This window comes from Sedimentitalea sp., from assembly GCF_039973035.1.
Classification (GTDB): Bacteria; Pseudomonadota; Alphaproteobacteria; order Rhodobacterales; family Rhodobacteraceae; genus Sedimentitalea.
Genome location: NZ_JBDWLR010000086.1, coordinates 1 through 57,671, shown reverse-complemented (window position 1 = coordinate 57,671; position 57,671 = coordinate 1). Strand labels below are relative to the sequence as shown.

Annotated in this window: 46 protein-coding genes and 2 pseudogenes (1 of these 48 running past the window's edge); 16 read left to right on the top strand and 32 right to left on the bottom strand. The window is 57.5% G+C overall.

What is annotated here, in order from left to right:
* Positions 1-533, top strand: partial view of a redoxin domain-containing protein gene (locus ABJO75_RS21600; RefSeq protein WP_348126453.1) — the 3' portion only. 4 nt of this gene lie to the left of the window's left edge; the window shows 533 of its 537 coding nt (coding positions 5-537); its start codon lies off the left edge, out of view; it ends in the stop codon at positions 531-533.
* Between the two features lie 40 nt (positions 534-573).
* Here ABJO75_RS21600 and ABJO75_RS21595 read toward each other — a convergent pair whose 3' ends face one another.
* The 7 genes from ABJO75_RS21595 to ABJO75_RS21565 form a co-directional block, all read right to left on the bottom strand.
* Positions 574-1,407 (bottom strand): alpha/beta fold hydrolase, encoded by an 834-nt coding sequence (locus tag ABJO75_RS21595; RefSeq protein ID WP_348126452.1) that lies wholly within the window; start codon positions 1,405-1,407, stop codon positions 574-576.
* A 48-nt stretch (positions 1,408-1,455) separates the two neighbouring features.
* Complete coding sequence (locus tag ABJO75_RS21590) at positions 1,456-3,333, bottom strand: alpha/beta fold hydrolase (RefSeq protein WP_348126450.1); 1,878 nt, start codon at positions 3,331-3,333, stop codon at positions 1,456-1,458.
* Between the two features lie 54 nt (positions 3,334-3,387).
* Positions 3,388-4,782 (bottom strand): dihydrolipoyl dehydrogenase, encoded by a 1,395-nt coding sequence (lpdA, locus tag ABJO75_RS21585; RefSeq protein ID WP_348126448.1) that lies wholly within the window; start codon positions 4,780-4,782, stop codon positions 3,388-3,390.
* Between the two features lie 2 nt (positions 4,783-4,784).
* A complete protein-coding gene (locus ABJO75_RS21580) occupies positions 4,785-6,404 on the bottom strand; it encodes a 2-oxo acid dehydrogenase subunit E2 (RefSeq protein ID WP_348126446.1) in 1,620 nt (539 codons plus the stop codon).
* A 2-nt stretch (positions 6,405-6,406) separates the two neighbouring features.
* On the bottom strand, positions 6,407-7,420 hold the full coding sequence (locus ABJO75_RS21575; protein WP_348126444.1) for an alpha-ketoacid dehydrogenase subunit beta: 1,014 nt from the start codon (positions 7,418-7,420) through the stop codon (positions 6,407-6,409).
* Between the two features lies 1 nt (position 7,421).
* Positions 7,422-8,654 (bottom strand): 3-methyl-2-oxobutanoate dehydrogenase (2-methylpropanoyl-transferring) subunit alpha, encoded by a 1,233-nt coding sequence (locus ABJO75_RS21570; protein WP_348126442.1) that lies wholly within the window; start codon positions 8,652-8,654, stop codon positions 7,422-7,424.
* 178 nt (positions 8,655-8,832) lie between these two features.
* Positions 8,833-9,678, bottom strand: coding sequence for a M15 family metallopeptidase (locus ABJO75_RS21565; RefSeq protein WP_348126440.1), 846 nt, complete (start codon positions 9,676-9,678; stop codon positions 8,833-8,835).
* Positions 9,679-9,860: 182 nt separating this feature from the next.
* On the opposite strand from ABJO75_RS21565, the gene ABJO75_RS21560 reads away from it, so the two are divergent.
* Positions 9,861-10,433 carry an OmpA family protein gene (locus tag ABJO75_RS21560; RefSeq protein WP_348126438.1) on the top strand — a complete coding sequence of 191 codons (573 nt, stop codon included), beginning with the start codon at positions 9,861-9,863 and terminating at the stop codon, positions 10,431-10,433.
* A gap of 47 nt (positions 10,434-10,480) precedes the next feature.
* Positions 10,481-12,655: a protein kinase gene (locus tag ABJO75_RS21555; protein ID WP_348126436.1), complete on the top strand. Its 2,175-nt coding sequence runs from the start codon at positions 10,481-10,483 to the stop codon at positions 12,653-12,655.
* A 4-nt stretch (positions 12,656-12,659) separates the two neighbouring features.
* Here ABJO75_RS21555 and ABJO75_RS21550 read toward each other — a convergent pair whose 3' ends face one another.
* The 21 genes and pseudogenes from ABJO75_RS21550 to tssA form a co-directional block, all read right to left on the bottom strand.
* Positions 12,660-13,373 carry a protein phosphatase 2C domain-containing protein gene (locus tag ABJO75_RS21550; protein ID WP_348126434.1) on the bottom strand — a complete coding sequence of 238 codons (714 nt, stop codon included), beginning with the start codon at positions 13,371-13,373 and terminating at the stop codon, positions 12,660-12,662.
* A complete protein-coding gene (gene tagF, locus ABJO75_RS21545; RefSeq protein ID WP_348126432.1) occupies positions 13,370-14,041 on the bottom strand; it encodes a type VI secretion system-associated protein TagF in 672 nt (223 codons plus the stop codon). Before tagF ends, ABJO75_RS21550 begins: the two co-directional genes overlap by 4 nt.
* Entirely contained in the window at positions 14,041-17,610 is a 3,570-nt protein-coding gene (gene tssM / locus ABJO75_RS21540; RefSeq protein WP_348126430.1) for a type VI secretion system membrane subunit TssM, read from the bottom strand. The genes tagF and tssM overlap by 1 nt, the downstream gene beginning before the upstream one ends.
* Positions 17,607-19,001: a type IVB secretion system protein IcmH/DotU gene (gene icmH / locus ABJO75_RS21535; protein WP_348126428.1), complete on the bottom strand. Its 1,395-nt coding sequence runs from the start codon at positions 18,999-19,001 to the stop codon at positions 17,607-17,609. Before icmH ends, tssM begins: the two co-directional genes overlap by 4 nt.
* Positions 19,002-19,017: 16 nt before the next feature.
* Positions 19,018-20,358 (bottom strand): type VI secretion system baseplate subunit TssK, encoded by a 1,341-nt coding sequence (tssK, locus tag ABJO75_RS21530; RefSeq protein ID WP_348126426.1) that lies wholly within the window; start codon positions 20,356-20,358, stop codon positions 19,018-19,020.
* Between the two features lie 23 nt (positions 20,359-20,381).
* Positions 20,382-21,809: a type VI secretion system-associated FHA domain protein TagH gene (gene tagH / locus ABJO75_RS21525; RefSeq protein ID WP_348126425.1), complete on the bottom strand. Its 1,428-nt coding sequence runs from the start codon at positions 21,807-21,809 to the stop codon at positions 20,382-20,384.
* Positions 21,810-21,817: 8 nt separating this feature from the next.
* Positions 21,818-22,120, bottom strand: a complete 303-nt coding sequence (locus tag ABJO75_RS21520) for a PAAR domain-containing protein (RefSeq protein ID WP_348126424.1) — start codon at positions 22,118-22,120, stop codon at positions 21,818-21,820.
* Positions 22,117-22,728 carry a hypothetical protein gene (locus ABJO75_RS21515; protein WP_348126423.1) on the bottom strand — a complete coding sequence of 204 codons (612 nt, stop codon included), beginning with the start codon at positions 22,726-22,728 and terminating at the stop codon, positions 22,117-22,119. The genes ABJO75_RS21520 and ABJO75_RS21515 overlap by 4 nt, the downstream gene beginning before the upstream one ends.
* Before the next feature lie 8 nt (positions 22,729-22,736).
* Positions 22,737-24,998: a type VI secretion system tip protein TssI/VgrG gene (gene tssI, locus ABJO75_RS21510; protein WP_348126422.1), complete on the bottom strand. Its 2,262-nt coding sequence runs from the start codon at positions 24,996-24,998 to the stop codon at positions 22,737-22,739.
* 63 nt (positions 24,999-25,061) lie between these two features.
* A complete protein-coding gene (locus ABJO75_RS21505) occupies positions 25,062-28,370 on the bottom strand; it encodes a type VI secretion system contractile sheath large subunit (protein ID WP_348126580.1) in 3,309 nt (1,102 codons plus the stop codon).
* A 321-nt stretch (positions 28,371-28,691) separates the two neighbouring features.
* A pseudogene (tssB, locus tag ABJO75_RS21500) lies at positions 28,692-29,165 on the bottom strand (type VI secretion system contractile sheath small subunit); the annotation flags it as partial.
* Positions 29,162-30,022 carry an ion transporter gene (locus ABJO75_RS21495; protein ID WP_348126421.1) on the bottom strand — a complete coding sequence of 287 codons (861 nt, stop codon included), beginning with the start codon at positions 30,020-30,022 and terminating at the stop codon, positions 29,162-29,164. The pseudogene tssB (ABJO75_RS21500) and the gene ABJO75_RS21495, both read right to left, overlap by 4 nt.
* A gap of 30 nt (positions 30,023-30,052) precedes the next feature.
* Positions 30,053-32,755, bottom strand: coding sequence for a type VI secretion system ATPase TssH (gene tssH / locus ABJO75_RS21490; RefSeq protein ID WP_348126419.1), 2,703 nt, complete (start codon positions 32,753-32,755; stop codon positions 30,053-30,055).
* A 28-nt stretch (positions 32,756-32,783) separates the two neighbouring features.
* Entirely contained in the window at positions 32,784-33,827 is a 1,044-nt protein-coding gene (gene tssG / locus ABJO75_RS21485) for a type VI secretion system baseplate subunit TssG (RefSeq protein WP_348126417.1), read from the bottom strand.
* Positions 33,791-35,668: a type VI secretion system baseplate subunit TssF gene (tssF, locus tag ABJO75_RS21480; RefSeq protein WP_348126416.1), complete on the bottom strand. Its 1,878-nt coding sequence runs from the start codon at positions 35,666-35,668 to the stop codon at positions 33,791-33,793. Before tssF ends, tssG begins: the two co-directional genes overlap by 37 nt.
* A gap of 5 nt (positions 35,669-35,673) precedes the next feature.
* A complete protein-coding gene (gene tssE / locus ABJO75_RS21475) occupies positions 35,674-36,171 on the bottom strand; it encodes a type VI secretion system baseplate subunit TssE (protein ID WP_348126414.1) in 498 nt (165 codons plus the stop codon).
* Positions 36,164-36,985 carry a type VI secretion system accessory protein TagJ gene (locus ABJO75_RS21470; RefSeq protein WP_348126412.1) on the bottom strand — a complete coding sequence of 274 codons (822 nt, stop codon included), beginning with the start codon at positions 36,983-36,985 and terminating at the stop codon, positions 36,164-36,166. Before ABJO75_RS21470 ends, tssE begins: the two co-directional genes overlap by 8 nt.
* Positions 36,986-37,058: 73 nt before the next feature.
* Positions 37,059-37,559, bottom strand: a complete 501-nt coding sequence (locus ABJO75_RS21465) for a type VI secretion system tube protein Hcp (RefSeq protein ID WP_348126410.1) — start codon at positions 37,557-37,559, stop codon at positions 37,059-37,061.
* Between the two features lie 66 nt (positions 37,560-37,625).
* Complete coding sequence (gene tssC, locus ABJO75_RS21460; RefSeq protein WP_348126408.1) at positions 37,626-39,122, bottom strand: type VI secretion system contractile sheath large subunit; 1,497 nt, start codon at positions 39,120-39,122, stop codon at positions 37,626-37,628.
* Between the two features lie 9 nt (positions 39,123-39,131).
* On the bottom strand, positions 39,132-39,644 hold the full coding sequence (gene tssB / locus ABJO75_RS21455; RefSeq protein WP_316780118.1) for a type VI secretion system contractile sheath small subunit: 513 nt from the start codon (positions 39,642-39,644) through the stop codon (positions 39,132-39,134).
* 67 nt (positions 39,645-39,711) lie between these two features.
* Positions 39,712-40,758: a type VI secretion system protein TssA gene (tssA, locus tag ABJO75_RS21450; protein WP_348126405.1), complete on the bottom strand. Its 1,047-nt coding sequence runs from the start codon at positions 40,756-40,758 to the stop codon at positions 39,712-39,714.
* Positions 40,759-40,936: 178 nt separating this feature from the next.
* Here tssA and ABJO75_RS21445 point away from each other — a divergent pair, with 178 nt between their 5' ends.
* The 6 genes from ABJO75_RS21445 to ABJO75_RS21420 are packed head-to-tail and all read left to right on the top strand — an operon-like array spanning position 40,937 to position 45,932.
* A complete protein-coding gene (locus ABJO75_RS21445; protein WP_348126403.1) occupies positions 40,937-42,517 on the top strand; it encodes a hypothetical protein in 1,581 nt (526 codons plus the stop codon).
* 39 nt (positions 42,518-42,556) lie between these two features.
* Positions 42,557-42,982, top strand: coding sequence for a hypothetical protein (locus ABJO75_RS21440; protein ID WP_348126402.1), 426 nt, complete (start codon positions 42,557-42,559; stop codon positions 42,980-42,982).
* Positions 42,983-42,985: 3 nt separating this feature from the next.
* The gene (locus tag ABJO75_RS21435; RefSeq protein WP_348126400.1) at positions 42,986-43,609 is read left to right on the top strand and encodes a MotA/TolQ/ExbB proton channel family protein; all 624 of its coding nucleotides are present in this window, start codon (positions 42,986-42,988) and stop codon (positions 43,607-43,609) included.
* Between the two features lie 21 nt (positions 43,610-43,630).
* The gene (locus tag ABJO75_RS21430) at positions 43,631-44,053 is read left to right on the top strand and encodes a biopolymer transporter ExbD (protein ID WP_348126398.1); all 423 of its coding nucleotides are present in this window, start codon (positions 43,631-43,633) and stop codon (positions 44,051-44,053) included.
* A complete protein-coding gene (locus ABJO75_RS21425) occupies positions 44,050-44,466 on the top strand; it encodes a biopolymer transporter ExbD (protein ID WP_348126396.1) in 417 nt (138 codons plus the stop codon). Before ABJO75_RS21430 ends, ABJO75_RS21425 begins: the two co-directional genes overlap by 4 nt.
* Positions 44,463-45,932, top strand: a complete 1,470-nt coding sequence (locus tag ABJO75_RS21420) for a DUF4384 domain-containing protein (protein WP_348126395.1) — start codon at positions 44,463-44,465, stop codon at positions 45,930-45,932. Before ABJO75_RS21425 ends, ABJO75_RS21420 begins: the two co-directional genes overlap by 4 nt.
* A 9-nt stretch (positions 45,933-45,941) precedes the next feature.
* Here ABJO75_RS21420 and ABJO75_RS21415 read toward each other — a convergent pair whose 3' ends face one another.
* Positions 45,942-47,420 (bottom strand): caspase family protein, encoded by a 1,479-nt coding sequence (locus ABJO75_RS21415; protein WP_348126393.1) that lies wholly within the window; start codon positions 47,418-47,420, stop codon positions 45,942-45,944.
* Positions 47,421-47,626: 206 nt separating this feature from the next.
* On the opposite strand from ABJO75_RS21415, the gene ABJO75_RS21410 reads away from it, so the two are divergent.
* From ABJO75_RS21410 to ABJO75_RS21395, 4 genes are all read left to right on the top strand, one after another.
* Positions 47,627-48,703 carry an OmpA family protein gene (locus ABJO75_RS21410; RefSeq protein ID WP_348126391.1) on the top strand — a complete coding sequence of 359 codons (1,077 nt, stop codon included), beginning with the start codon at positions 47,627-47,629 and terminating at the stop codon, positions 48,701-48,703.
* Positions 48,704-48,849: 146 nt separating this feature from the next.
* The gene (locus tag ABJO75_RS21405) at positions 48,850-49,881 is read left to right on the top strand and encodes an NAD-dependent epimerase/dehydratase family protein (protein WP_348126389.1); all 1,032 of its coding nucleotides are present in this window, start codon (positions 48,850-48,852) and stop codon (positions 49,879-49,881) included.
* A gap of 241 nt (positions 49,882-50,122) precedes the next feature.
* A complete protein-coding gene (locus tag ABJO75_RS21400) occupies positions 50,123-51,001 on the top strand; it encodes a hypothetical protein (RefSeq protein WP_348126387.1) in 879 nt (292 codons plus the stop codon).
* Between the two features lie 291 nt (positions 51,002-51,292).
* A complete protein-coding gene (locus ABJO75_RS21395; protein WP_348126385.1) occupies positions 51,293-53,041 on the top strand; it encodes an alpha-amylase family glycosyl hydrolase in 1,749 nt (582 codons plus the stop codon).
* Here ABJO75_RS21395 and ABJO75_RS21390 read toward each other — a convergent pair.
* From ABJO75_RS21390 to ABJO75_RS21380, 3 genes and pseudogenes are all read right to left on the bottom strand, one after another.
* Positions 53,038-54,258: a glycosyl transferase gene (locus tag ABJO75_RS21390; protein WP_348126383.1), complete on the bottom strand. Its 1,221-nt coding sequence runs from the start codon at positions 54,256-54,258 to the stop codon at positions 53,038-53,040. The genes ABJO75_RS21395 and ABJO75_RS21390 overlap by 4 nt on opposite strands.
* Positions 54,251-55,054 carry an HAD-IIB family hydrolase gene (locus ABJO75_RS21385; RefSeq protein ID WP_348126381.1) on the bottom strand — a complete coding sequence of 268 codons (804 nt, stop codon included), beginning with the start codon at positions 55,052-55,054 and terminating at the stop codon, positions 54,251-54,253. The genes ABJO75_RS21390 and ABJO75_RS21385 overlap by 8 nt, the downstream gene beginning before the upstream one ends.
* 370 nt (positions 55,055-55,424) lie before the next feature.
* Positions 55,425-55,655: pseudogene (locus tag ABJO75_RS21380) on the bottom strand (transposase); the annotation flags it as partial.
* A 4-nt stretch (positions 55,656-55,659) separates the two neighbouring features.
* On the opposite strand from ABJO75_RS21380, the gene ABJO75_RS21375 reads away from it, so the two are divergent.
* The 3 genes from ABJO75_RS21375 to ABJO75_RS21365 all read left to right on the top strand — a co-directional run bounded on the left by ABJO75_RS21375 (position 55,660) and on the right by ABJO75_RS21365 (position 57,448).
* Entirely contained in the window at positions 55,660-56,115 is a 456-nt protein-coding gene (locus ABJO75_RS21375; RefSeq protein WP_348126379.1) for a hypothetical protein, read from the top strand.
* Positions 56,096-56,566: a hypothetical protein gene (locus ABJO75_RS21370; protein WP_348126377.1), complete on the top strand. Its 471-nt coding sequence runs from the start codon at positions 56,096-56,098 to the stop codon at positions 56,564-56,566. The genes ABJO75_RS21375 and ABJO75_RS21370 overlap by 20 nt, the downstream gene beginning before the upstream one ends.
* A gap of 264 nt (positions 56,567-56,830) precedes the next feature.
* Positions 56,831-57,448, top strand: a complete 618-nt coding sequence (locus tag ABJO75_RS21365; protein WP_348126375.1) for a hypothetical protein — start codon at positions 56,831-56,833, stop codon at positions 57,446-57,448.
* Positions 57,449-57,671: the final 223 nt, after the last annotated feature.

Here is a 57,671-nt window from a genome sequence, read left to right as displayed (position 1 = left end):
CACAGCCCACCCCTTCGCAGGCAACCAAGCTTCAGGCGGGGGCCGATGTTCCGGCGTTCAGCGTGCCAAAGTTCGGTGGCGGCAATATTCAGATCGGCGGCGAACGTGATCGCTGGATGCTGTTGGTCGTCTATCGCGGCAAGCACTGCGGTCGCTGCAAGAACTATCTGAACATATTCGAAAAAACCTATGCAAAGTGGATAGATGCCGGGTTTGACGTCGCGTGTATTTCCGCAGATCCGCTCGAGAAGGTCGCCGACGACATAGACCAATTTGGTTGGACGTTTGACATCGGATACGACCTGCAAGAGCCGGATATGCGCAACTTGGGCCTCTACGTCAGTGACCCGCTGTCCACCCAGGAAACAGATCGAAGATTTGCCGAACCCGGTGTGTTCTGCATCAGGCCAGATGGCACAGCGCAGATTATCGCGATCTCCAATGGCCCGGCTGCACGTCCTGATCTTGATGAATTGCTGGATGGCATAATCTTTACCATCGAAAATGACCGCCCGGTGCGCGGAGACGCCTGATCTCGGCGATCAATGACAAAACAAATCAGCGGATTGGCTTTTAGCTGGCTGATCCGTCCAGAAAATCGGTAACGAGAGCCCCGACTTCCGATTTGCGTGAATACATAAGCAGATGTCCTGCGTTGTAGATCCTGATCCTGGCATTTGGCATCAGCGAGGCCAGCAACATCTGATTTGCAACCGGGATCAGCGTGTCCAACGCACCGCCGATGACTTGCGTTGGTTGGTTCAATTGGCTCAACCAAGGAACGCTGGTCCAGGTGCAGAGCGCCTTGACCTGTGCGGAATAGCCTTCGTAACTGGGCCGGATCGCATTCTTGGAGTATTCCTTGAACAACGCAGGCTGCAACAATGCTTCGCCGCCGTACATGAACGGTCCGATAAAATCGCCATAGGCCTTGTTGATATAGCGGAACGGAAACATGATCTCCGACAACGCGAGCGGCGTTCCCCACCAGCTTCCAATCCCGCCCGCCGAAGTTATGGCCAGCACCAGTTTATGCACCAATTGCGGATACTCATACGCCAGTTGCTGGGCCAATGCCCCGCCCCATGAAATGCCCATAACGTCACATCTGTCGACATTCAGGTCATCCAGCACCTGACGCAGCATCGCGGCATGTTGTGGAATAGTCGCAGCTGTTTCAGGCACTTCAGAACGTCCGACTCCGGCGGCATCAAAGGCGATGATCGGCCGGTCCGGAAACTCGTGCATCAACGGGTACAAGATTTCTACGGCCTGCCCGAGTCCGTTGCATATCACCAGCGGGAGCCCAGTTCGACCTTCGTTCAAGGTGTAAACCCGCAGGTTCACGCCATTTGCGAAAATGGTCTGAAACTTGCCCCCGTCCGGTGCAATCTGGTTGTCTGGCACGCCTCAGAACTCCCGCTGTATTCTGGTATTGTTCGTCAATTCGCGAGACTAACCGTCCTGCGGCACCTGTTCCAGCACATAGGTTCCGGGTGCGGGTGCCAAGACCGGATGCTTGCGGTTGCCCAAAGTTTTGGGCGCTGCTCGCTGTGCATCGCCGCTGGTCTTGTCCAGCCATTGCAGCCAATGCGGCCACCAGCTGCCTTCGGATTTCTCCGCCGACGCCAGCCAATCCTCGGACGACCCGTCCCGATTTCCGTCCGACAGAAAATAGCGACGGTTCCGGACCGGATGATTGATCACGGTGCCTGACACATGCCCACCCGACGTCAGGACAAACTCCGCTTCTTGCGGCAGCAAGTTGGTCGACGAGTATGATGTTCTCCACGGCACAATGTGATCGCCCGTTGCCGCAAGAAAATAGCAGGGAACATCGATGTTTCCGCAGTCAACCGGCGTGTCCAGCAGAGTCAGCGCGCCCGGTTCCTTCAGCTTGTTGGCGTGGTACATTTCCTCGACAAAATAAGAAAACCACTTGGCGGGCATGTTTGACGTATCCGCATTCCAGTACAGCACATCAAAAGGTGGCGGTGTCTGACCCTTGAGATAGTTGCTGACGACGAACCCCCAAATGGATTCGTTCACATGCAGCATCGCCATCGCACGCGCGATATCGCGCCCCGGTGCCACCTTTGCCGTTCCCAGCCGTTGTTGGTAGGCCGCAATCTGTGCCTCATCGATGAACACCTCGACTTCGCCCGGGTCGCTGAAATCCAGCATCGACGACAGGAACGTCGCCGACCCGACGAGCGATTTCTGCACTTGTGGCATCACCGCCAGCGCCGCCAATAACAAGGTGCCCCCGTTGCACCATGACAGCAGGTCGATCTGCTTTGCCTTGGCGACATCTGCGGTGGCATCCATGGCAGCTAGAACACCTTTGGTGATGTATTCATCCCAACCGTAATCCTGCGTCTCTGGGCCGGCATTGCGCCACGACACCATAAAGACAGAGTTTCCCTCTTCGAGCAGATAGCGCACCATCGACTTCTGTTCGTTAATGTCGAAGATATAGAACTTGTTGACGCACGGCGGCACGATCAAAATCGGGTTCGAGCGAACTTTCGGCGTGACCGGCGTGTATTGAATGACCTCGATCAGCGCGTTGCGATAGATCACTGCGCCCGGTGTCGTCGCAAGGTTTTCACGCACTTTGAACGCCGTCTCGTCGGTCGTGGTGATGTACCCCTTTTCGAGATCCGTCAGCAGGTTCTGAAAACCATCAATCAGGCTCTTGCCGCCGGTTTCCTGCGCCAGCCTGAGCACTTCCGGATTCATCAGCGCAAAGTTCGACGGTGAAAGACTGTCGGCGGCGACGCGGGCATAAAAGCTGAGTTTGCGTTGCTCATGCTCGGGCAACCCCGCCCGATCAGCCATGTCCGCCATTGCGCTTGCGGTCATCTCGTAGGATTGTCGCAGCAGAGGAAAGATGCCTTCGTTCCAGGCCTCGTCACCAAAACGCCGGTCCTTGGTGGGTTTTGCCGCATCGCCTTGCCCCGCCATACCCGACATCCAGAGCTGTGCCATTTCGGACTGATAGGCCGACCACGTCTTGATCCAGTCGCCCCAGGCCTGTGGCGCGATCAGGGATTGTGCGGCCTCGTTCCATGACTCGATGAATTCTTGATGTTTGTTCGGATCCATACCCTGAAAGACGGGATGGCTCTTCGCCGCTGTCTGCATCATGTCTGACAGTGTCTTGGTGAAATCTTGATCCATCGGTTCCTCCATAAGTGTCGTATCTGCGGCCAGAACCCGCATTCTGTCTTTGAGCGCTGGCGTCGTGGCCAAACGGTCCGCCCCTGCCCCCATCGCATTCCTCAAACCGCTGGTAAAGCCAGAACACCCTTTGCCCGAGGACACAGGCACGTCCAACGCCCCTGCCTCGGCATATGCCCCAACGATTGGTCTATCTGGTTGATGCTAAATATGTATGGCATGGCCCAACGCCTTGAGCGCCGCCTCTTGCAGGCCTTCGCTCTGGGTCGGATGGGCATGAATGGTCCCTGCTATGTCTTCAAGGCGCGCGCCCATTTCGATGGCGAGCGCAAACACAGCAGCAAGTTCCGAGATGCCAGCACCCGTCGCCTGAATGCCAAGGATGACGTGGTTATCCGCGCGTGCCACGACCCGAATAAACCCCGCCTCGTTTTCCATCGTCATCGCCCGGCCATTGGCGGTGAACGGGAACTTGCCAATTACCGTCTCGAGCGCCAACTCCCCGGCCTCTTCAGGAGACAGACCCGCAGTCACGATCTCGGGGTCAGTAAAGCAAACCGCTGGAATGCACTGTTTGTCCCAGACCTGCGGGCCTCCGGCGATGATCTCTGCCGCCATCTCGCCTTGGGCAATTGCGCGATGTGCCAGCATCGGTTCGCCGGTCACATCGCCGATCGCATAGACATCGCGCATGGAGGTCTGGCACCGATCATCAATCTGAATGAACGCGCCGTTCATCCTGAGCGACAATTCCTCAAGGCCAACATCCTGCGTGCACGGCTTTCGTCCGACAGCGACCAGAACCTTGTCAAACGGCAGTTCGGCACTCTCACCGCCATCAAGCGTGACTTTTAGGCCATCCTTGTTCACGTTCAGGCCTTCGGCCATTGCATTCAGCATAACTGTGACACCGAGTGCTTCCAGCCGGTCCGCCACGGGTTTGGTCAGTTCCTTGTCATATTGCGGCAGGATCTTTGATGCGAATTCGACAACCGTCACCTCTGCGCCAAGTTTTGCCATCGCCGTCCCGATTTCGAGGCCGATGTAACCGCCACCCACCACGATCAGCTTGCCTGGCACGCTGGTCAGCGCCAAGGCACCGGTCGAAGAAATCACGTCGCCACCAAAAGGCAGAGACGGAATTTCAAATGGAACAGACCCCGTCGCAATCACGATCTTTTCCGCATGGATCAACTGTTCGCCCATATCGGTTTTCACGATCACCGATTTCCCGTCACGAAAGCGCGCGTGGCCGATGATCGCCCGAACCCCGGCACGTTTTAGCAACGCGCCAACCCCTCCGTTCAGCCGGGCAACGATTCCGTCCTTCCACGCGATGGTCTGTTTCATGTCGATCGCCGGTTTCTGAACCGATATCCCTAGGCTGTTCGGCGCGGTAAACTGGCTGGCCTTCGCGAATTCTTCTGCCGCGTGGATCAACGCCTTGGACGGGATGCATCCGACGTTCAGGCAGGTGCCGCCATGGGCCTTGGCCTCGACAACAATGGTATCCACACCCAGTTGCCCGGCCCGAATGCCACAGACATATCCGCCGGGGCCAGAACCGATCACCAGCAGCTTGCAGTTGATTTCTTCCATGATCAGTCCTCCAGCAACAAGAGTGCGGGTGTTTCAAGTAACATCTTCAGTTTCTGCACAAACACCGCCGCATCCCAGCCGTCGATGACCCTGTGATCAAAACTGCACGAGATGTTCATCTTCTTGCGGGGCACAAAGGCTGCGCCATCCCAATGCGGTCGAACCTCCATCTTGTTTATGCCCACAATCGCCACCTCGGGATAGTTGATGATCGGCGTCGTCGCCAGCGCGCCCAGCGGCCCGAGCGACGTGATAGTGATGGTCGAACCACTTAGTTCCTCGCGCTTGGCACTGCCTTCACGCGCCGCAACCGCGAGCCTGCCGAGTTCGGACGCGCTTTCCCAAAGGTTCATCGCCTCGGCATGGCGCACGACCGGTACGATCAGGCCACCCGGTGTTTGCGTGGCAATGCCGATATGGACTGCGTCAAACTTGCGAAAAATACTGTCGTCATCTTCAAAATGGGCGTTCATGTTGGGTTGATCCGCAACCGCATCGGCAATCGCGCGGATGACAAACGGCAGCACCGTAAGCTTGCCTTTCGTTTCTGCCTTCGCCTTGTTCAACTGCGCACGCAGATCCTCCAGATCGTTGACATCCACCTCTTCTACAATCGTGATATGCGGAATCCGCGCCTTGGACAGGGCCATCCGCTCTGCGATCTTGCGGCGCAGGCCGATAACTTTCTCTTCGGTCTCGCCCGTTCGCATGGGGCGCTTGGCCACTCCGCCAGCAAACTGACCTCCGGTCTCATGGAAATGGGTCAAATCCTCATGCGTGATCCGCCCGGCAGGACCGCTGCCCAGTACACGGCGCAGATCAACGCCAAGTTCGCGCGCGCGTTTGCGTACCGACGGAGTCGTCAGGGGCCGTTCGCCCTCTGCACGACGCTGGCCGGAAACCGGCGCAGGGGGTTTGGTCGTCGCAGGCTTGGCCACCGGTGCGGGTTCTTTTTCAGCAACCGGCGCGGCGGCAGGAGCAGATTTAGCCAGTTTCTTGGCCAATTCTTCCTTGGTGATATTGCCAGCGCCTTCAACCTCGACCACGATCAATGTGCCGCCGATGGCAAGCGTATCCCCGACGCCGCCCCCTAGATAAAGGACCTTGCCGGACACATTGGTCGAGATTTCGACGGACGCCTTTTCAGTCATCACCTCGGCGATAACGTCGTCTTCCTGCAACTGGGCGCCAAGGCTGATCATCCATCCCGTCAACTCGGCCTCGGCAATCCCTTCGCCAACATCCGGAACCTTGATTTCATAGAGTCCCTTGCCCTCGCTGACGTGCAGATCAATCGCTGGCGCAGGGGGAGGATCGGCCACAGGCTGTTCGGTCTTGGGAGCAGGCGCGGCGGCCTCGGCAGCGCTGGTATTGCCTGCGCCTTCTATTTCAATGCGTATCATGTCCGCGCCGATGGCGACCTTTTCGCCCGCCTCGCAACCCAGCCAGACGACCTTGCCCGATACCGCTGAGGGGATTTCGACCGAAGCCTTGTCAGTCATGACTTCTGCCAGCAGATCATCTTCTTTGACGATATCTCCGATCGCCACGTGCCAGGCGCTCAATTCAGCCTCGGCGATACCCTCACCGACGTCGGGCAATTTCATGGTAAAAAGTCCCATTCCTACGCCTCCATCAATTTCTTCATGTTGCGCACAACCCGCTCGGGCCCCGGGAAATAGGCCCATTCCTGCGCGTGGGGATAAGGCGTATCCCATCCGGCGATACGCTGAACCGGTGCTTCAAGATGGTAAAAGCAATCCGCCTGAATCTGGGCAGCAAGTTCCGCACCAAATCCTGAGGTCAATGTCGCTTCGTGCAAAACAATACAGCGCCCGGTCTTTTGCACCGATGTCATCACTGTTTCGGTGTCGAGCGGCATCAGTGTTCGCAAGTCGATAACCTCGGCATCGATCCCAGCCTCTTCGGCGGAGGCGATGGCGACATGCACCATCGTGCCATAGGTCACGACAGTCAGGTCTTCGCCCGCGCGCGCGATCGCGGCCTTGCCCAACGGAGTTTCGTAATAATCTGGATCCACATCGCCGAGAGGATGTGTTTTCCACGGTTGCACCGGCCGATCATGATGGCCATCAAACGGACCGTTATAGAGCCGCTTTGGTTCCAGAAAAATCACCGGATCAGGGTCGGCAATAGCGGCCAGCAGCAGCCCTTTTGCATCCTGAGGATTTGACGGAATGACCGTTTTCAGCCCGGACACATGGGTAAACAACGCCTCAGGGCTCTGGCTGTGGGTCTGCCCGCCCCAGATTCCGCCGCCCGAAGGCATTCGCACCACCATCGGGCAAGTAAATTCGCCCGCCGAGCGGTATCTCAGCCGCGCGGCTTCGGACACAATCTGATCATAGGCCGGGTACATATAGTCAGCGAACTGCACCTCAACGATGGGCTTAAGCCCATAGGCCGCCATGCCAACGCCGGCTCCGACGATGCCCAGTTCGCTGATCGGCGCATCAAAACAGCGTTCTGCCCCGTACTTTTCCTGAAGCCCTGCCGTACAGCGAAACACGCCACCGAAATACCCGGCATCTTCGCCAAAGACGACAACATCGTCGTCTCTGCCCATCGCAAGATCATGGGCGTTCTGGATCGCCGCAATCATTGTCATCTGTGTCATGTCAGTAACCCACTTCGTGACGCTGTTTTATCAGGTGCTCAGGCATCTCTGCATAGACATCCTCGAACATGTCGCGTGGCGAGGGCGCTTGGCCAGAGTTCAACGTGCCGATGGCTTCGGCCCGTTTCTGACATTCGATGACACTATCAGCGATCTCGGCCTCGGCTTGTTTATGGCGTTCTTCGGACCAGACGCCGCGTTTGATCAGATGGGTTTTCAAACGCGTGATCGGGTCACCCAGCGGCCATGCCTCGTTTTCGGTCTTGGGCCGGTAGGCGCTTGGATCATCCGACGTCGAATGCCCGCCCGCTCGATAGGTCACATGTTCGATAAGGGTCGGGCCAAGATTTCTGCGCGCCCGCTCTGCCGCCCATTTGCCGGCCGCATGGACCGCGAGGTAATCATTGCCGTCGACCCGCAGAGCTGGAATCCCGAACCCGTGGCCTCGCGACGCAAAGGTATGTGCACCGCCCCGCGCGATGCCCTGAAACGTCGAAATGGCCCATTGGTTGTTTACGATATTCAGAACCACCGGAGCCTTGTAGGTCGACGCGAACACGAGCGCCGCGTGGAAATCGCTCTCGGATGTGGAACCATCCCCGATCCACGACGCCGCAATCTTGGTATCGCCCTTGATCGCCGACGCCATGCTCCAGCCAACCGCCTGAATATACTGGGTCGCGAGATTGCCGGAAATCGAGAAAAATCCATGTTCCTTAGAGGAATACATCACCGGCAGCTGACGCCCATGCAGCGGATCGGCCTCGTTTGAGAAGATCTGGCACATCATGGTTTCCATGGGATAGCCGGACGCAATCAACAATCCCGCCTGGCGATACGTGGGAAAGTTCATGTCGCCTTTCTGCAAGGCCTTCTGGAACGCGCAGCTGATTGCCTCCTCGCCCAGATGTTGCATGTAAAACGATGTCTTGCCCTGACGCTGCGCCAGCATCATGCGACCGTCATAGATGCGCAGGGTCATCATGTCCCGCAAGCCGCGCGCAAGGTCTTCGTCGCTCAGCGTTCCAGCCCATTCGCCCACCGCTTCGTCATTGTCATCAAGCACCCGGATGATCGTGAACGCCAGATCACGCATATCCTCGGCACGGGCATCCACGTCGGGACGGCGCACTGTGCCTGCGGTCGGGATATCGACTCCGGAAAAATCGGGAGTATCTCCGGGCCTGCACTCTGGCTTGGGGACATTCAGTGAGAGCGGCGGGAACTCAGTCATGGCAACCTCAATTCGGATGGATTGGTTGAACCCCGGCAGGGGACTGCCGACGTATTCTTGTCATCGGCGACGGCCCGAAATCAGCCAAGGCCGTTTTCCGCGTGGCAAAATCATTATTGCAGCAACACGGCACATTAGGAAGAGAGCAGGATCGGCCACGGGCCCACTGCGGTGACAATCAGAGCATTCCCTGTGACAGCCATTCGTCTAACTGACGGCGGCTGATTTCGAAATGCATGCTGTCCTCGCGCCGGAAACCCGCGCCCCAGACCCAACCTTCTTCGTGAAAGAAGTCGGCGAGGATCGTCAAGCCCAGCTGCGTCTTGCCATCAGTGAAATTGTCCAGATGCCCGTCGATGTTCAGATCCAGCGCCAGACCATAGCTGTGGGTCGAGAGGCTGCTCTGCGTGCCGCGAATGCGGCGCACGCAGAGCGATCCGGACGTGTTGATACGGGCATAAAGGTCCGGATCGGCGCGGCGTACATTCTCAAACACACGGCGCAGAGAGTCTGCCGCAGGCTTTAGCATCTGCACCCGGATCGGACCGACGTTTTCCAGAACCAGTTTGCTCCTGAGAGTCTCATTGGTCATCGGCTGGCAATCATCGCTGAGCGTATCACGCGGGCGTCCCAGCTTTTCCTGAAGATAGCGCGACCCGGCGACCTGCAACCCCCGGTTCACGTTCAGGCGATCAGCAATCAGAACCACCTGTGCATAGGCATCGATAATCTCGTTCGGCCCGGTCCCGCGCAGGATTGCGTCTTCGTCATCAGCATTTGGTACCAACGTGCTTTGCCGACCAATGCCCGCCGCCAGACCGGCAATTTCGCCTTCCTGGGCCTTCATCCGGTTCTGCAGATCCTCAACCTGCTGGCGCAGCATCTCGATCTCGATCCGGGCACCTGAGTCGACGGCAGAACCCTGAAAATCCTCCTCGGACAACAGAAAACTCAGCCCTACAAAGATGGCTGGCGCCACGACCAGCGCCACAGCAATGATGATCGCAGGAAGATATCGCATCATGTCCTCATCGTTTCCCGTCAATTCAGCCCGCTTGCCAGCGGCGAGTAAAGAGCTTTTTTCTTCAAACCCAAAGAGAAAAGGCTGGAATACCCTGCCCGAACAGGGTGCAAAACCGTTGTGACACGGCCACGCGTCGTGTAGGCTTTGGCAAGTATCAATCGACACCCAGCAAAGGACGCAAGATGGTTAGTTATTCCAAAGTTTTTGCAGTTACACTTGCCCTTGGCCTTGGTTTTGCACTTCCAAACGCAACCTTCGCCCAATCCTCCGATGAAATGACTGCGGAAGAGATCGCAGACGCGTTTAAAAAGCAAAAGACTCGTGGTCTTGTGATCGTGCCCTCCGCGCAGCAGAGCGATAGCGTCGAGGCCACCACAGTCGCACCGGCTGCGGCCAAAGAATATTCGGCCGTCGATCGCGATGATCAGGTCAATATTCAGATCGCCTTTGATTTTGACAGCGCGGCGTTGCGCGACGATCAGAAACCAAAGCTCGTCACCCTGTGTCAGGTCATGAAATCGGTGGACGTATCGGTTTATCAGATCGTCGGTCACACCGACAGCTCGGGCACCGCGTCCTACAACGAGCGGCTGTCGCTCTTGCGGGCCGAAGAGGTCAAACGCCATCTGGTAAATGATTGCGGGCTCGAGGAGAACCGGATCGAAGCGATCGGCATGGGCGAAAGCGCTCTCTATGATTCTGCGAATCCAAAAGCCGACGTCAATCGCCGGGTCGAGTTTCAGGCATTGGGTTAAGACCGCTGACGATTCTGGCCGGACCGCATGCAGCAAGGGGCTGAGACATGATCGACTCACGCCCCATGGATACGTTTCAGCCCGGCGATGTCCTGAACAACACCTACCGGATCGAAGCGGTACTGGGGCGTGGCGGCACGTCTGAAGTCTATAAGGCGCGCAGTGAAATCTCTGGGCGACTTGCTGCACTGAAGGTGCTGAAGGCCGAGTTTTCGGCAAACGACGACTATCTCGTCCTGCTCACCCGCGAAGAAGAAATCCGCGAGATCCGCCACGACGCCGTTGTGCGCTATTCCGAAAACCACCGCACGCAAGATGGGCTGGTCTATCTGGTCATGGACTATGTCGACGGACCCGGCCTTGATCGTAAACTACGCGAAGGTCCGATGGCTGCGGATGACCTGCTGACCGTGTGTCGGCGTGTGTCCGAAGGGCTCGAGGCCGCACACAATCGCAACATCGTGCATCGCGATCTCAGCCCCGACAACATCATCCTGCGTGGCGGTGATCCTGCCGAGGCCGTGATCATCGATTTCGGCATTGCCAAGGACACCAATCCGGGCGCCGAAACCATCGTCGGGAATGAATTTGCTGGAAAATACGCCTATGCCGCGCCCGAACAACTGAGCGGCCAGACCGATGCGCGCTCGGACATCTATTCGTTGGGGGCGATGTTGCTGGCGAATTTCCGGGGACAATCGCCAAATGTCGGCAACAACCCGATGGAGGTCGTCAAGAAAAAGGGCGAGCGCCTCGATACCGAAGGTGTTCCCGAACCTCTCAAGACGCTTATCGACCAGATGGCCGCTCCTGATCCCGATGCACGGTTCCAGTCGGCGGCAGAGGTTCTCGCCTATTTGCGCGAGAACGAGGGCGAAACTGATCCCGACGCCACGGTGATTTTCCCTCCTCCGCGCGCACCTGATCCGATTCCAAAGTCAGCGCTGAAACCTGAACCAGTCGCCCCCACTACGCCACCATCGGAGCCGCCAAGCGTACCCGAGCGCAAGTCGCGAGGCGGACTTGCCGCTGTTCTGCTTGCGCTCGTCCTGATCGCCGGAGGGATCGGCGGCTATCTTGGCGGTGTGTTTGACGGGCTACTCGGACCGAAATATCCGGTTGCAGCCCCCTATCAACTCACCGTGGACAAACCTGCCAACGGCGCACCCCATGCCATTGGGCACGTCCCGTCCGAGCAAACGCTTGCAGCGATGAACAACCTCATGACCGACCTGGCCGGTTCGGCAGACCTGACGCTGGCGACGGGTGCGATCGCCGATACTTGGGGCGCCGACGTGATGGCGACCCTATCAGAACTGCGCAACCTCGATGAGTGGCGGCTTGCCCTTGATGGAAATGCTGCTCAGATCAGCGGGGAAACTGCAAATGCGGAGCTTCACACGCATCTGACCAACGCCTTTGCCGACGGCCTGCCGGGTGCGCTTGAGGGCAGCGCAAAGATCGACCTGATACCCGTGTTCCTTTCCTCTGCCACCGTCGGTGCAGTGCTTGATCGCTTGGCGGATTGTGGCCCGCTTTTGACGCCGGGTGAAACATCCGTCGGCTACGGACCACAGAGTTCCATCATCGTTGCCGGCAAAGTCGCAGACACCGCCACGCGCATCGGGTTGTTCGATGAGTTGAGCGAGATAGCTGGAGACCGCAAGGTGGTGGTGGATGTCGAGGTTCTGAACCCGACGCTCTGCCTCATCGAAAGCAATTTGCCCAATGCACCTCCGGGCGGCATCGGTGTCGACTTTATCGTCGGGGACCGGAACGAGCCGAATCCGTCGGGACGTTTTTTTGTCGGTGAAAACCCGATCATCGATATTGCGTTGCCTGCCGATGTAGTCGACGGGTATCTGACGGTGTCGATCCTGGATGTGTCAGGCAATGTTTATCATCTGCTGCCCAACTTGAACCGGCAGGAAAACGCGGTCACTGCGCTGCGTGACGGACAATCAGGGCCAATCAAGGTGCGTGTTGCCTATAGTGTTGAAGAGGCCGCGCTCAACAACCGCATCGGCTTTACCGTTGACGACAGTTCGCTGGGTAAGAGCAAGGTCATCGTACTGCACTCCGAAGAACCGCTGTTTGATGGCCTGCGCCCGACTTCGGAATCCGCGAGCGGGTATGCGACGGCGCTCAAGGATCATGTTGCGTCCAATCAGGCCAGCATATTGTCACTCGACAGTCGCATCCTGACCACTGCGGTCCCCTGAGCCGTCAGAGAACGTCCAGCACGATCACGGTGATATTGTCGGCCCCGCCGCCGTTCAGCGCAATCTCGATCAACCTACCGGATACGGTCTCCAGTGGTTCGCGCTCCAATACGGCCCGCAGGATCCCGAAGGTTGCATATTTGGTCAGACCGTCCGAACAAATCAGAAAACGATCTCCGCGCAGAACTTCGCCCCGTATCTTGTCCAGTTCCAGCGTCTCGCCGACACCAACCGCCCGAGTAATCGCATTGGATTGCGGGTGCTGCTCTGCCTCGTCCCAAGTCATCTGCCCTGATAGCACCAGTTCCGCCACAGCGGAATGATCGGTGGTCAGCATCTCGATCTGCCCGTTACGCAGCCGGTAAATGCGGCTGTCACCCGCCCAGAGACCAACGAAGTGTCCGTTCGCAACCATCAGTGCCGCGACAGTGGCCCCGATGATCCCGCGCCCACGCGCCTCTGCCTCTTTGATGATGATCTCGTGTGATTCATGGATTGCTTGGCGTAACGCATGCATCCGTTCCGTAGGTTCCAACCCCTCCGGGATCATCGCAATCCGATCCGCGATCAAGCGGCTGGCGTAGTCTCCGGCGTCGTGCCCGCCCATCCCGTCCGAAACCATCCAGATGTTCTGCGCCGGCAAAGCCAGAACGGAGTCTTCATTTATTTTGCGCTTGTGGCCCACATGACTTCTGGCGTTATAGCGGATTTCGCTCATGCCGCCTGTCCCGCACGCCAGATCGGCGCATCGAGATGAAACAGCCCCTGCGCCTCGGGTCCTTCGGGCAGCCCATCGCACACCATAAGACGCTGCGAATCTCCGACCGTCGCGCTCCAGACGCTTGGATTCACCCAGTCATTGCCCACCTGCTCTGCCGCGAGATCGGCCATGATATCATCGTGCACCATCACAAGGCTGCGGCCTGCCTTTCGCGACATGGGCATGGGCACGGCGTCAGGCAATGGAATTTCCGCCAGTCCCTGTTCCAGTCTTTCACGGCTCATGTCGTCTTCCAATGCGTCCAGTGCAAGCGTCTCCAGTCTTTCAAATAATGCGCCTGCGCGAAAGTGGTCTGATGCCGCCGAGCCCGACGTTGCCACAGTTGCCATCAACGTCAGCGGAAAACGCCGCCCGACACGGTCCACAGACGGCATGAAAACGCCGATCCTCTTGTGGGGTCCGGCCAGCCCTGCAGACAGGGTGAACCGCCAGATCGGCGACGACATATAGTGGCCATCCCACGCTGCACCAAGAACGGTTTGCGATGCCAGAATGGTGCGTTGCGCCCAATTGTCCCAAACCGAAACGAAGCCCGATGGTGGATTGATCCGGAAAAAGTCTCCGACCGATGGCATCTTGCCGAACGCACCAAATCCCTCGCTCATTACATCGACTTTGGGCAGTTGAACTTGGCCAGCGCCGGTAACGCGAACGGGTTGATGACCGATCCCGACTGTAGCTGAAAAATCGCGATCCGCCCGCCCACGTTAAAGATGACGCGCTTGCGGTCCGAAACATTGGTGCGACGCACTTCTGCCGCATCAAGCAACCGGAACCACCCCCACGGACCGTCGCGCGACAGGGTGCTTTCAATGTTTTTCTTGTCCGGCTGAAAGGTAACCCGTGCCAATCCGACCGAACCGGGCCATGTCACCGCTACAGGATTGGGTTGGCCGCCGCGATGGGCGAATTCGACCTTCTGACCGTCGATTTCAAGCGATACGGATTTGGCCTTGGGATCCAACGCCTCGGGCGTGATCTGGAACTGCACCGCTGGCGTCGGTCCGGCGGCAAAAAACGCATCGCGAATTTCCGCGGCGTATTGCATCTGTTCCAACACGGATTGCGAGATCCCGAGATCAACATCATTGACCCGCTTCCAAGACCACGGCCGTGTTCGGGTATCGACGAACCTGACAAGGTTCTCGTTGAAGAAGGAGTCGATCAGACCCTGTGGAGCAAACAGCTTGGCAAAATCTTGCATTGCCACATCCGCACCCGCCCGGCGGTTGAACGGATAGCGATTGTCCAGTGCCTGTTGGCAGAACGGCAGCACGCTGGCCTGCCAACTCGCGTTGATCGAAGCACGGGTACCATCCGCCGCAATGCCGGAGGACCCGGTGGTGATTTGTGACGCCCAACGTTGGATTGGCCCATCAATACGGCTCGCGGCTTGCTGAAACTGCTGGATCGCGGCCCCGCCTTCGGCGCTGTTGCCGACACCGCTGAACGACATCTTGTTCAACTCCTGATACACATTTGTCAGCGAGCCCATCAGCCCGTCCAACTGCGACGGTTGGCCTTCGGGCCGGTCGACCAGTTGATGCAACCAGGCAAAGCGATCCTCGACATAGCCACCCGGTGGCCTAGCCGGTTCGCCGGTGTTGGCAGCCGCCGCGCGCGACAGTGCGCCCAGCATGATTTGCGCCTGCGCACTCAATGAGGAGCGTGTTTCGATTGCCGCAACCGCGCTTGCACCCGATTTCAATTCGCTGGTGTCCACCACCGAGCGATCCTCGGTCAGGCGCGTTTCGTTCGAGACCTCGGTCAGGATATTGACGATGGGCGAGGTTGGCCCGGACAGCACATTCGTCACCTCAACGGCATGTGACAGGCTTTCCATCGGAATGATGTCGATATCGCCGAGTATCGCATCATAACGCGCGATATAGTCGTTATAATAAAGGTTCAGAACATCCCGGCTGAGCGCGATCAACGCCGCCTCGGTCTGTTCCGCCTCGCCACGCGGCCCTAGCACCCAGCTTTCGCGCGCCACGCGGGCAGCCACATCAACGGCCTCGTTCAGAAAGACGTTGTTGAACCCGTCATAGGTAAAAATCCCCTCGACACCGTCGCTGAGTGGTTTGCCCGATGATCGGACGAGGACCCGTTGAACTGCGGGGCCGCCGGCCTCAGTAATCCGCCATTTGGGTAAGCTCGTCGCCTGCGGGCTGTTGATGATGCCATTATAGACGCGCTGCGACAAAGGCATTTCGAGCAGCAAACCTTGCACCTGTTCGACCAGCGGGCCATTCAGCGCAATCTCTTCCATCGGCTGTGACAGCAGGGCGTCCAGATGTTCGGTCAGATCGCTGCGCAATGGTTCCCTCGCCGGTCCGGAATAGGCGAGCGACCAATCGATTTGCATCCATTCCTTGATCAGATCGGCATTCATCGGCCCCTGTAGGCCGAGCATCAGATAGATCTTGAGCGCCTCGTACAACAGTTCGGTGTTGTTCATATTGGCGGCCATCTGCTCTTCGAGCCGCAACAACAGGCGTGGCAACAACCGCTGATTCAATGCTGCACGATAGGTCTGTGCCGCCTGCGTGCCGACCACCTCTCCCTGATAGAGGCCATAGGTCACCCGCCGTTCCGGTTTCGGATCAGACAGGACCGGGTTTCCGGGCATATCGCGCAGGATGTTCAGCGCCGCCACAACAGGCGGCAAGTCGGTATCTCCCACCGGGCTTGGTGGCAATGTGGCCGCCGCCGCTTGATAAGCCTGCACCTCGGCCTCGGCCTGATCGAGGATTTCTGCGTTGCCCAGATAGCTGCGCACCCAGAGCGTTCCGGTGGTCAAAGCCACCAGCACAGTCGCCGCGATGGCCGCCGCGCGGGTCCAGCGATACCGCCGCTCGACCTTGTCATCAGAAGACACCAGTCCCGCCTCGGTGAACACCACCTGTTCGAACAGCCGAGTCAGAAAGAAAGAGCGCCCGGTACCATGACCGCTTCCGATGGCCTGACGTCCGATGCCAAACGTCTGCGCCATGTTCAGCATCAGACGGTCGATCGGAGTGCCTTCCTGCGTGCCCGAGGTGAAATAGATGCCACGCAGCATGTGACGCTTTTCATACCGGTTGTCCTGAAACACTTCGTTCAGAAACTCGCGCGCGACCCGCCGCATCGAGGCCACCTGGCTCGGGAATCCGGCAATCAAAGCGCGGCGCTGATGGTCTGTTTCGCCCTGCATCCGTTCCAGAGATTGCGCGTTGAGCTGTCCCAACAGCAGCGCGAATTCATCGTCAAACGCCCCCATGGGCGAGGCTTCTCCACGGCTCTGATCCAGCGGTAGGGTGAAGCCCCAGACTTGCTCGCGATCTTCTTTGCCGAGATTGTCGTGAAATTCCGAGAAACCGGCGATCAGGTCCGCCTTTGTGAACAGGACATAGACCGGGAACCGAACGCCCAACCGTTCGCGCAGCTCGTTCAGCCGCCGCCGCACGGCCAGCGCGTGACTTTTCTGCGTAACCTCATCCTGCAGTGACAGATCGCTGAGGCTGATGGCGATCATCGCGCCGTTGATCGGCTGACGTTTGCGATGTCGCCGCAGCAGGTCGAGAAAGCCCAACCAGCCTGCGTTATCCGCATCCTTGTCGCTTTCCTGCGTGGTATAGCGCCCTGCCGTGTCGATCAGAACGGCCTGATTGGTAAACCACCAGTCACAGTTCCGGGTGCCTCCGACCCCGCCAACTGCGGCCTTGCCGGTCTTGTCCGCCAGCGGAAACTGCAAACCGGAGTTCACAATCGCAGTGGTCTTACCCGCACCGGGCGGGCCGATCATGATGTACCACGGCAGCTCGCTCAGATGACGGCGGCCATTCTTGGACTTTCGCAGTTCGGTGATCGCTGCCTTGAACTTGCCTTTCAGCGCGCTCAATTCTTCGTTCATCACCTCATCATCGTCAATTTCAACCGTTTCGCCGATGTCTTCGGTCATCGCGCGCGCCTTGCGCCACCGCCGCCAAAAGACGAATCCCATCAGCGACAGGAAGAACACCCAGATACCGGCGATTGTCGCGATCCGTATGGTCAGGCTGTCGAACGGGTACCACTCTCCCCATCCCAGATAGGGTGCAAAATACCAGACACAGAGCGACAGGATGATCGCCACGAGTGCAAGGATCGAATAGATTGTCCCGAACAGGAACCTCAACGTTCTGCGGATCATGTTCCATCCTCCCGCACCAGCAAGACTTCGATCCGGCGATTGCGCGCGCGCCCCTCGCGGGTGCCGTTATCAGCGATCGGTTCCTTGTCAGCGCGCCCTTCCGCCGATAGTCGCGCAGGGTCATCAAGCGCGTCGGACATGCGTTCCATCACCGATTTGGCACGCGCCAACGACAACGCCATGTTGGACGGGAAACGCGAGGACCGGATCGGCACATTGTCAGAGTGTCCGGCAATGATCACCGGACCCGGTTCATCATTCAACGCATTGGCCACGCGATCCACTGGCGCACGAAAATTCTGTGACAGCCTGTCAGACCCAGAGCCAAACATCCCTGATCCCTTGATACGCACGATCAGTGTGTTGCCCTTTTGAAAGACTTCGACAATGCCATCGTCGATCTCGGGCTGCAGAAATCCTTCGACCTTTTTCAACTGTTCCTCGGCTGTCGGTGCCGTGGGCTGCGGTGGTGGTGGCGGCGCGCGGCGCTGCAACTCTGCCAGAGGGCCGCTGTCGATCACCGAAAGCTGCCCGACCACGCGCTCTGTCGAGGTCGACAACGCATAGGACAGCCCCGCGAATTGCAGTGTCAAAAGCCCTGCGGTCACGGCAACAGCGATCCATACCAGTCGCCAAACGGATCGCGGTTTGAACGGTTTCTCAACACCTTCCCAATGCGGCGACAAATCCCGTTCGAGCGGTCCTCGCTGAGCGCGAATGATCCGTGCGAGCGCACCGCGTATCTGCAGATGCTTTTCCGGCCCGCCCTGCTCGACCCGCAGACGGCCTTCAAACCCCAACGACATGCACATGTAAATGAATTCGAGCAGGTCAATATTCTGACCCGGCTCTTTCTCAAGCCGCGCCAAGAGGTCATAGAACCGGTCACCACCCACCGTTTCGCGGTGGAAGGTTCCGACCATCGACTGCAGGCCCCAGCTTGACTGTCCACCCCACGGCGTATTCAGCACCACATCGTCCAGCGTCGCGCACAGCGCATAGCGGGCGACCTTGACTGTCTGCGCCGGAATTCCGGCCTGCAGCGCGCGGTTTTCAAAGGCCCGGACTTCGGCAACGACACTCTGCCGGAGCTTGTCGGGATCCATATGTTGCGCGCGATTGCGAATGCGGCTGATCAGCGAAAACAGTGTGCTTGCGCAAGCGACAAGCTGGTTCATTCCCGTCAGGGTTGGCCCCGTATCAGCCGGGCCCGAAGGTTTGGCCGCAGGTTCAGGGGTCGCCGATGACGGGACACCGAATGCATCGACCGGGGCCTCGGCCGCAGGTTGCGCCGGCGCCGCCGCTGTCGGATTGCGCCGACCGCCCGGATTGGGCTTGATCACCGTCTTGTCGGTGTCATCAGGTTCTGCAAACGGATCGTTATCAGCCATCATTCACACCAATTCATCAACCGTTCCGGATCGCCCAAAGCTCCATCTTCAGGCCCGGATATTGGCCAGACACATGCACCGCGATCCCGCCCGACGTGGTCATCTTGCCCCAATATGGGCTGGCCGCGTCCATCTCGAAATAAACCACCCCTGCATGATAGGGGATCTGGCGCGGTGCCACCGGCATCGGGCGCAGAGTGATCCCCGGCAGCGCCGAGTTGACCAGTTGCCGGATTTCCTCGACTGGCCCGATCTTGGCTTGCCCGGCGAAATGACGGCGCACATCTTCGGCGGGGATATCCGCATCCACCGCCAGCACGAACCCGGCATTTCCGAGCAGCTTGCGGTCAGCGATCACCCCGACACTTATACCATATTTGCGCACTTCCAGCTTGATCGGAATCGCTGTCTGTTCCAACACCGAACTCAGATATTGCCGCAGCAGGCGAATGACGGGGGCAAAGCTGCCGGTCAGATCGTCGTGGCGGTAAGGCGGCAGCTCTGGTGGTCGCTTCTCCGACGTCATAAACACCGACAGTTCGCCCGCCAGCCCGACGCAAACGCGGTACAGATCCTCGGGATGCAGGTTTTCGATCAGAGACAGGTGGCGCATGACCGGTATCGTACGGTTGATGACCGTCAACAGCAGGAAATCGGACACTTCGGCCACACCGCGCGCGCCGCTGCCTTCTGACAACCGTCCGGCCAGCGCCTGCATCCGGTGCGACAACAAGCCTTCCAATTCGCGTGTGAAACCATCCAGCGGCTGTGCCGCCCGCACATCCACGCAGCTGGGGATGAAGGCCTGATCAAGGATGATTTCCTTGTCTGGACGCACCTCTATGATCCGCGCCACCGGGATCGCCAACCGATCGGCCAAATCATCCACCGCAAGCGCGAACTGCAGACGCATTTTGCCAACGCCCAGCATCACGGGCTTTTTCTGCTGGCCCATTGAATCGGTAACTTCGATCTCGCCGGGCCGCAGTCGGCTGGCCGACATCTCTGCACCGCTCAGATCAACCTCGGCGGCCCCCTGTCGCCGCTGTGGCACCGTCAGGTAAACCACGCAGTCCTTGATTGTCTCGGGCACTTCCAATGCGGGCGGGTGATCTTCGGCCATGGGCACGCGAAATACGGTTCCGTCCTGAGTCAGCCCAGCGCAGGATTTCAGCGCAAATTGCCCGACCTTCAATACTTCATCGTCAATCTCAAGCGCACTGACACCCCAGGCATACGGGCGCAGGCGACGGGCCAGCCCGGTTACCAACGCTTCGGTATAGCGGTCTGACTGCTGGAAATGATGAGGCTGCAAAAACAGCCCCTCAGTCCAAAGCACCTTGCTGTCCCAGGACACTGGCTTCTCCTTCTATTCGGACGCTATTTCAGCTTGTCCAGTTGTTCCTTGTAGGCCCGTGCGAATTCACGGCTGAAGAGATCATGAAAATCGTTTTCCGCCTGATCGGATATGTCGGCATAGAGCTTTTCGTAAACTTCCCAGTACCGCGCCTTCTTGCCTTTGAGCAGGCCACCCAATCCGCCACTGGTTTCGATCTTGCCTGCCAACTCCTGCGGGTCCAGCCGGGTCAGCACACCTTTCAGTGCGGCCTCCATGCCAGTTACCATTGCGATCTCATGCGCCTTGATATCGGTCAACGCCTCTTCGACGGCAGATTCAGCACTCAGATACCCGCGCGTTCCGGGTTTTACGATGGCTTCGACCGCCTGTTCCGGGCTGATCGAAAACTTCAGGGGGTTGTTGCCGCCGGCGCTGATCATCGTCTGTTCGATACGAAATTCGCCCTTGATCGACGTCCGGGTCATCAGGATTTCGCGCAACCCCGTGACCAGCGTCTTCATGACCCGACCCATGCGCGCCATGGTGTTGACCATGTCCGCATCATCAATCTTGACCTCATCCGCCCCGACCGCCCGCAAAAAGGCGCGTGCAGCATCGGTATCAACAGGGGCATCCGGGTCCACCGACGCCTTTGACGGTTCCACTGCTGGGGCGGTCGGTTTGGCCACTGACTTGGCGGCAGCAGGAGTAGGAACGACTGTTTTGGGCTGCTCGGGTTCAGGTTTCGGTTCGGGCGCAGCCGTCGCCGGTTCCCCCCCTAAAAACTCATCATCCCAGTCGTCCGGGATCAAACCGCCTCCGCCGGACGTTTGCGGGCTAAAGCTGTCCTGCGCCGAAGGGTTGTGGCTGGGTGAACTCGCACCTTCGCCCTGACGTCCGTCATCCGGTTTCTGGAAAAACGAGTCTTCCTCTTCGCCCAGTGGTGGCAGTAACTCGTCGATCGGGTCCACCGGGTTGATCTGTGACGGTCCAGTCGGCCCTGCCTCGGCCCCCAGAAGGTCGTCCAGAAAATCGCCACCCGGACCGACATCATCCAGTAATGCAAGCGGATCGGGCGCCTTGGACGCATCGCCGTGTGACGCAGGCGCCTGTGCTAGCGGATCGGCTGGCCCCTGCCCTACATCAGCGAGATCCGATGTGATATTGACGACGAGTTCATAGGAACCAAGCGCCAGAACGTCACCGCTGTTCAAGGGTGTCGGCACTTTGCCAAGTGGGATTTTGCTGTAGTTCAGGAACGTGCCATTGGTCGAAAGATCAACAATCACCACATTGCCATTGTGATCCTCGATCACGCAATGGCTCTTGGACAGCAACCGATCTGGATCGGGCAGCACGAGATCATTCGCCTCTCCACGACCGACCGTCAGGCTGCCACCCTGCATGCGCACGGGTTGGGCGTTGCCGGGGATCGTGCCCGAGGATTGAAATTTCAGTGTGACCGGCATTGCGGCGTCTATCCTCCGGTCAATACGGTGAACTCGCCTTTGACAATCGCCCCGCCGCAAGCTGTCGAGTCACCGATCCGCGAGGCCGGCATGTTCGAGATCAGAACCGTTGCCGACCCCATAACGTTCGGATGCGGACCCAGACCGGACGGATGCAGATCGCCAATGCGCGCAGCGGGCAGCTTGGCCACCAGAACCGTTGGCGCGCACGGAGGGATAATCACGGAGCTACCCGGTACCGGGCCTGCCGGCGTCGGCGCAAATAATGCGCAAAGCACGCTGTCGGTAATGCGGGCCTGTGGTCTGGTCATGCGCTTGCCTCCTCTTCTGGCATGGGTTCTGAAATCGTGCCGTTCCCACCCCTTGCGATATCCAGCGCCCGGTCGATAAGCAATTGAACATGCGCATCAAACTTATCAGATAGTTCACCCAAGGCCACCACATTCATGGCAAATGCCGCCAGTTCCGATGCACCTGCCGGTGCCGGGTATTCCGCAAGATCTCCGGGTCCCAGGGTGCCATCGCTATAGAGAACCGCAACCGCGCAGTTCACCGTATCGTCATCGACATAGGCGTGATCCAGTGTCGCGCGCGCAGTTTCCCGGTTCTCTTCGGTCGGATCAAATACCCACGCCTCGGAAGCCGCCAGAGAGGGCGGATCCTTGTGCGACTTCGGCCCGATGTAATCACGCGCGGCCAGACAAGCCCACCACACGCGTTCGCGCGCAGGCAACAGGGTCGACAACAACAGCAAGATGTCGATCCACTGTTCCTTGGACTGCAACTCGGCAAGCACAACTTCTGCAGAGGCGCTCGCCGGGGCTTCGATCAAAGTATCCAGCCGGACGTTGGCCAGCGACAGGACCTTGGCCGCGGGTTCCTGTGGTATCTTGGTCAAGCCTTTGAATCTATCGCTCATGACACCACCTAGTTGATCATGGTAATGCCGCCCTTGGCGGTCAGCATTCCATCCCCCTTGACTGTTGTCAGCTTGGATTTCAACTCGGCCATTGCCGTACCTTCAAATTTGAGCATGGTGGCCTTGATGGTCACGGACACCGGATCGATGACAATTGACGACCCGCCGACCTTGAGTTCGATCTTCTGTGCCGCTGTCATCGTGATCTTGCCGGATTTCACATCCACCGTCATGTTCCCGGTTTTGACCGTCTTGGCGTCATTTCCGGTGATGGTCTTTGTGTGCTTGCCTTCGATTTTCTGGGTCTTGTCCGTTTTGATTTCGATGTTCTGACTGCCCGTCTTGATCAGGTATTCCTCATCACCTTTTTCGATGGTCAGACTGTGATCACCCTCCTGCACAACACGTGTCACGTGCTGCTTGATGATTTCGCTCAGGCTGCCGTCTTCTACGTCGCTCTTGATCTTGCCTTCACCATCAACCTGCTCATGTTCTTCCAAGCCGATCGCCACCACCGATTTGTTCTTGATGAGCATCTGGTGATCCTTCTGCGCCTGAACACGCATTTTTTCGGAGCCCTTTAGATCATCGAACATCAGTTCGTTGTATTCCTTGTCGCTGCCTTGCTTTGAAGATCGCGTTCGGATGCCGAGCTCAGTCGGATTGTCGGGATATGTGTAGGCCGGCTTTTGCCAGTCGTTATACATCATCCCCGTACAGATCGGTCGATCAGGATCACCCTCTTCAAACTCGATCACCGCCTCTTGCCCCATGCGCGGCAAGGCGACCATGCCCCATCCGGTGCCGGACCACGGGGTCATGACCCGCACCCAGCATGACGACATCTCGTTCTTTTCGCCAAGGCGATCCCAATGGAACTGCACCTTGATTCGGCCCCATTCGTCCGTCCAGATTTCCTCGCCTGACTTGCCGACGACGGTTGCGGTATGCGGCCCTGAAATCTTGGGCCACGGCGTCTTGATCGGCGCGCGGTACTGGGTTGTCTTGGGGATTGATCGAAAGGTCGAGGCGAAGGCGTCCTTTTCCATCGTTTTCGGAAACGCCGGATCAAGCATCGACAGATCGCGCCGCTGTTCCCGGTCTGGCTGAGTCAGATGATCGAACAGAAACTGCTCGACACCTGTACGCTTCATGTCACCGCGCATCTTGCGCGCTTCTCTGGCCTCCTTGTCCTCCTCGGCACTCAGAAAATTCTGATCCTGCACGTAGTGTTCGGCGGAAACGATCAGATAGTTCGAGTTGGCCGCCTTGTCCGGATGCTTGTCCATGGCAAAGGTCTGGCCGGCGGCAAGCGCCCGCACATTCGCCGCTGCACGAAAGGTGTTGAACGGAACCGTTTCGGCTTCCATTCGGACGGTGGCATATTTCTCGCCAATTTTCTTGTCGTCGCCGAAGACACCAGGATAGCTGTGATGCCCGTGGTAGTCATAGATTTCGTGGTTCTTGTGCGAATGGCTCCCGGATTCGATGGCGTGTTCGAACTTCAGATCAGCATTCTGCAACTTGAAATCAAAATCGTTGAGCGTGACCTTGCCGCTGGTTACCCGCTCGATCTCGGTCCACTCTGCGATGTGATCCTCGCGCGCCTTTTCCGCGCCCCGTTCCATTTGACGTGCATGATAGTCAATGGTCGCGTGGCCCGGCACTTCGGAATGGGCGCTGATTGAATCGCAAAGCACCAGCTTTTCAACCGCTGTGGAATCCAGATCGTTCGAAAAGTAGAAGTATATCCCCTCCTCTTCCATCAATCGGCACAGGAACGCATAATCGGTTTCGCGGTATTGTACGCAATAGGTGCGTACATCGTAAGTTCCGGTCAGCTTGTTCTCGAAATCCGTCAACCCGTGTGTCGACAGCAGGTCCGAGATAATGTCAGGGACGCTCATTTCCTGATAGATCCGGCAGTTCTGGCTGCGCGTCAAAAGCCAGAACCATGGGCGCAGGTCGGCAAGATAATACCAATTCCCCTGATAATAGCCGAGCTTTTCCATCGACATGCAAAGACCGCTAAAGATGCGCTCGCTCTCATCCTCGGTCTTGACGTGAACCCGCATGTTGCGGCCTACAACGCCACTGATATCTGCATCTTCCGACCAGCTTCTGATCAGAACGCTGGTCTCGGTCAGCTTGCTCAGGCCTTCCTTGATAACCGCACGGAAAACATTTGGGCCTTCCTCGCCCTTTCCGGGCCAAGAGAACTCGCCGGAAATCCAGCTTCGGGCGTCGGGAAATGGCTTATAATCAGGCATCTCTTTTCCTTTCGGAACACCACCCGTCGTGCAAGGCGACAGGTTCAGAATAATAACTCATCACTATAAATCCTCCAGCAAGGCCGCGAGGTCGGCATCAACATTTCCCGGATCGGCATCCGGCGTCGCGGCGTCATCAAACCCGGCCAACAAATCGTCCAGTCCAAGATCATCGTCGTCGCCTGCTCCCGCATCTGCTGCGGGTTCGGGCGTGGGCATTGGCGGCGAAGGTGGCGGCGGCGGCACATCCGACCACGGCCCCAGAATATCGCCCCCCGCAAGCGACTGGAACGACGCCAGCCGGATTTCATCACGGCCCTTGATCGATACCACTGGCATCACCCCACGCGCCATGACCTTTTCCACCTTGTCGAGCGTCAGATTTCGCTCGGTGCAGGGCAAAGCAACCTGATCGCCATACTGGTCGGTGACAAAGTGAAAGGGGATGTCTCCCAGCGACATGATCGAGCCAAGCCCCATATGCGTGCCATTTTCCTTGTAGGACTTGGCCAGCAGGATCGCCACAAGCACAACCGGGTTTGCCCAGAGCATTCCGCGCAGGCCTGCCTCCATTGTGAACTCTTCGAAATCGAATTCATAGATCGGCTCGGACTTTGCACCATACGGGCGACGCAGCAGGAACCGGGGCGCGGCCAGCCCGAGATACCCGGCCTCGGGCATCGCGCGCAGCGTATCCCAGGCCGTTGTGACCAGCGGGTGACGATCCTCCTTGGCAGTCTCCATGAATGTCGGTGAAAGGGCCGCCAAAAACGGGGCGTCCACATGCGCCGCAACCCGTCCGATCCGTCCGAGCAGTTCGGCATGCGGTGGCGTTTCTTCGAACGTATAAAGCCCGATGATCGCCGAATATCCGCCGCGCCCAGACTCGGGATCCAGTGGTGCTTCGGTCAAAAGCCGCACGATCCCGGATTGGGTCAAATCCTCTGCCGCCGCGAGATCCGCACCAATTTCTTCAGCCGAAACGTCGTATAACATCACCTCAAGCGTATCGTCGACTTCGATGCTACGCGCGATCAGATCCAGCGAGCGCCATTGCGCCTCGATCGACTGAAACTCCGGATGATGCAGGATCAGCCGCATCGCAGAGGAAAGCGCTTTATCCACCGCATCTTGCATCGCGACCGTATCCGCATCAGCCACGGCGCGCACATGTGGCCCAACGATCTGGGCGATCATGTCCTCAACCGGTGATGCCGTGGACAATTCGGCACCGGTATCACCGATCAGTTGCTGGAACTCCGACAGTTTCAGATTGGCCGGAATCGCGTTGCCGCCCGACCGCGACTTTGGCGGGGACACCGGCGTTCCATAAGTCTCGCCCCAGGACTTGAGACGCTGCGCAGCATTCCCGGCGGTGGACCCATTCGCAAGCTGAGCCCGAAGACCCTGCAGATCAGAAAAGATCGGAACATTCTCATAGAGCTCATCAGGATGCAGATCATCCAGTTCTCCCAGCTTGACCTCTACCCCGGAACCGTCTCTGCCGATTGGCAGCACCAACGAGGTTCCGAAACGCGCGATCCCCTCTTCAACTGTATCCGGATCCAAGAGGATGGCCTCACGCGCAGCAAGCGCGTCGCCGGTCTCCAGTTGTCCGCGCGCCGCGCGTCCCGAGAAATCCCCCATCAGCGCGATACGGAAACGTTTTCGGTTCAACCTCTCCGCATCGGGCCGCGCGCCCGTCATAAGACCAAATGCAAATTCCGGCTCGCCCGTAGGCTTTGCATCATCGTTCGCGTCATCTACGGACGTGTCGCTCAGTAGATCGTCAAGATCGACTGTTGACGCAGCAGGTTCGGGATTTGCCGGTACGCTTAGATCACCCAGCAAATCATCGAGATCATCCACGGGTACCTCATCCTCATCAGATGTGGGAACTTCAGGCGCATCGGATTCGCCGAGATCGCCGAACAAGTCATCAAGATCTTCGGTTGCGCTTTCTTCAGTTTCACTCACGCCATCAGGCGCGGCAGTTTGTGCGGCCTCGTCAACGAAATCTTCGGGATCGGCCAGCAGATCATCGAAATCGTCGGCTTGTGCGGCCTCCACATCCGACGAACCAGGTTCGCTCAAATCCCCCAGCAAGTCGTCGAGATCGTCGGCAGTCTCTTCTTCGGCCTCACTCCCGCTCAGGGGCTCAACGGCTGGCGTCACGCTTACAGGCGCGTCCAAGTCCCCTGGCAAATCGTCTAAATCATCGGCTTCGCCGTCATCCAGTGATTCCGTATCTTGTCCCGCGGACTCATCAGGCTCTATTTCACCCAAGTCTCCCAGCAAATCATCCAGATCGTCCGGTTCAGACGCAATTGGGGTCGTATCTTCACCTAGTGGATCCAATGCGGGTTCTTCGAGAACCGCCTCGGAAAAGTCGGAGATTGGGTCGGTGACGACAGTCTCTGCACTGTCAGGAGCATCCAAATCTCCGAGCAAATCGTCGAGGTCATCTGATTCAGCCGCAACATCCCCGATCTCGGGCGCGCTCGGCACATTTTCAGTCGGCTCACTCGGTGCCGCGGCATCCTCGCCCAGCCCCAAAAGATCATCCAGAACGTCCGACACGTCCGCATCGTCAACGCCAAGCAGATCATCCAGATCAGTCTCTGCAGGCTCTTCTTGGGCACCGGATGTTTCGAGGCTGTCCAACGCAAGCGTCATATCATCTGCCTGCGGAGGATCATCCGGCTGCGCATTTGCAAGGTCCGCCAGCACATCAACGCTGCCATCATCAAGCGGTGTCTCGACTTCAACCGACGCCAGACTGTCCAGTGCGGCGCCGAGGTTATCCATTTCAGGAATGTCTTCCGGAGCGGCATCGGCGAGCTCCTCAAGTGTATCGTCAGTTGCGTCCGGAACTGGGGCTTGAACCTCGACATCCGCAAGGCTGTCCAATGCCGCACCAATGTCGTCCGGTTCCGGTGTCTCTTCTGGAGCCGCCGCGGCTAGGCCAGCCAAAGCATCGCCCGTGCTGTTGTCGACCGGCACGTCGGCTGAAACTTCGGCCAGACTGTCCAGCGCAGCACTAACATCGTCGGAGACCGGCGCCTCGTCCGGAGCGGCGGCGGCAAGATCGGCCAGTGTATCATCGACGCCGCTGTCTTCCTGTGCCCTCGTTTCGATCTCGGCCAGACTGTCCAATGCCGCGCCAACCTCGTCCGGTGCAGGGGCATCTTGCGGGGCGTTCGCCGCCAAATCCGCCAACGTTGCCGCGCTTTCGTCTTTTGGTGCCTCCGCGATCTCTACCTGCGCCAAACTTTCGAGTGCTGCGGCTGCTGTATCGGGTGCATCGGCTTCATCTGGAACGGAACTGGAAAGACCCGCGAGAGCATCGTTAACACTCGTGTCCGGTGCCATCTCCGTTGGTGTCATGCCACGCAGATTGTCCAGCGCGGCGTGGGCATTGTCTTCCCCGGACGTGTCCGTGGGCGCCTGATTGCGCAGACCGGCAAGAACATCTGTTCTGGGATCTCCCTGCTTCGGCTCATTCGCAGTGGCCTGTGCGAGCGCCGCAAGAACATCTGCAGAGGTATCCTTTGCAGTTTCGTCCACAGGGACATTCGACTTCAAATCGCCAAGCACGCTGTCGGCCGCATTCACCTGCTGAGGCTCTTCCTTGGCCAAGGCGCGCAAGCTGTCCAGAGTGGCGGTGTCGTCAGAACCACCCTGCGAGGTTCCCGCAAGCGCCGACAGCAACGTAGGATTTGCGAGAATTTTCTCGATCAGTGTTTCCGCACCAACCTTGCCATCCATATAGGTCATCAAATTCGACAGTTGGGTGCGGGCCTCCAGAAGAGAGCGCAGCGGCGCGACCTTGGCGGCAATTGCCTGGGGCGAAAAATCATCCATCTTTTCAAAGGTTAAATCGACCGCAAGATTGCCCTCACCGGTCAGCGTGTTGGGTACACTAAACGAGGCGCGAGGCTGCATGGCCCGCATTCGATCGTCAAAATTATCGACATCAATTTCAAGGAACTTACGGTCGTCGATCGATGGCTGCGCCACCGTGGATTTGCCTGCAAGATCAGACATGACGCCCATGACAAAGGGCAATTGCACCTTCTTTTCGGAACCGTACAGCTCAACATCATACTCGATCTGCACCCGGGGTGCGCGATTGCGAGCGATGAATTTCTGCGAGCTGTCAGTCATTTCTGCCCTTCCTTGAGTTCCGCAACTTCGGCCCGCAATGCACGGATCTCGGCCAGCATCTCGGTCACATGCGCATCGACGATATCAGTCTCGCTCTTGACGAGTTCACGCAAGTTTTCAAATTCGGCTTCGTTTTCTTCCTCCACCGCCGACTGCATGGTGTTCACCAACAGACCGATGAACAGGTTCAGCACCGAAAACGCGGTAATAATGATGAATGGCACAAAGAAGGCCCAAGCATAGGGATGCACCTCCATCACAGGGCGCACGATGCCCATCGACCAGCTTTCCAGCGTCATGATCTGAAACAGCGAATACAGACTTCGGCCAAGTGTACCGAACCATTCATAGAAATCCGGCCCATACATCAGTGTGGCCATCACTCCGAAGACATAGAACACGATCGAAATCATGATGATCACCGCGCCCATGCCCGGCAGCGCATCCAGTAAGGCCTGCACCACTGACCGCATTTGCGGGATGACTGACAGCAGCCGCATGGCCCGGATCACCCGCAGCCCCCGCAGCGCTGACAGCCCACCCTTGTCCGGCAGCAGGCCCAGACCAACGACGATAAAGTCGAATACATTCCACGGGTTGGAGAAGAAGCCGCGAATACCGTAGGCATAAAACTTGAGTGCGAGTTCGGCGACAAAGATCATCAACACGATCTGGTCGATCACCTTGAGCGCCGGCCCCATGACATTGTCGATGTTTTCCGACGTCGACATGCCCAAGGTCACGGCATTGAAAATGATCACGCCCAGGATCGCGTTCTTAACGCGGTCTCGTTCGACAAACTCCAGCGCTTTTTCCCGCAGGGTGGTTGTCTGATTGATGTCCGGGCTCGTCTGCACGTCTTGCGCTCCTTGGTTTATGTTCGGGCCTTACTCGAACGCATATGAGAAATTCGTACCATCGCTGTCTATGGCAACCTTGGTCACGGCCCCGCCTTCCATCATGCGACGCAAGAATTCCGCCGAAATTTCCGGCAACATCGTGTTGGTCACGATTGCGTCGATCATGCGACCGCCACTTTCCAGTTCCTGACAGCGATCGACAATCGTGTCGACAACCGCATCGGAATATTCAAACGGCACGCCATGCGAAGTTTCGACCCGGCGTTTGATCCGACCCAATTGCAACCGTGTGATTTCGGCGATCATATCAGGGCTGAGCGGATAATAGGGGATTGTAACCAGACGCCCAAGCAGCGCCGCCGGAAAAATCTTGAGCAACGGATCACGTAAGGCTTTGGCGATGCCATCAGGTTCGGGCATCAGGTCAGGATCGGCGCACATATCCATGATCATGTCGCTGCCCGCGTTGCTGGTCAGCAGGATAAGCGTGTTCTTGAAATCGATCACCCGGCCTTCGCCGTCTTCCATCACGCCCTTGTCAAAGACCTGAAAAAAGATCTCGTGCACATCAGGATGAGCCTTTTCGACCTCATCCAACAATACGACGGAATAGGGTTTGCGCCGTACCGCCTCGGTCAGCACGCCGCCCTCGCCATAACCGACATAGCCCGGAGGCGCGCCTTTCAGGCTGCTGACGGTGTGGGCCTCCTGGTATTCGCTCATGTTGATGGTGATGACGTTCTGCTCACCGCCATACAGCACCTCGGCCAACGCCAGCGCGGTTTCGGTCTTGCCCACACCCGATGTGCCAGCAAGCAGGAAAACACCGATAGGCTTGGACGGATTGTCGAGCCCCGCGCGCGAGGTTTGAATACGCTTCGCAATCATCTGCATCGCGTGATCCTGTCCGATCACCCGCTTCGCCAGATGGTCCTCAAGGTGCAGGATCGTCTCTATCTCGTCCTTGACCATGCGGCCAACCGGAATGCCAGTCCAATCGCCGACGACACTGGCAACCGCCTGATGATCGACAATCGGCAGTATCAGGGGGCTTTCGCCCTGCACTTCGGTCAGTTCTGCGTTCTTTGCCCTGAGTTCCGCCATCAGGCTTGCCCGTTCCTCGTCACTCAGCGGGCTTTGCTCTGCTTCGCCTTCCTCCGGTGCTGCATCCACCGGCGCCCCGCCTTCGCGCAGCTTGGCGCGCAGGTCGAGAATACTTTCAACAACTGTCTTTTCCGCTTCCCAACGGCCGGTCAATTCGGTCAGCCGCTCCTCTTCCACTGCCTTGGCGGCGGTCACAGCTTCGCGCCGGTCGGCCACTTCATAGCCTGCGGTTTCGTCACGCCCGATGATATCAAGCTCGGTTGTCAGCGCTTCGATACGACGGCGGCTGTCGTCCACCTTCGCTGGAACTGCATGCTGGCTGACGGCGACACGCGCGCAAGCGGTATCAAGCAGGCTGACCGATTTATCCGGCAGTTGACGCGCCGGGATGTAACGCGCCGACAATGTGACTGCCGCCTCAATCCCCTCGTCCAGCACCTGCACCCTATGATGACCTTCCAACATCGAGGCAATGCCACGCATCATCAAAATCGCCTTGGGGATATCGGGTTCGTCAACCTGCACCACCTGGAAACGACGGGTCAAAGCCGGGTCTTTTTCGATGTATTTCTTGTATTCCGCCCAAGTGGTTGCACCGATGGTCCGCAATGTACCACGCGCCAACGCGGGCTTCAGCAGGTTCGCCGCGTCGCCTGTTCCTGCGGCGCCACCGGCCCCCACAAGGGTATGCGTCTCGTCGACAAACATCACTATTGGTTGGTCGCTCGCCTGCACTTCGTCGATCACCTGACGCAAGCGATTCTCGAATTCACCCTTCATGCTGGCCCCGGCCTGCAGCAAACCAACATCCAGAACCAGCAGGCGCACGTTTCGCAATGCGGGCGGTACATCACCACGTGCGATGCGCAGCGCAAAGCCTTCGACAACGGCGGTTTTGCCGACGCCCGCCTCGCCAGTCAGGATTGGGTTGTTCTGTCGGCGGCGCATCAGCACATCGACAATCTGGCGGATTTCTTCGTCGCGCCCGACAATGGGATCAATCTCACCATTGCGCGCCTGCTCGGTCAGGTCGGTACAAAACTGGTCCAGCGCCTCGGTACTGCCCAGTTGCGCCTGTCGCGCTCCGCTGGCTTCGCCCGGTTCCGCACCACCGCCCGTCTGGCTGCCGTCCTTGGGGCGTAGCATCTCTTCGGGCGATCCATCGGTCACCTTGGCGAAGTTGTCGGCGAGATCATCCGCCCCGATGCTGCCAAGTTCGGGTGTCATGGATTTCAGGATGTTGCGCAGCGCGGGCGTCTTCAGCATTCCCAACAGCAAGTGTCCAGTTCGGACTTGGTTGGAGCTGTAAAGCAGAGACCCCCAAATCCAACCGCGTTCCATTGCGTCCATCAGATGATCGGATAGATCGGAAATCGCGCTGGCCCCGCGCGGCAAGGCATCAAGAGATCTGGTCATCTCGGCCGAGATCTTGCCAGGGTCCAGATCATAGTGGTCAATGATGCGATGAATGTCGCTGTCCTGCCCGTTCAGGATCTGATGCATCCAGTGCACGACCTCGACATAAGGATTGCCCCGCATCTTGCAGAACACCGTGGCCCCTTCTACGGCTTGATAGCCCAGTTTGTTGAGCTTTCCGAACAACGCTACGCGGCTGATTTCGGTCATCTGATGTCCTTCCTAGTCAAATTTGTCGTCACAGCCCCGCCTGCGCGGGTGGAATGGTTGGATAAAGGAACAAATCCTCGGCATTCGGGCGCGTGTCATCCGCATCCGGGCGGGTTCTGATCCAGCTTGTATGACCCAGTCGCGTGGTGCCGCCGAGGCTGGCTCGAGGCACTTCGTCGCCCGCCAGAATAAGGTTCACGTCCCAGTCAAGACTGTCGCCCACATAGTTGCGCACGATGGATTGCAACCGTTCCTGCGAGTCTCCTCCTGGCAGCAACCGTTCATAATCTACAAGCGAAAGAGGCCCGATGCGCAATCTGAACTTGGCCGCGCGCGTCCAGACCCGCTGCCCGATGCTGGTGCTGCGCCCCAAGGCGGCACGCTGGCCCAGTTGCCACTGATCGTCTGGTTCAAGTTCGAGCCAGCAACCGACAAATTGTTGCAGTTTTACCGGCACACGAAAAAACGCTGACAGAATGGATACAAGTCCTTCGGGGTTCCGGGCGGATTGCGCCAGGTGGCCAGCGAAATGGAGTTTGGCCAGATCGGGCATCGCATCGCGATCTCGCAGCGCGCGCCCGTGATACCCGGCCAAAGCCGCCACCTTGCGCGCCATCGGATCGTCAGCACGATCAAAGCTTGGCGCAGGCTGGCCAGTGGTCCAAGCGCGATAAAGCAGGCTCATCATCCGATGAGTCAGCATGTTGGCGAACGCCACCAACGTACTGTCGCGATGATTGCGATACCGGTCGCGCGCATATTGCGTAATGTGCAGCGGCAACGGCCCGTTGGGACCAAACAACCCAAAGAACCGGTTGGTCAGCCGGGCAGGCCGCCCCCCGACACCCAGTTTGAATTCGGCGATGGTCGACGGAGGAAAGGCCATTTCTGCTTCTTGGCCCAACCGCACCTTGTCTTCGCGCGGGCGACGGCTCTCGCCCAATCGTGGCGCGTCTTCAAACGTCGCCTCGATAACCCGAAGCGCCTGAAAAACATGATGCTTTTCCGGTTCCTTGGTCAGCCTGTCAAAATGGCTCAAATCATCCGGCCCAACCCGGTTTCCGGTCGCCATCTGGCTATTTCCCCGCGTTTCTGCGTTTTCAGAACGGTTTCCGTAAAGCTGTTGATCGTCGTATATCGGCGCAGGAACCGTTCCAGTACCGCGCCAAGCACATAGGCGCTTGTGCCTTCAAAAAAGCTTTCGTCTATCCCGATTGTGACCTCGACACCGCGCACCGCTGTGGACAGAAGCTCATCGCTCATCCGGCGGACGATCGGGCGGCTCGACACCGAGACGATACCCTCGAGTTGTTTTTCCGTCACCCGGTCACCCAGCGGCGCATAAAGTCCGATCAACTCGCGCAGTGCCGCCGCCGAATCCCCGTTGCCGGAGTCGGCAATCGAAAGGTAATTCAGACTCAGATGGCTGATTAACCGCCAAGCGGTATCCCCCTGCGCCAACTTTGGATTTGGTCGCGTTGGGGAGACCGGCAATCGAATGGATTTCACCGGACCACCTTCGGGCATCCGAAAGACGTCCGCATCGCCGGTGGCAAGCAGCAACGGCAAATCCCGGTTGGAACACAACGCCTTTACTGCCAATTGATCGAGATTGGCGGCATAGGGCGTTTGCGCGCGATCAACCAAGGTCACGAACATCTCGGACCCCAGATAGGACGTCCTCACCCCACGCAGGCGTTCCTTTTCCGATCTCTGTCGCATACGTCGGTTGATTGTGTAGTAGGCAGGATGGGTTTCCCCAGCCGCTGTAAAATCGGTCGAGGAGTAGAACGGGCGGAACACCACGTCATCGCCCCCCGCACTGCTGATCCCCGTCACGTTCTGAAGCGAATGAATTTCAAAATCGAGCGCCGCGGTACGACTGGGGATGATGTGCTGCTCGGTATCGCGCGCCGCAACATGCACGCGGTCACAGCGCTTGGGAAACAGGTTCACGGCTGGCACGGCGTTGGGGGTGAATGCCTCGGCGACGACCAGAGGCGCCACTTCGCGGCGGCTTTCCTTCAACAGAATGTAGATATCGACATCCGGCCCGGTCGCACGGGCAAGTGCAGGCTGCAGTCCCTGAAGCTCGACAAACAGGAACCGTTCGGGCATGGCAAAGTATTCCTGCAACAGGCGATACCCGTCAAATGCTCGGCGAGGGGTCGGCAGCAGGGCTTCATCCTGATCAAAGCCACGGTTCACCACCGCACCCGCAGTCAGCGGTTCGGCCCAGTCGGCACGACGGTCGGTCGACCGTCCGCACAACGCGCTGACCTGTGTTGAGAGCAGTTCGAGGAGTGCCCAACTGTTGCCGCCACTGCTGTTGAGATACAGCGTAAGATCATCCATCGGCATTTCCGCGATCGGACCACCATCCGCACGTCTGAGTCGCAGTCGAATTCCGGCGCGAGCCTCAGCCTGTCCGGCAACGCCGGCAGCAACCAGTTCGCCGCGCCCTTCGATGTATTCCGCTTCGCTTATCTGGATCGGCCACATTGTCATTTCCGAGGCCGTCCGAAACTCGCACGGGGTGTTTTCACCTTCCATCAAACGGCTGCGCAGCGAGGTATGGCGCGGCAGGACGTATCCGCTTTTGACCGCCGAGTTCGAGGTGTCCGGCTCAAACGCGGCAATCATCATGGAGGGTGTCGGTGCGAGATAATGCGGATAAACGATCTCCAGCAGATTGCTGGTGAAATTCGGGTACTGAAGTTCCAACTCCAATTGCACCCGCGCCGAAAGGAACGCGACACCCTCCAGCAATCGTTCGACATAGGGATCAAGAACCTCGACCCCTTCCATGCCAAGACGGCTGGCAATCTTGGGATAGGCAGCGGCGAATTCCGCGCCCATGTCGCGCAGAAAGATCAGCTCACTCTCGTAATGTTTCATCAGGCGCGTATCCATGGCGGCTATCGGTTCCCTTCCACGGAAATTTCACCTGTGGTCACGTCGACCTGGCTGCGCAAATACAGTTCGAGCGGCAATGGCTGCGCCCACATATCCGCCCGGATGATCAGCGCCACCATCATGTCGCTCCCCTCGCCGTCCGGGTTAAGCGTTACATCCACAGTGCCCTCTATGATGCGAGGCTCGTAGATTGAGATCGCCCTTTGGATTGAACGTCGAATTTTTTCTGCCCGTTCTGCGGTCGAAAACTCCCCGGAGACCTCGCGCAGGCCATAATTCACGACCGAACGTGAGACATTAGGCAAGACGGCAGCGTCAAAGGAATTCTCGGTGTTTGTGGTATTCAAGAGCCAAGACAGATCACGCTGAATGATATCGCGAAGCCGTGAAATGTCGATCACGCGAGATTCTCTGGTTTCCTTGAGATTGCCGGGCTCATTGTCAGTCAGCCGGTCCAGCAGGGACGGCTGAAGACGTTCGGCAAGAGTCTTGTCAGCCATCTCCAGATGCGCCCTCCGCTGCCGGGGCGCCCTCCATGACAAGGCTGCGCACATCCATCAAGGCAACATCGTTCTGGTCCGTCGCAAACAACCGCTGGCCTGATCCAACAAAGGTTTCGCCGCCTGCATCCGCCCATGTTGTCGATCGGGCCAGCTTGGCCGCAGCATCGTCGCCATCCGTGGTTCCGGCATAGCGCGTAGGTATGAGTGCTGCGACCTCGCCGCCGTTGTGCAGGCTCAGCGTTGCCGCCGTCCACACGGCATCACGCAAATCGCTGGGGTCTTCCATCGACAGGGATGCAATGGAACAAAACGGCAACCAGAAATACCGACCATTGACGATAACTTCGAGCACCGGACCCAACCGCATGTCAGCGTCCGCAATCCATTGAAACGGCTGCCCATTGATCTTGCCAGAACAGGCGGGTGCCGCGTCAAAGGCACGGGCCCTCAGGGTCGCAGCCTCGTCCGCCTTACCTGAGGCCAAGAGCTTCTGCGCTTCGATCAACAGGGCGAGCCACTCTTCGGGTTCGCCAAAAATCAACGGCTCTTTCTCACCTGCGAACACTTTTTCGCGGTAAACTTCGCAGATGATCGCCTCGCGATAGGTCTGGGCCATCATAGTTGCGGCCTCGTCCATTTCCGCACTCAGCTTTAGCTGGGTAATCGCCCGCTTCCAGTCTCCGAGAACACATAACAGCTGAAACAGAAAAATCCGGAGCTTTGGATCGGCCGGGTTCGCTCTGACCTTGTCTTGCAAAGCGGTCAGCGCCGCTGCCGGGTCGCCTGATTTCAGCTGCTCTTCGGGAGTCATGCAATCAATTCCAAATCTCAAAAATAGTAGAGCATGCCCGGTCCGTTCTCGGCCGGGCATGCAAAGAAAATGATCAGATCATTTCGTTCTTCATGACGTTCCAGGCAAAGTCGGATTTGCCCTTGTTCAGCGCGCCGGTCTCTGGATCGGCTTGCTTGTAGTCGACCGTGATGGTGCGATAGGCAATGTCCCAGCTTTCTTCCGGAATCTGCTCTTCGCCGCCAGACACTTCGTACTTGTCGATCACCGAATGGGTCAGTGTGAAAATCAGATAAGGTTCCATCCCGGTTTTGCCGCCGTCACCGGACCGGCACAGGTGAATGACCGTTTTGTCCCGAACCGTACCATTGGCAACAGACAGCATCAGCTTGGGCGACGCGAGGCTTAGCTCGGATGTCAGGCTGATTTTCCCAAAGTTGGCATTGGCATAGCCACGTTGGGTGGTGCCGAGGTCTGCCATGTCCAGCGTGCGCTCGACGTTGAACGACACGGTCTTGAGAGGGATCCATTTTGGATGGCCCTTGTCCATGCTTTCGCCATCGGCACCGGTGATCTCTACAAATGCGTTTTCCATAGTTCTTTCCTTTCAGTGTTTGACGCAATGCGCCTTTCTTGGGGTAGTGCCTTCCTGGAGCCGAAATTACGCTCCTTTCTCCGAAGGCAATTTGGATACCAGTCGCAGGGAAACAGTGAGCCCCTCCAGCTGGTAGTGAGGGCGCAAAAAGAATTTCGACGAATAATAGCCGGGATTGCCCTCTACTTCTTCGACAGCGACCTCGGCGGCAGCGAGTGGTTTACGTGCCTTGACCGCTTCCGAAGAAACATCTGCGTTCGTATCGACATATTGGTTCACCCAATCCTGGAGCCAACTTTCCATGTCGTTGCGGCTCTTGAACGAGCCGATCTTGTCGCGAACCATGCACTTCATGTAATGTGCAAAACGGCAGGTCGCGAATAGATATGGTAGCCGCGCCGCGAGGTTGGCGTTGGCCGTCGCATCGGGGTCATCATACTCTGCTGGCTTGTGCAGCGACTGCGCCCCGATAAAGGCTGCGATGTCCGAATTCTTGCGGTGAATCAGCGGCATCATACCGTTCTTGGCCAGTTCTGCCTCGCGTCGGTCGCTGATCGCGATTTCGGTCGGACATTTCTGATCCACGCCGCCATCGTCGGTCGGGAAAGTGTGGCTGGGCAGGTTCTCCAGCGCACCGCCACTTTCGACGCCCCGAATACGGGAACACCAGCCATATTGCTTGAAAGACCGGTTGATGTTGACCGCCATGCCATAGGCCGCATTGACCCAACCATACTTGCTGCTGTCCGCATCCTCGGTGTCTTCCTCAAAGGCGAATGCCTCGACGGGATCGGTCTTTGATCCATATGGCAACCGACCCAGAAAACGTGGCATTGCGAGGCCAACATACTTGGAGTCTTCGCTTTCGCGCAGTGACCGCCAGGACGCATATTCCGGTGTCTGGAAGATCTTGGTCAGATCCCGTGGGTTTGCCAGTTCGCTCCAGCTGTCCATCTGGAACAGGCTGGGCTGTGCGCCGGTGATCAGCGGAGCATGCGCCGCCGCCGCGATCTTGGACATCTCGCCGAGCAACTCGACATCCGGTGGGCTGTGGTCAAAATGATAATCCGCCACGAGTGTGCCATAGGGTTCGCCCCCGAACTGACCGAATTCCTCTTCATAGAGCTTCTTGAAGATCGGTGACTGATCCCAAGCGGTGCCTTTGAACTTGCGCAGGGTCTTGTGCATGTCCTTTTTTGAGATGTTCATCACACGGATTTTGAGCATCTCGTCGGTTTCGGTGTTGTTCACCAGATAGTGCAGGCCCCGCCACGCGCTTTCCATTTGCTGGAATTCTTCGTGGTGCAGGATCAGGTTAACCTGCTCTGTCAGCTTTTTGTCGAGTTCGGCAACAATTCCCTCGATAGAGCGCAAAGCGTCATCAGAGATAAGGTTGGTGTTCTCCAGCGCCTGCTGCGCGAGCGTCTTGACGGCGGATTCGACGGCGGTTTTGGCCTGATCGGATTTTGGGCGAAATTCCTTTTGCAGCAGATCCTCAAATTCCGATGATCCGAATGCGGTGGCTTCACCACCGGCTTCCGCCTGGGCTTGTTCTTCAGCCATGGGTCTCTCCTATTCCTCGTCGCTTTCGGCCTTGGGCGCGGGCTGCGCGGCCAGTGTTTTCAACAGCGTCGGGTCGGTAATGATCTTGCTGATCAAATCCTCGGCTCCGGTCTTGCCGTCCATGTATGTCATCAGGTTGGACAACTGGGTGCGCGCCTCAAGCAGTTCCTTGAGCGGCTCGACCTTGGCCGCAATCGCGGCGGGCGAAAAATCATCCATGCTCTCAAACGTGATATCCACGGCGAGGTTGCCTTCGCCCGTCAGCGTGTTGGGCACGGTAAATGCTGCGCGTGGCTGCATCGACTTCATCCGGTCGTCAAAATTGTCGACGTCAATCTCGAGAAACTTGCGATCCGCAACGGCAGGCTGCGGCGCCTCGGATTTGCCGGCCAGATCGCTCATCACGCCCATCACGAACGGCAACTGGACCTTTTTCTCAGCGCCGTACAGTTCAACGTCGTATTCAATCTGAACTCTTGGTGCGCGATTTCGCGCAATAAATTTCTGTGAACTATCCGCCATTTAGTGCTCCTTAGTATCCCTGTTTCACATTAATTCGCAGCATGTCCCAACAGAGGCTGCGTATCGGTTAATCGTTGTCGATCCCGCCAAGATTTTTCACGTTATCGACTTCGCCCGGTGCGATATCCTGAATGATCGTCAGGAAATCCGCATTGACCAGCCGCTTTGCCCGCTCGAGCAATATCGGCAGCGGGCTGGATGGCTCGTGCTGACGATAATAGCCTACAATCCGATCAATCGCATTTGTCACGTCGCTACGCGAGTTTATTGCACCGACAGCCTGCACCGACCCGCCAGATTTTACCGTCGCAGCAGGCGCATCCACGTCGCCCTCAGCGTCATCCGCCGGCGTCGCGGCATCGTCGGCTGACGTGTAGTCTCCCAAACGCCGCGCCATCTGGTCCAGCAACTTGACCAACGGGTCGAGTTCCGGGCCCTGACCGGGGGTCTTTTCGTCAAATACCGCGGAAATTGCACGGATATTTTCGGACGCGGTCTGCACGGCGGCCAGTGTTTCGGCCAGGACATCATCATCGGTGTCCTGAAAGGCCGCCGAAATAGCGGCAGTATCCGGCCCGGTTTCACCATCCGGCAGGGCGATCTGCCCCTCGGACACCTCGATATCACGCATCGAGAACCGGCCAAAGCCACGACTGTCCGTCAATGCAGCGCGGCGCAGCGACCGATACGCCGGAGACGCCCCTGCCATGCCGTCGGGTTGTCCGCAGAGACCCTGAATGGCGTTGACCCGCATCGTCGGATCGTTGTCATCGTCCTCGTCAAGTTCGGGGTGGCAGGTATCCCAGAATTGTTCCAAATGGCCACGCAACACCGTTGTCACATCGGCATAGCCTTTCAACCCTTCGATGTTCAGGATCGCATCGGCTAGAAACACGCCGGCACGGATATCGTGGCTTTGCTCCAACACCGCGCCAGCCTTCTTGATGACTTCGCGATAGTCCGGTTCGTGACCCTCGGTCTTTGAGTCGCCGACCTGCTGCTCTTCAATCGGCTGAGCCGCAAGTTCCATCTCGGTAAAGACCGTCTCATACTCGAGGTTTTCACCACTCGGAGAGTCGTCACTCTTGGATTGTATAAGGACTGCCGGGTCCATCGTGTCTCCCTTCGAAGCGGCACAAACCTTGGCCGCAACTACACTTGAACCTATTTCCGGTTGCATTTGCTGTAATGCAGTTCACACAACAGAAAAAAACATTTTCTTGACCCCAAGTCAGCCTTATCGTCTTCTTAAAGTCAATTGAATTTCCACGTTTGACAAAGGGTTCAGGACCATGGCCGATTTGAAACTCGAAGGCGCCCAGCTGAAAAAGATGGTTAAGCTCGGCAAGCAGCAGGCACTGACCTTTGCGTTCTGCCCCGGTTCCAAGAACGACCACACGCTTCTGATCGACCGCCGGAAAGGCCCTGAAGTGCTTGGCAAGCTTGCCCGAAAAGAAGGCACCGGCAAGAAAGTTGCGTTCGGCACGTTCGAGGTCAAGGGAAACGTCATGGAGATGACCTGTGGGCGGACCGTCCCGCAGATGGCCAAGACCATAAAGAAGTATCTGAAAACTCAGAAAACTATGGTCAATGTGGTGATCCTTGATGCCGAGGGGAACACGCTGGAAAGCGATGTAGAGGACCTGCCCACCGACCCGACGATGGAGGATACCGAAGCGGAGGCGGTAGTAGCCGAAGAGCAGGCAGGCGACACAACAGACGATCAGATTGAAGATTCCGCGCCAGAAGAAGATGCACCCGCAGAGGCCGAAGAAGCGCCGGCAGTTGATGCAGCCGCTTTGGCGGCACGCCTCAAGGCTCTGCAGCCTGCCATTGCCGCCGCTGGTGGTGACGCCGCAGACAAGCTGAAAAAGGTGATGGCTGGCGCCGTTTCTCAGATAAAATCTTCTGCATTCGATCAGGCAGACAAGACCGTGACCGCATTGGAGGGCGCAGTCGAAAAACTGGGCCAGACTGTTGCCCCGGACACGACGCCTGAAACAGCGGAAGAACCCCCGGCGGCGCAACCGGATTTTCAGGCGTTGGCCGCGCGGGCAAAGACCCTGCAGCAAACCATCGCAGACATCGCAGAACCCGCAAAAGGCAAGTTGATGACTGCGCTGTCCAACGCTGCGCAGAACATCAAGGAACGTAACCATGATGTCGCGGACTCGCTGCTGGGCAAGATTGAAAACGCCGTTAACAAGACGCTGGCGGCAACGACCGAAACACCAGCGGCAAATGGCGACGCAAAGAAGTGGGAAACTGCGCTCGCCCGCCTTCAACCTGCAGTCGACAAAGTGATGACAAACAAACGTGGCGATCTCGCCGCAATCAATCGCAGCTTTGATTTTGCCAAGGATCAGGCCGCGGATGGCAACTATGAAAGTGCTTTGAAGGCAGCGGCCAAGACCGCCGAGTTGCTCAAGCAGGCAGCCACGATGGAAACCACAGCCGCAGCCCAAGAGGCGGCTGACATCACGCCCGAAGGATTGGTAAAGCTGCGCGTCGCATGGCTCGAAACCCGTATGAGCATGCAGAAGGAAATCGAGGGGCTGAAATCGGCAATCGACGACGCAACAAGCGGGATCGAAGGCATGGAAGAGGTGTCTTCAAAGTCCAAAGTGCTGTTCGACTATGTCGCCGACATCGACACAAATCTTGAACAGACCCTACAACAGATGGTCGATGCCAAAGACGCCGAAAGCCGGGACGCGTTAAAGAACGATGCGCTGCAAATCGTGGACACCTACAAGGGCGTCCTGGATTCGGAGTTCTTCAAGGCCGTGGACGACAACGGATTTGTAAAAACCAATATCCGCGACTCAGCGCTCAACTCACTGCAACAGGTAAGCGCAGCCTTGGCGGCCTGATATGGGCACGGCAGGTTTCCGCATGAATGGGAGGCGAACATGACCCTGCGAAAAATCTTGTTTGCGGCGGCGACCTTGGTGCTCGTCGGAACGTCTCCGGGCCTTGCGGAATCCGGACGACTGACCGTGGAGCTGAACAAGACCGAAGAGATCGACGGCGGCGGATGCCGGGCGTTCTTTCTGTTTCGGAATGAAACCGCGTCGAGTTTTGATGGCTTCGAGATGTCTCTGGCCATCATGGACACCGGCGGTGTTATCGACCGGCTCTTGTCAATAGATGCAGCGCCGTTGCCCGTCGCGCGGACAACACTTAAACTCTTTGAAATTCCGGACACGTCCTGTGCCAACATTTCTGAAATCCTGTTGCACGAAATGACGTCGTGCAAACAACAGAACCAAAACGAAATGGACTGCTTTCCGATCCTTGATCTGAACAGCAAGGCCTCTACCGTGCTGGTCAAATAGACAATGCCAACGTCATTTGAAGACCTCGGCGCAGGTGGCCCGATCATGGTGGTGCTCGCCGCGCTGTCGCTGCTGTCTTGGGCGGTGATCGTAATCAAAACTCTGCAACTCTGGAACAGCCGCTCGGGCGCGGCTAGACGCTCAGCCGCGTTTGACAAATGGCGGTGCGGCGACAAGCAAGAGGCGCAGGCGGCGATGGCAACGGCCCGTTCGCCTGCGGATCGAGTCACAACCTATGCCATGCAGGCGCTGTCGGGCGGGTTTTCGGGGCCCGTATTGCTCGCGGAACTGACCCGGCGCGGCAACGATGAAGTATCTCGGATGAACGGCCTGATCCGACTTCTGGAGCTGATTGCCATGATCTCGCCGCTGCTCGGGCTGCTCGGCACGGTGCTGGGCATGATCCAATCTTTTCAGGAATTGGAACTCGCGCAGGGTGCCGCAAACGCTTCGGTCCTGGCAGGCGGCATCTGGCAGGCGCTGCTGACCACGGCGGCAGGCCTACTGGTGGCGATCCCGGCAGCGGTTGGGGCAGGTCTGTTGTCTGCGCGAATAGATGGGGCCGCACAGGACATCGAAAGCGCTGTCGGTCAGCTGATGCTGGCCGAGGAGAACCCGGATATCTGACAGTCTGGAAAGGTCGGCCACATGGCAAGCGATCTTGCATTGAAACGAGCACGGCGGACCGGTCCGCTGATCTCGCTGGTGCCGATGATCGACGTCATGCTGATCTTGTTGGTCTTTTTTATGGTGACCTCCACCTATCTGAACCTCGACATGATCCCGGCAGTGAAGCGACAGGATCAGGCCGGCGTTGCGCAATCCGCGAATATCGAGACGGTCCTGATCCGTCTGTCAGCAGATGGTGTTCCGGTTCTGAACGGCAAGCCGCAAACACCGGAGGCACTTGCGGCGGCGCTTGGGGAACGCATCGAGGCACAACCCTTGGCGCAGGTCTTGCTGCTTCCTTCGGGTGCGGCGCCGACGCAATCGCTGATATCCGTAATGGATATCGCAACCCGTTCAGGCGTGGAGCGTTTGCGTGTGATCAGGCTCGAGGCGCGACCATGAAGCTGAATCGCCCGGCCCGAAATGCCCAATCAGAGACCATCATCGCGCTGATTGATGTGGTGTTCTTCTTGTTGGTGTTTTTCATGCTGATCGGCCGTATGGACGCAACCGCGCCATTCGAAGTCACGCCACCCATAGCGACCAGCGGACGGGACATGCCAGCAGGTGGCGCGACATTGGCCGTTGCTCGCGATGGGGCCTTGGCGCTGGATAATACACCGGTTCAGCGTTCAGAACTTGAGCGAGAGATTACTGCGGCTTTGGACCGTGACAGCAACCTCCGTTTGCGGGTCAACGCGCATCGGGACGCTGAGTTGCGCCATGTGTTACCGCTTGTCGGCTTGGCGGAATCCTTGGGTGTGCGCGATGTGGTGCTGGTCGTTACGCCCGAGACATCACAGGCAAACCCGTGACTGGCGGGCTGGGCATATGGGCCGTCGGGATATGTGCATCGGCGCTGGCAAATGCCGCTATCGGAACCGCGTTGTTGGTTGCCATGCGACCGGAGCCTGTAGTGCAACAGCGTGCGCCGCAGAGTACGCTTGACGTGCAGGCCTATCAACTTGATCGTGACCGCGCGGTTGAGCAGCAGCCGGAACCGGACATCGCAAATTCCGCAGAACCAAATAGCCCAACGGTGGGTCAGACGCGCATCCCTCGATCGCAAGCCGTTGCAAAGTTGCCAACTCCCGCTCCGATTGCAGAAACCCGGCCCCCGCAGCACAAGCCGGAGTTAAAGACACCGCCCGTCGCAACCCAATTCGTGACAGACGCCAAGCCCACCAACCTCAGTTCGGCGCGGCTGGAGGGCGTAAAGTTGCGCAACCGCGACTTACCTGTGAGGCCCGCGGCCGTAACGCAACCCGTTCTACAGACCGCCGTTCAAAGCGATGTCCGCGAAGATATCAGGCTGCCCTCTGCCGAGATGGAACAAGCGTCTCTTGGCGCGACGAAGCGAACGGCGATGATGCTCCCCGAAACAAGCGGCAACGCCGATCTGTTGTCGTCAATATCGCCTCCCTTGCAACGCGCCGCACCTGCTGCCAGTGAACCGGAAAAGATGACAGCGGCGCTGGCGTTCTCCGGTGGCGAGGGCGGAGAAATCGATCCTGCTTCCCTCGCTGCCTTTCAGAGTTTTGTGCATCCAGATGACGCACCCGCACAGGGGAATCAGGTGCGCGATGCCGTTTCGGACCTTCTGGCGCAGGTGCCTTGTTCCCGACTTCAGGTCGAATTTGACCCGGCGACCGCGATGCTACGCGTGAAAGGCCAGGTACCAGAGGACGGTCTGCGCACCCCGGTCCTGTCTGCCCTACAGAAACAGATGGGCGCCAACATCACCTTGTCCGATGACATTCTCATCCTGCCTCGCCCACAATGTGGGGCCTTGACGGGCATTTCGAAAGTCGGCCTGCCGCAATCAACGGATCAAATCACCAATCCCCTGCTTGTTGGAGAAGACACGCACGTCAGGACGCTGGATTTCGTCAGGGATGACCGCTTGTATTTCGACCTCACGGCACCCGATTATGATGCCTACATTTATGTCGATTACTTCGATGCAGACGGGAACGTGTTGCACCTATCTCCGAACGATCAGGTCGCGCAGCAATTGATTCCGGCTAAATCGGTTTTCAGTGTCGGCGCACGCTCACCAGACGACACCGGGCTGCAGATTTTCATTGGTCCGCCCTATGGTCAGGAGATCGCCGCTGCCTTTGCTGCATCTTTTCCGCTCTATGATACGCCTCGACCGTTGATCGAACCGGCAGCGGCCTATCTTGACTGGTTGACTGCCAGGGTCGCGACGGCGCGGGCCAATGACCCTGACTTCAAAGGCGAATGGGTCTATTTCTTTGTGACAACGTCCGCAGACTGAGCGTAGGGACTAGTTGCAACCGGCCTCGGCCCAGCCTTTCAAATGTCGTTTCAGCGCGCCACCGAAGGGGTGTTTCTTGTCAAGCGAGCGCTCCATGTTCGCGCTCAGATAGGCTCCGGCTTGGTTGCAGAGCCGCTCCTGGGTCCACTGATGGCAATTTGAACAGGTCTGGTCTTTCCAATACTCTTCGGGAAGCCCTTCGACCGGCGGGTATAGTGGCGACATCTTGATAAGTTCCGCAATCGAGCGCCCTGAAACAGCCGACAATTCGGATACCACGGCCGTCTCAAACGTGATGGGACCGGAAGGGGCTTCTGGCGCTTCTGGAACGGGGGCGGCGACAACCTCGGGTGTGGGCGTCACCCCTTCGCCTTCGGGATCATTCCCCGCTTTTTCCTGAAGCGCGAGCACTTCGCGACTAGCGAATTCAGCAAAGACGCCTTCGGGAAAAGCATCAAGATAGGCCTGGTAAGAAGCAATGCTTGCTTCGGCCTGTGCCAATTCGAACATCTGTTGTTCCTCGGCGGACGGGCCTTTCGCAACAGGAGAGGGTTTCGCCGCCTCCGGTTGCGAAAGTTCTTTTTCCATCAGAACAGACAACAGCCCCCGCGCGTCACCGGCAAATGTACCATCCGGATATCCCCGCAAGAACAACATGATCTGAACCGGATCACCCGAAGCCTGGACCGAGTTCCACAATTGCAGTTCCTGCAGTTGCGCCGGCGTCATCGGCTCCTCTTCGGCAAACACAAAATCGCTGGTCAACGACGATGCGTCCCACGGAGTTTGCTGCCCGCTGGTCTTGTCGATCACATCGATGCGGACCTTCTTGAACATCTGTTCGATTCGCAGACCGGGCGTGGTGATCTTGGACGCAAGCGCCTGCGTGAACGGGCTGTTGCCCTCAAGGCCATCCAGCGCAACGCCGCCCGGCGCAGTGGCATAGGCCAGAAATGTGCCGGTCGGGGCCTGCATTTCGGCAAGGCCGTTATCGTTGAAATCCGGGATGTCGGTGAACGGGTTGTTGCGGCAGGCATCCAAAATCATGATATTCGTCTTGTTGCGCGCAGAAAACATCTGCCGCAATACGGATTGCGCCTCGACCGCCATCAGATCCAGATCAGCGGCATCTTCAAGCGCCACATCGACCGGCAGAAGATAGTTGGTGCCAAAAGACTGTACCCCATGCCCGGCATAGTAAAACAGGCCCGTCGCATCTGACCCGGCCTTTCGCAGATCGCGCCCGAACTGGGATATTCCGCGCTTCATCTCCGACTGGTTGCTGTCCAGCAGCAGCGTTACCTTAAACTCAAGCCCTTCAAGCGTTTCCGCGATTAGGCGCGCGTCATGTGACGGATTGTCCAACGGCGAAACTGCCCCATAGTCGGAATTTCCGACCACAAGAGCCAGTCGTTCCTGCGCCACGACGGGCGCGGCAACTAACAAGAGCAACAGCCAGCAGGCTCTGAGGGCAATGCGCAGGGGCAATGATTTCTTCCTGTTTCGGCACCGGATTTCCGGAGGGGATTATCAAGCGATCTCGCGGGGTCCAAACTCGCGATTTCACCATTAATCAGGCATTTTCGATATAACTATCGCTTTTCTCCTTCAAGGGTGCAAGTTTCCTGTTACTCTGACCTTGGTGCCATCCAACCGTTTAGATTTTGTTAACTTTCTAGCAAACAGGGACTGTCATGATACTCCAAATTCTCCGCAACACACTTTGCACTTGTCTTTTGGGTATCTGGGTCATGCTGAGCACGGCACCGGGCGTTGCTGCTCAGAGCACTGATCCGTTCGAAAACGGCTGGACACTTGACGCGGCGGCCTCAGAGTTGCGGTTTATGTCCATCAAGAAAGGCAATCTGGCCGAGACGAACAAATTTGCAACGATCAGCGGCCTGATTACACAGGATGGCAAGGCCCAGATCCGCGTCTTGATGGATTCCGTCGATACCAATGTGGATTTGCGCAACGTGCGGATGCGGTTTCTGTTCTTTGAAACCTTCCTCCACCCCGAAGCAACCATCACCGTTGACCTTGATCCGGCACAGCTGACCGATCTTCACAACACGCGTCGCAAGATGATCGACGTCGAATATACCGCCGCCGTGCATGGCGTTACGGTCACCAAGACCGCCGGGATCGCCGTAACACTGATAAACAACGACCGGGTCGCGGTCTCGACCACCACGCCGATTGCGGTCACCCTGGCCGAGCATAATCTGGAAGCGGGTCGCCAGAAACTGCAGGAAGCGGCGAATGTGGATATCGCACCGCTCGGCATCGTCAGCTTTGACTTTGTGTTTGACCGCTCCAGCCCGGGTACCCGCCCGGATATGGCGATGCTGACGAATGCTGTGGCACCCGGTTCCGCCGCGCTGGAAACCAAGGGCAATCTGGATCGCGAAGCCTGTGTCGGCCGGTTTGAAATCCTGTCACGCACCGGCAGTATCTATTTCACCACCGGCAGCGCCCGCCTTGACGCTAAGAGCACGCCACTGCTCGACAACCTCTATGATATCGTAAACAGGTGCCCGGAACTTGCGATTGAGGTCGCCGGACACACAGATTCCGATGGGAGCGAGGTCGCGAACCAAAGGCTGAGCGAACGGCGGGCCGCGTCTGTCGCGACGTACCTGCAGTCCAAGGGCATTTCCGCATCACGGATGAAGGCCATCGGCTACGGCGAGGCCCAACCGTTGGTCGCGAACACCTCGCGCGAAAACAAGGCGAGGAACCGCCGGATCGAATTCTCGGTCATCAACTAAACTGCAGGAGCATTGCCCTGTTAAGGGGTGCACGTTACCGATTGGCCCGAAAGCCGCTTGAACACGCCTGTCCTAGCGTGATGTAAGCGCCCACAGAGCACGCGAGATTGTCGTCGTGCTCCCCGATCAGTCAGAGGCTTTCCCGCATGGCAGCGCAAACCGACAAACCCAAGGTTTTGGTCACCGGCAGTGCCGGATTTATCGGCTTTCATCTGGCACGCCTTTTGCTTGCCGAGGGGTTTCGCGTGCATGGCTATGACGGGATGACCGAATATTATGATGTGACGCTAAAGCAGCGGCGTCATCAAATTCTTCTACAGGACCCAAACTTCACCGTCACCGAAGCCCTCTTGGAAGACGACGAAGCCATCAACCGGGTCTCTGGCGAATTTCAACCCGAAATCATCGTTCATTTGGCAGCTCAGGCCGGCGTGCGCTATTCGCTGGAAGCCCCCCGTTCGTACATAGACAGTAACGTCATCGGCACCTTCAATGTGATGGAGGTCGCGCGGAACCTGCAGTTGCGCCACCTTCTGATGGCTTCGACATCCTCGATCTATGGGGCCAACGAAGACATGCCCTTTCGCGAGACCGACAAGGCCGACCTTCAACTGACGATCTATGCCGCAACCAAAAAGGCAAACGAAAGCATGGCGCATTCCTATGCGCATCTCTGGAATATCCCGACAACGATGTTCCGCTTTTTCACGGTTTACGGCCCGTGGGGGCGTCCGGATCTTGCCTATTTCAAATTCACGGATGCCATCCTGAATGGCCGCCCCATCGACATCTACAATCATGGCGACATGTATCGCGACTTCACCTATGTCGACGATCTCGTGCGCGCTGTCCGCTTGCTGATCGATGTGCCGCCTGTGCGACCCGACAGCCCCGAGGATATCAGGGACGGAGACAGCCTGTCACCTGTCGCCCCCTACCGTGTCGTGAACATCGGGAACTCGGATAAGGTGCGATTGCTGGACTTTATCGAGGCGCTTGAAGACGCATTGGGCGTCAAAGCAGAGCGCAATTATATGGGTATGCAAAAGGGCGACGTTGAAGCCACATGGGCGAATGCTGATCTGCTGCGCTCGCTGACTGGATATGCTCCACAGACAGGCTATCGCGATGGCGTCAAGGCGTTCGTTGATTGGTATCGCGACTACTCGCAGACCTGACGCCTTTGATTTGTGTGCGCCCGTTGTGCGCAGCGGGATGTCCTTGCAACGTACGCTCTGTTCACCAAAACTAGGCAATACCTGCCCTATTCGGTTCCGGGATTCAGATCCGTTCTCCAATCTCAAACCGAAAGGAGCCAGTGATGGCCAGACCTCGTTATTTGAAACCGATCAGATGCGGTCGGGAGACAGCCTTTTCCGCCGAACGGGTGCTCAACGTCATTGTTGGCGAGGGCAGATCATGAACCAGAGCAACAGATTTGAAGCAGGTCGATTTCACGCAGGCCGTTTCAGCGGGAACATCGCTGAAACCGATCAAGCACCCTATTCGGTCTCTATGTCGGGACTGACAATCAACCCGACCCACGGACCAACTGCCGAGATTGGCGTACAGCTTGTCGCATCGGCCCATAGCTTTCCCAACGGTGCGCCTGCGACAATCGCCTGGCAATGGCGAAACGATGAAGGCGACATTCCCGGCGCGACCGAGGCGACATTCGTTCCAAGCGCTCTGGCCGATCTGGATAACATCTATCCGGTCGCGTTTCCGTCCGATGGTTACCCTTCCTGGTCCGGCGCGGCGCACACAGTCCGATATGCGCCACCGACGCTCGGCGCCTCGCTTGACGATGTGAACCTCATGGCGGACAGCGGTGACATAGACATTGCAATCGATGGCGGGTTTGCCGGTGATAACCTGAACTATTCACTCGCAAGCGAACTCTCTGGGCTGCAGATTAATGCAAATACCGGCCTTGTAACAATTGCCACGAACGGCGACGTGCAATCCGGTTCGGTCACTGTTTCAGCGACCAACAGCGGCGGCACCGCGACACAGGACTTTGCCCTCGCCATCAATGACGAGCCATTCATCGTGGAAATCAACGGCTTGCAAAACGGCACCGCGATTGTTGACAGCACCCTGGCAGCAGAGGTGGTTTGGTTCATCCCGCAAGGCGAAATTGACCGTATCCGCTGGCGCAGCAATGGCAAGGTCATACCCGGAGAGTGGGACCCGAGTTACACCGTTGATCCAACCATGGCGGGCACCATGTTGTCCTGTACGGTCACATCGGTGAGCAACGGCGCAAATACATCGGAAGCCTATCCGGTCAGCTAGGTGGCATCGGCGAACGCCGTGTAGCATCTGAACCTTTTTCGGCTTCTCAAGGCCCGCCGCATCGGTTGCGATCGCAAAGCGTCGGGTCATTGCGCATTTTGATACCGGATTGGCGCGATGGGAAATTGAATGTTCGCCAGTCGCGCAATACTTAGACATCCTGCCCGCTTGGTAACGTGCAGGCGGGATGGGCTGTCCTGCGTCACTCACCCAAAAACACCGATCTCGCCATGTGAAAATTAAAGTGCTTAGATGTTTTGAAATGGAAATCAGGACCTAAGGCCAAAGATCATGACTGACAGTTCGCGACTACTTGGCCCAAAGCTGGCATCCCTGTTGCGCGACATCTATCCCGAGCTGGATGCGGATATCCTGTCCAGCATGGTTATCGAGGCCTTTTGGCCCGACGGAAAGCCACGCCGCAAACGGGCACGCATCGCAGGAAATTCGCTCTGGTCGGAACAGGATGCCCTGCTCATCACCTATGGGAATTCCATCGTCGACGGCGCGCACAAGCCGCTGGATTTGCTGCACGACTTTCTCAAGTCTTATCTGAGTGGAACGCTCAACAGCGTACACATACTGCCATTCTTTCCATATACATCAGACGACGGGTTCGCCGTTTCCGATTTCCGTGCGGTGAACCCGCAGCTTGGCGATTGGCCGGATATCAACCGGATCGGCGATGACTTCAAACTGATGTCTGACCTCGTGCTGAATCATGTTTCCAGCCAGGGCAGTTGGTTCAACGCCTATCGCCAAGGCCAACCGCCCTACGACAAGTTCTTTTTCGAAGCCTCTCCGGATGATGATCTGTCCGATGTCGTCCGTCCGCGCACAACACCGCTCTTGCGCGAAGTCGAGACCACCGAAGGGCCTCGTCATGTCTGGTGCACCTTTAGTCACGACCAGATCGATCTGGATTTCCGCAACCCCGAGGTCCTGCTCGAATTCCTTCGGATCATTCGGCTGCACGTCGATAAAGGGGTGCAAATCATTCGCCTCGATGCAGTGGCATTTCTTTGGAAAGAAGTTGGCACCTCGTCGATCCATCTGCCGCAAACCCATGCAGTGATCCAGTTGATGCGCGTGCTGTGCGACTATGCCTCGGAAAAGATTATCCTGCTGACCGAGACCAACGTGCCCAAGGCCGAGAACCTCAGCTATTTCGGGGCGGGTCACGAGGCGCATGCGATCTACAATTTTCCGCTGCCTCCGCTGATCCTGCACGCGATGATGTCGGGCAATGGCGAACATCTGCGGCGCTGGCAACGCGGGATGCCCCCTGCCCCGATGGGCTGCGCCTATCTCAACTTTACCGCCAGCCACGACGGGATCGGCATGCGCCCGGCAGAGGGGTTGTTGCCCGAGGGTGAAAAACAGCAGATGATCGACACCATCAGAGAGGTCGGAGGTCTGGTGTCGATGCGTTCGATGCCGGATGGCAGCGAGAACCCGTACGAGCTGAACACCACATTCTACGATGCCCTGTCACGAACGTTTAAAGGCGCCGACGACTATCACCACGATCGGTTCATCTGTTCGCAAACCATCGTCATGTCACTGGAAGGTATTCCCGCATTCTATATCCATGCCATGCTGGCGACTCCGAACGATCATGCACAGGTCGAACATCGGGGCATGAACCGCGCCATCAATCGCCACCGCTGGGATTATCCGACACTGCGCGACCTGCTTGCGGATCCGACCAGTCCGCAATCACGGGTGATGAGCGATCTATCCGCGCGCCTGCGGCTGCGGAAAAGGCAAACCGCGTTTCACCCCAATGCGACACAATTCACCGTGAACCTGAACGATACGCGGGTGTTCGGTATCTGGCGGCAAAGTCTCGACCGGCACCAATCCATCTTTGCTCTGCACAATGTCAGCGATGTGCCTGTCACCGTGCCTGCGGCTGAGATCAATCTGATCGAGGATCAGATCTGGGTCGATCTGATCGGCAATACCGAAATTGATGCCAGCGCGGCGGATATCACGCTGGCGCCATATCAATGCATGTGGATCACCAATCGGCCCTAGACGAATTCAGCCTCGTCCTTTGCCGCAGCCTCGCGCAGGGCTGCGAGAAAACCCGGGTCGGCAGAATGCACGCGGTTCCATGTCGGGATAAAGGGCGTCTCGTGCGGGTTGTCCAAAAAGAATTGCCCGGCGCGCATGATGTTTTCCGCAAACAGTTCGATCGCGCCCTCTTCGCTATGGCGGTCAATGCTGACCCCATTCATCTTGGCGTCGTTGTAATAGGCATCAAGCAGGTCAAGCGCGCAGCGGTAGTAGGTGGCCTTGAGCGCACGAAAGACGTTGGGCGTAAACACCGTGCCATCAGCGGCGAGTTTGCGAAAAATCGCCTTGCAGATATCCGTCGACATGCGGTTAAGACCTGCATTGGCGTCCGCTTCGCTGAGGGTCTGGTGCTTGTGATCGTAGCTATCCGCGATCTCGACCTGACAAACCGCTTTGGGTGCCAGGTTGCGCCACGCCTCAGAGAGCACGCCGATCTCAAGCCCCCAGTCCGATGGGATGCGCAAATCCGGTAAGATATTTGAACGCATGGCAAATTCGCCCGACAGTGGATAGCGAAAGCTGCGCAGATAATCGATGTAATCGCGATCACCAACGACCCGTTTCAACGCAATCAAAAGCGGGCTGACCAACAAGCGCGTGACGCGACCGTTCAGTTTCTCATTGCCAACGCGCGCATAGTATCCCTTGGCAACCTGATAGGGAAAGCTGGCATTCGCCACGGGATAGATCAGCCGCGCCAGCAATTCGTTGGTGTAGGTCACGATATCGCAGTCGTGGATGGCCATGACCGCGCTGTCTTCGCAGGCGATCAGATAGCCGAGAGAAGACCAGACATTCTTGCCTTTGCCCTGCTCTGCCGGTGCAAGACCCAGTTCAGCCAATCGGTCACCAAGAGCCAGCATGCGCGGGCTGTCGTTCCAGATCACGATGTGGTTCTGGTTCAACCCCTTGAAGAATTCCTTGGCGTGCCGAAACTGCGCCTCGTCCGCGCGGTCCAGCCCGATGATGATCCGGTGCAGATACGTCACCTTGGACAACTCTGCCAGAATACGGGGCATCGCATCGGTCTCAAGCTCTGAATAGAGACAAGGCAGGATCAGCGACATCTTGCGGTTTTGCGCAAATATCTCAAGCTCATAGGTCATTTCATCAAGCGACCGGGTTCGCAGGTTGTGCAGCGTCGCGATATTTCCGTTCTGATGAAAATCAGACATGCCTGTTTCCTTGTTCAATCTCGAGGTTTGTGACCAAATCCAGCATCGCCTTGTTCCACCCTTCGGGTCCTGCAAGCGCGGTGCGGATGATCTTTCCCGTCTTTTCTCCGTCAAGCACAGGTAACGGCTCCCGGTGCAGGTTTGCAACGATTACCCCAAACTCTGCCGCTTCCAACATCTCAACGTCGTTAGGCGCATCACCGAGCGCGACGGTATGGCGCGGCTGATAAGTGGCAATGATCTCGGCCATCTGATCCGCTTTGGTTTGACCAAAGGACAAGGTCAGAAACCGCCCTCCTTCGCGCGCTGAAACCTTGTGATCTGCAAGTACGCTCAGAAACTCTGCCCTCTCTGCGGCGCTGCCCGTCCAAAGCCCCGGTTCTGAAAACGCGCGCTGACCTGCCAATTCTGCAGCATCGGGAGTCAGGCCGGTGGTCAACGCGATCTCGTCCACATCCATGTCCCCAAACCCGCGATAGTGACGGCGCAACTCGGTTGGAACGCTTTGCAACACCAGTCGCAACGCCAAATATGGGGCATTCGGTGGCGCAGCGCGGCTGTTTGGTGCCAGAAAGCCTGCTCCATTCTCTACAATTGCGGGCCATTCCTCGAGATCGAGGTCTCGGCGCAGCGCGATGATTTCAGGAGCTGTCTTGCTGCTGGCCATGACGATCCCGGCCCCAATGTTGCGCAAGACATCCAGCGCGGGACGAGCAGCATCCCAACTGTAGCCGTCATGGGAAATGAGTGTCCCGTCAAGATCGGTGAAGACAAGGAGCGGTAATTGGTTGTTCACGGCATCCACATTGTGCCTTGGGCCAGTCCGGCGCAAGCGCATCCGCATCATTTTCAGAGATCCGGTCGAGATTTCAACCAACCGCGCAAAGACTGAGCCATTTGATACGCCGCAATCAATGAAAACTAAACACCGTTTCTGGCTGTTGTAAATGGAACCATAGTTTTCACAAAATCTGGGATTCTGCTTCCATAAGGGAAGTATCGGATTCACCAAGCATAATTATAAGCGAACATTTTACCAAAAAGTTCCAAGGATCAATCGCTCACCAGTAGATCATCAATGGACTCAGACGCCGGATCGCATGCGGATAGTCACAGACGTTCTCGTGCGCGGGTTGCAGCAACATATAGGCTCCAGGCTCATTGAATTACAGCCGGAACAAGACGGTTGCGGCGAGGGCGATTGCTGAAAGGAATACCGTCGGGGATCTATCGTATCGGGTGGCGACACGACGCCAATCTTTCAAACGTCCAAACATGATCTCAATCCTTTTGCGTCTTTTGTAGCGGCGCTTGTCGTATCGGATTGGTTTTTCGCGTGACTTCCGGCCAGGTATGCAGGGCTTAACTCCCTTGTCTATCAAGGCCTCACGGAACCAACACGTGCGCCATGACCACTTCTTGGACCACGTAGCTTATAAAAAAGATGGCAGACGTCTGGACCTGACCGACAAGCCATACTTGCGTGTTACAAAAGAGTTTGAAGATGAAATCGGGCAGGTTTGCGAAGATGGCCAACAGCTCGATGTGATCGATGATCTTTTTCTCGTGACTGAATTCGCGCGTGACCCGGTAAAATTGCACAATGCTGAGCTGTTTAGTGGTTGTCGGGATGCGGATCCAGAAGTCGATATCATCGCACAGACGGTGACGTATGATTTGATCGCCAAGACACCTATCCAGAACCTTGTTGATGAAATCAATCGGGGTCCGCGCGGATTCCGTGCTGTGGTGCGTTTGATCTGGGCTGGTGTCCTAGAGCTTCAAAATAATGAGAAAATCACCCACCAAACCGTGGTGCTGAGAGCGGAGGTGGACCATGTTTGCTATGGTAAATAAAGGACCCATTTTCCGGTTTGAGCCAGGCACAACGGGCGAGTTTCGCAAGCGGAGGATTACGTTTGTCCGGTCGGCAAGCAAGGGCTATTTGGTAGAGTTCCACTCTGATCCTGATGCCGAGAATGTCCCGGGCCTTCTGAGTAGCTCGCGTCCTGATATCGAGTTTGTTGGACGGAAGGTTATTCCGCATACCACATTGACCGAAGCGCTTCTGGAGGGATCTCTTGTCATCGAAGAAGAAAACTTCGTGTTCATTGACCATAGCCAAACGTTCAAGCCTGAATATGTAGCATCACTTGATGACCGTCAGGCGAGGGATCTGATCCTGCATTATGCCTCAGTGTCACTGATGCGTGAAATCTGTGTTGAGAAAGAGATTTTCAAAAAAGACCAGACGTGTCATCAAAAAGTTAGAGCCTGTAATTCTGTAGCGTCTTCCTGGCCAAATTGATTTGCTTCTCGGTAAGGTCGACCGTCTTCGCCGTTATCCGTCCCGAGGGCGTCAGATTCCTCTCCACTCAGCGACTGGGCAGCGCATCCTCTATTGGGACGATCAACTGCGGACATATGGATTTCACGATTTGGTAGATAGGCGGAACCTTTCAGGCAACAAAAACTGAAAACTAGAGCCCGTCGTCGCGGAAATTATAAAAGCTGTTATTTATAAACACGAATGTCTTGAAGGTATCCCGAAGACAAAAAAATCCACCGCTTCGTGAAACTTAAAGTCAACGAGGAGAAGGCCCGCCAAAAGGTGGTGCTAAATCAAAGGGAGCTGAACGGTGAGATCATCTCGGATGCCGAGCGCACCGCTGTTGAAAAAATCAAGCCTCCGTCGATCAAAACCGTCAGAAGTTGGATTGCTGTCCTTTCGCCGCTGGAGGCTTTGCTGGGAGGGAAGGGGCCCGATTTCCTTCTCCAGAACTGCCTTGCCGTCGGTATGGGATTGAAAGTCGAGCGCGCCGGCCAGATTGTCATGATTGATGAATACCCTGCCGATCTTATGACCATCATCCCTTTTGGTTTTATGATCCATTGGCTAGGGCATGAGAAGGTGAAAAAGCTTGGAATTACCGCAGACAAGCCCTTGAGGGTGATGATCTCGACGATGCGCCTTCTGACAACATCGATTGTCCACGCTTTCAAGGACGGAGCAAAGGCATTGGAGACTGAAGATTTCGCGACCGTCTTTGACCTTCAGTTTCTGCATTTCAATCCTGAAAATCCCTTTACCGTGCGCAACTGGGCGGCACGGATCGGCGCTGAGCCAAGTGACGTTGGCAATGGCGACATCCTTTTCGAAGACGGGAATGTCGAACCGGTAAAAAAGTAGCGTGGCCGTAAACCGCGGGCTGCGGTGCAAACATGACAGTCCAGTGCCTTCAACCGACAATTCCCTTCCATGATAATGAAGTTACATGTTCCATCCCGGATGATCACATAGATCCTCGCCGATCTGCCCTTTTCATGGCAAGATCGGTTTTGGGTGACATTCGGGAGAACGCTCAATGCTGATCCAACTTCATAGCCAGGCGACGACGACACCCAAGAGACGG

What these genes read in the sequence shown, in the direction of transcription:
- lpdA (WP_348126448.1), bottom strand. Translation starts at nt 4,782, where the DNA reads ATGGAAGAAATCAACTGCAAGCTGCTGGTGATCGGTTCTGGCCCCGGC.
- ABJO75_RS21580 (WP_348126446.1), bottom strand. Translation starts at nt 6,404, where the DNA reads ATGGGACTTTTTACCATGAAATTGCCCGACGTCGGTGAGGGTATCGCC.
- ABJO75_RS21575 (WP_348126444.1), bottom strand. Translation starts at nt 7,420, where the DNA reads ATGACACAGATGACAATGATTGCGGCGATCCAGAACGCCCATGATCTT.
- ABJO75_RS21570 (WP_348126442.1), bottom strand. Translation starts at nt 8,654, where the DNA reads ATGACTGAGTTCCCGCCGCTCTCACTGAATGTCCCCAAGCCAGAGTGC.
- ABJO75_RS21565 (WP_348126440.1), bottom strand. Translation starts at nt 9,678, where the DNA reads ATGATGCGATATCTTCCTGCGATCATCATTGCTGTGGCGCTGGTCGTG.
- ABJO75_RS21560 (WP_348126438.1), top strand. Translation starts at nt 9,861, where the DNA reads ATGGTTAGTTATTCCAAAGTTTTTGCAGTTACACTTGCCCTTGGCCTT.
- ABJO75_RS21555 (WP_348126436.1), top strand. Translation starts at nt 10,481, where the DNA reads ATGATCGACTCACGCCCCATGGATACGTTTCAGCCCGGCGATGTCCTG.
- ABJO75_RS21550 (WP_348126434.1), bottom strand. Translation starts at nt 13,373, where the DNA reads ATGAGCGAAATCCGCTATAACGCCAGAAGTCATGTGGGCCACAAGCGC.
- tagF (WP_348126432.1), bottom strand. Translation starts at nt 14,041, where the DNA reads ATGAGCGAGGGATTTGGTGCGTTCGGCAAGATGCCATCGGTCGGAGAC.
- tssM (WP_348126430.1), bottom strand. Translation starts at nt 17,610, where the DNA reads ATGATCCGCAGAACGTTGAGGTTCCTGTTCGGGACAATCTATTCGATC.
- icmH (WP_348126428.1), bottom strand. Translation starts at nt 19,001, where the DNA reads ATGGCTGATAACGATCCGTTTGCAGAACCTGATGACACCGACAAGACG.
- tagH (WP_348126425.1), bottom strand. Translation starts at nt 21,809, where the DNA reads ATGCCGGTCACACTGAAATTTCAATCCTCGGGCACGATCCCCGGCAAC.
- ABJO75_RS21520 (WP_348126424.1), bottom strand. Translation starts at nt 22,120, where the DNA reads ATGACCAGACCACAGGCCCGCATTACCGACAGCGTGCTTTGCGCATTA.
- ABJO75_RS21515 (WP_348126423.1), bottom strand. Translation starts at nt 22,728, where the DNA reads ATGAGCGATAGATTCAAAGGCTTGACCAAGATACCACAGGAACCCGCG.
- tssI (WP_348126422.1), bottom strand. Translation starts at nt 24,998, where the DNA reads ATGCCTGATTATAAGCCATTTCCCGACGCCCGAAGCTGGATTTCCGGC.
- ABJO75_RS21505 (WP_348126580.1), bottom strand. Translation starts at nt 28,370, where the DNA reads ATGGCACCGGACACGAGTGTTAACGATGCTCTCGCGGGTCTTTCCAGT.
- tssH (WP_348126419.1), bottom strand. Translation starts at nt 32,755, where the DNA reads ATGACCGAAATCAGCCGCGTAGCGTTGTTCGGAAAGCTCAACAAACTG.
- tssG (WP_348126417.1), bottom strand. Translation starts at nt 33,827, where the DNA reads ATGGCGACCGGAAACCGGGTTGGGCCGGATGATTTGAGCCATTTTGAC.
- tssF (WP_348126416.1), bottom strand. Translation starts at nt 35,668, where the DNA reads ATGGATACGCGCCTGATGAAACATTACGAGAGTGAGCTGATCTTTCTG.
- tssE (WP_348126414.1), bottom strand. Translation starts at nt 36,171, where the DNA reads ATGGCTGACAAGACTCTTGCCGAACGTCTTCAGCCGTCCCTGCTGGAC.
- ABJO75_RS21470 (WP_348126412.1), bottom strand. Translation starts at nt 36,985, where the DNA reads ATGACTCCCGAAGAGCAGCTGAAATCAGGCGACCCGGCAGCGGCGCTG.
- ABJO75_RS21465 (WP_348126410.1), bottom strand. Translation starts at nt 37,559, where the DNA reads ATGGAAAACGCATTTGTAGAGATCACCGGTGCCGATGGCGAAAGCATG.
- tssC (WP_348126408.1), bottom strand. Translation starts at nt 39,122, where the DNA reads ATGGCTGAAGAACAAGCCCAGGCGGAAGCCGGTGGTGAAGCCACCGCA.
- tssB (WP_316780118.1), bottom strand. Translation starts at nt 39,644, where the DNA reads ATGGCGGATAGTTCACAGAAATTTATTGCGCGAAATCGCGCACCAAGA.
- tssA (WP_348126405.1), bottom strand. Translation starts at nt 40,758, where the DNA reads ATGGACCCGGCAGTCCTTATACAATCCAAGAGTGACGACTCTCCGAGT.
- ABJO75_RS21445 (WP_348126403.1), top strand. Translation starts at nt 40,937, where the DNA reads ATGGCCGATTTGAAACTCGAAGGCGCCCAGCTGAAAAAGATGGTTAAG.
- ABJO75_RS21440 (WP_348126402.1), top strand. Translation starts at nt 42,557, where the DNA reads ATGACCCTGCGAAAAATCTTGTTTGCGGCGGCGACCTTGGTGCTCGTC.
- ABJO75_RS21435 (WP_348126400.1), top strand. Translation starts at nt 42,986, where the DNA reads ATGCCAACGTCATTTGAAGACCTCGGCGCAGGTGGCCCGATCATGGTG.
- ABJO75_RS21430 (WP_348126398.1), top strand. Translation starts at nt 43,631, where the DNA reads ATGGCAAGCGATCTTGCATTGAAACGAGCACGGCGGACCGGTCCGCTG.
- ABJO75_RS21425 (WP_348126396.1), top strand. Translation starts at nt 44,050, where the DNA reads ATGAAGCTGAATCGCCCGGCCCGAAATGCCCAATCAGAGACCATCATC.
- ABJO75_RS21410 (WP_348126391.1), top strand. Translation starts at nt 47,627, where the DNA reads ATGATACTCCAAATTCTCCGCAACACACTTTGCACTTGTCTTTTGGGT.
- ABJO75_RS21405 (WP_348126389.1), top strand. Translation starts at nt 48,850, where the DNA reads ATGGCAGCGCAAACCGACAAACCCAAGGTTTTGGTCACCGGCAGTGCC.
- ABJO75_RS21400 (WP_348126387.1), top strand. Translation starts at nt 50,123, where the DNA reads ATGAACCAGAGCAACAGATTTGAAGCAGGTCGATTTCACGCAGGCCGT.
- ABJO75_RS21395 (WP_348126385.1), top strand. Translation starts at nt 51,293, where the DNA reads ATGACTGACAGTTCGCGACTACTTGGCCCAAAGCTGGCATCCCTGTTG.
- ABJO75_RS21390 (WP_348126383.1), bottom strand. Translation starts at nt 54,258, where the DNA reads ATGTCTGATTTTCATCAGAACGGAAATATCGCGACGCTGCACAACCTG.
- ABJO75_RS21370 (WP_348126377.1), top strand. Translation starts at nt 56,096, where the DNA reads ATGTTTGCTATGGTAAATAAAGGACCCATTTTCCGGTTTGAGCCAGGC.